The sequence below is a fragment of the Flavobacterium sp. ZB4R12 genome, from assembly GCF_048276375.1.
In the GTDB taxonomy this organism is placed as follows: domain Bacteria; phylum Bacteroidota; class Bacteroidia; order Flavobacteriales; family Flavobacteriaceae; genus Flavobacterium; species Flavobacterium gawalongense.
The window spans coordinates 57,672-115,342 of the sequence record NZ_JBLNKS010000007.1 but is presented as its reverse complement, the minus strand read 5'-3'; the positions used below and the strand labels follow the sequence as shown (position 1 = coordinate 115,342).

General features: G+C 33.8%; 58 protein-coding genes (2 of these 58 cut by a window edge). 28 read left to right on the top strand and 30 right to left on the bottom strand.

The window, feature by feature from the left end; translation table 11 throughout:
* From ACNO7W_RS06915 to ACNO7W_RS06890, 6 genes are all read left to right on the top strand, one after another.
* Positions 1-273: the end of a tryptophan 2,3-dioxygenase family protein gene (locus ACNO7W_RS06915; protein WP_417937534.1), read on the top strand. It extends 657 nt beyond the left edge of the window; the window shows 273 of its 930 coding nt (coding positions 658-930); the start codon falls outside the window, past its left edge; its stop codon occupies positions 271-273.
* Between the two features lie 10 nt (positions 274-283).
* Positions 284-1,522, top strand: a complete 1,239-nt coding sequence (locus tag ACNO7W_RS06910) for a peptidoglycan DD-metalloendopeptidase family protein (protein WP_417937533.1) — start codon at positions 284-286, stop codon at positions 1,520-1,522.
* Positions 1,523-1,759: 237 nt separating this feature from the next.
* Positions 1,760-3,403, top strand: coding sequence for a glucose-6-phosphate isomerase (gene pgi / locus ACNO7W_RS06905; protein ID WP_417937532.1), 1,644 nt, complete (start codon positions 1,760-1,762; stop codon positions 3,401-3,403).
* 409 nt (positions 3,404-3,812) lie between these two features.
* A complete protein-coding gene (locus ACNO7W_RS06900; RefSeq protein ID WP_417937531.1) occupies positions 3,813-3,977 on the top strand; it encodes a hypothetical protein in 165 nt (54 codons plus the stop codon).
* Between the two features lie 96 nt (positions 3,978-4,073).
* Positions 4,074-4,514 carry a hypothetical protein gene (locus tag ACNO7W_RS06895; RefSeq protein WP_417937530.1) on the top strand — a complete coding sequence of 147 codons (441 nt, stop codon included), beginning with the start codon at positions 4,074-4,076 and terminating at the stop codon, positions 4,512-4,514.
* 82 nt (positions 4,515-4,596) lie between these two features.
* Positions 4,597-5,076 (top strand): septal ring lytic transglycosylase RlpA family protein, encoded by a 480-nt coding sequence (locus ACNO7W_RS06890; protein WP_417937529.1) that lies wholly within the window; start codon positions 4,597-4,599, stop codon positions 5,074-5,076.
* Here ACNO7W_RS06890 and ACNO7W_RS06885 read toward each other — a convergent pair whose 3' ends face one another.
* The gene (locus tag ACNO7W_RS06885; protein ID WP_417937528.1) at positions 5,077-5,544 is read right to left on the bottom strand and encodes a CYTH domain-containing protein; all 468 of its coding nucleotides are present in this window, start codon (positions 5,542-5,544) and stop codon (positions 5,077-5,079) included.
* Between the two features lie 114 nt (positions 5,545-5,658).
* Here ACNO7W_RS06885 and dinB point away from each other — a divergent pair, with 114 nt between their 5' ends.
* From dinB to ACNO7W_RS06870, 3 genes are all read left to right on the top strand, one after another.
* Complete coding sequence (gene dinB, locus ACNO7W_RS06880) at positions 5,659-6,771, top strand: DNA polymerase IV (protein WP_417937527.1); 1,113 nt, start codon at positions 5,659-5,661, stop codon at positions 6,769-6,771.
* 65 nt (positions 6,772-6,836) lie between these two features.
* On the top strand, positions 6,837-7,181 hold the full coding sequence (locus tag ACNO7W_RS06875) for a hypothetical protein (protein ID WP_417937526.1): 345 nt from the start codon (positions 6,837-6,839) through the stop codon (positions 7,179-7,181).
* Between the two features lie 15 nt (positions 7,182-7,196).
* Positions 7,197-7,352 (top strand): PAS domain-containing protein, encoded by a 156-nt coding sequence (locus ACNO7W_RS06870; protein WP_417937574.1) that lies wholly within the window; start codon positions 7,197-7,199, stop codon positions 7,350-7,352.
* Between the two features lie 60 nt (positions 7,353-7,412).
* On the opposite strand, the gene ACNO7W_RS06865 is transcribed toward ACNO7W_RS06870, so the two are convergent.
* From ACNO7W_RS06865 to ACNO7W_RS06840, 6 genes are all read right to left on the bottom strand, one after another.
* Positions 7,413-8,186 carry a Bax inhibitor-1/YccA family membrane protein gene (locus ACNO7W_RS06865; RefSeq protein WP_417937525.1) on the bottom strand — a complete coding sequence of 258 codons (774 nt, stop codon included), beginning with the start codon at positions 8,184-8,186 and terminating at the stop codon, positions 7,413-7,415.
* A 175-nt stretch (positions 8,187-8,361) separates the two neighbouring features.
* Positions 8,362-9,792 (bottom strand): pyruvate kinase, encoded by a 1,431-nt coding sequence (gene pyk / locus ACNO7W_RS06860; protein WP_417937524.1) that lies wholly within the window; start codon positions 9,790-9,792, stop codon positions 8,362-8,364.
* A gap of 5 nt (positions 9,793-9,797) precedes the next feature.
* Entirely contained in the window at positions 9,798-10,286 is a 489-nt protein-coding gene (locus ACNO7W_RS06855) for an IPExxxVDY family protein (RefSeq protein WP_143386990.1), read from the bottom strand.
* Positions 10,287-10,399: 113 nt separating this feature from the next.
* The gene (rnc, locus tag ACNO7W_RS06850) at positions 10,400-11,140 is read right to left on the bottom strand and encodes a ribonuclease III (RefSeq protein ID WP_143386991.1); all 741 of its coding nucleotides are present in this window, start codon (positions 11,138-11,140) and stop codon (positions 10,400-10,402) included.
* Positions 11,141-11,144: 4 nt separating this feature from the next.
* A complete protein-coding gene (fabF, locus tag ACNO7W_RS06845) occupies positions 11,145-12,398 on the bottom strand; it encodes a beta-ketoacyl-ACP synthase II (RefSeq protein ID WP_143386992.1) in 1,254 nt (417 codons plus the stop codon).
* A gap of 180 nt (positions 12,399-12,578) precedes the next feature.
* Positions 12,579-12,815, bottom strand: coding sequence for an acyl carrier protein (locus tag ACNO7W_RS06840; protein ID WP_007137004.1), 237 nt, complete (start codon positions 12,813-12,815; stop codon positions 12,579-12,581).
* Positions 12,816-12,990: 175 nt separating this feature from the next.
* Between ACNO7W_RS06840 and purN the strand changes: the two genes are divergently transcribed.
* Genes purN through ACNO7W_RS06820 form a run of 4 tightly spaced genes read left to right on the top strand, consistent with a single transcriptional unit; the run spans position 12,991 to position 14,630 of the window.
* Positions 12,991-13,560, top strand: a complete 570-nt coding sequence (gene purN / locus ACNO7W_RS06835) for a phosphoribosylglycinamide formyltransferase (protein WP_417937522.1) — start codon at positions 12,991-12,993, stop codon at positions 13,558-13,560.
* A 2-nt stretch (positions 13,561-13,562) separates the two neighbouring features.
* Positions 13,563-14,045, top strand: a complete 483-nt coding sequence (rnhA, locus tag ACNO7W_RS06830) for a ribonuclease HI (RefSeq protein WP_417937521.1) — start codon at positions 13,563-13,565, stop codon at positions 14,043-14,045.
* Between the two features lie 37 nt (positions 14,046-14,082).
* Positions 14,083-14,331 carry a hypothetical protein gene (locus tag ACNO7W_RS06825; protein WP_144064606.1) on the top strand — a complete coding sequence of 83 codons (249 nt, stop codon included), beginning with the start codon at positions 14,083-14,085 and terminating at the stop codon, positions 14,329-14,331.
* Positions 14,289-14,630 carry a type II toxin-antitoxin system RelE/ParE family toxin gene (locus ACNO7W_RS06820; protein WP_417937520.1) on the top strand — a complete coding sequence of 114 codons (342 nt, stop codon included), beginning with the start codon at positions 14,289-14,291 and terminating at the stop codon, positions 14,628-14,630. The genes ACNO7W_RS06825 and ACNO7W_RS06820 overlap by 43 nt, the downstream gene beginning before the upstream one ends.
* Before the next feature lie 84 nt (positions 14,631-14,714).
* On the opposite strand, the gene ACNO7W_RS06815 is transcribed toward ACNO7W_RS06820, so the two are convergent.
* From ACNO7W_RS06815 to ACNO7W_RS06760, 12 genes are all read right to left on the bottom strand, one after another.
* On the bottom strand, positions 14,715-15,278 hold the full coding sequence (locus ACNO7W_RS06815) for a hypothetical protein (protein WP_417937519.1): 564 nt from the start codon (positions 15,276-15,278) through the stop codon (positions 14,715-14,717).
* 53 nt (positions 15,279-15,331) lie between these two features.
* Positions 15,332-16,237: a helix-turn-helix transcriptional regulator gene (locus tag ACNO7W_RS06810; RefSeq protein ID WP_417937518.1), complete on the bottom strand. Its 906-nt coding sequence runs from the start codon at positions 16,235-16,237 to the stop codon at positions 15,332-15,334.
* A 3-nt stretch (positions 16,238-16,240) separates the two neighbouring features.
* Positions 16,241-16,819: a hypothetical protein gene (locus ACNO7W_RS06805; RefSeq protein WP_417937517.1), complete on the bottom strand. Its 579-nt coding sequence runs from the start codon at positions 16,817-16,819 to the stop codon at positions 16,241-16,243.
* A 16-nt stretch (positions 16,820-16,835) separates the two neighbouring features.
* Positions 16,836-17,336, bottom strand: coding sequence for a YqiA/YcfP family alpha/beta fold hydrolase (locus ACNO7W_RS06800; RefSeq protein WP_417937516.1), 501 nt, complete (start codon positions 17,334-17,336; stop codon positions 16,836-16,838).
* Between the two features lie 14 nt (positions 17,337-17,350).
* Positions 17,351-17,650 (bottom strand): hypothetical protein, encoded by a 300-nt coding sequence (locus ACNO7W_RS06795; RefSeq protein ID WP_417937515.1) that lies wholly within the window; start codon positions 17,648-17,650, stop codon positions 17,351-17,353.
* A 266-nt stretch (positions 17,651-17,916) separates the two neighbouring features.
* On the bottom strand, positions 17,917-18,108 hold the full coding sequence (locus ACNO7W_RS06790; protein ID WP_417937514.1) for a hypothetical protein: 192 nt from the start codon (positions 18,106-18,108) through the stop codon (positions 17,917-17,919).
* 185 nt (positions 18,109-18,293) lie between these two features.
* Positions 18,294-18,452: a hypothetical protein gene (locus ACNO7W_RS06785; protein WP_417937513.1), complete on the bottom strand. Its 159-nt coding sequence runs from the start codon at positions 18,450-18,452 to the stop codon at positions 18,294-18,296.
* Positions 18,453-18,467: 15 nt separating this feature from the next.
* Positions 18,468-19,346: a hypothetical protein gene (locus ACNO7W_RS06780; protein ID WP_417937512.1), complete on the bottom strand. Its 879-nt coding sequence runs from the start codon at positions 19,344-19,346 to the stop codon at positions 18,468-18,470.
* Between the two features lie 15 nt (positions 19,347-19,361).
* Positions 19,362-19,760: a hypothetical protein gene (locus ACNO7W_RS06775; RefSeq protein WP_417937511.1), complete on the bottom strand. Its 399-nt coding sequence runs from the start codon at positions 19,758-19,760 to the stop codon at positions 19,362-19,364.
* A gap of 62 nt (positions 19,761-19,822) precedes the next feature.
* Positions 19,823-20,278, bottom strand: coding sequence for a cyclic-phosphate processing receiver domain-containing protein (locus tag ACNO7W_RS06770; RefSeq protein ID WP_417937510.1), 456 nt, complete (start codon positions 20,276-20,278; stop codon positions 19,823-19,825).
* 11 nt (positions 20,279-20,289) lie between these two features.
* The gene (locus ACNO7W_RS06765) at positions 20,290-20,811 is read right to left on the bottom strand and encodes a hypothetical protein (protein ID WP_417937509.1); all 522 of its coding nucleotides are present in this window, start codon (positions 20,809-20,811) and stop codon (positions 20,290-20,292) included.
* Between the two features lie 66 nt (positions 20,812-20,877).
* Positions 20,878-21,450 carry a hypothetical protein gene (locus ACNO7W_RS06760; RefSeq protein ID WP_417937508.1) on the bottom strand — a complete coding sequence of 191 codons (573 nt, stop codon included), beginning with the start codon at positions 21,448-21,450 and terminating at the stop codon, positions 20,878-20,880.
* 453 nt (positions 21,451-21,903) lie between these two features.
* Here ACNO7W_RS06760 and ACNO7W_RS06755 point away from each other — a divergent pair, with 453 nt between their 5' ends.
* On the top strand, positions 21,904-22,827 hold the full coding sequence (locus ACNO7W_RS06755; protein WP_144064611.1) for a PfkB family carbohydrate kinase: 924 nt from the start codon (positions 21,904-21,906) through the stop codon (positions 22,825-22,827).
* A gap of 142 nt (positions 22,828-22,969) precedes the next feature.
* The gene (locus ACNO7W_RS06750) at positions 22,970-24,868 is read left to right on the top strand and encodes an amidophosphoribosyltransferase (RefSeq protein ID WP_417937507.1); all 1,899 of its coding nucleotides are present in this window, start codon (positions 22,970-22,972) and stop codon (positions 24,866-24,868) included.
* Between the two features lie 265 nt (positions 24,869-25,133).
* Here the strand turns inward: ACNO7W_RS06750 and ACNO7W_RS06745 are convergent, their stop codons facing one another.
* Both ACNO7W_RS06745 and ACNO7W_RS06740 read right to left on the bottom strand, forming a co-directional pair.
* On the bottom strand, positions 25,134-25,742 hold the full coding sequence (locus ACNO7W_RS06745; RefSeq protein ID WP_143386997.1) for a superoxide dismutase: 609 nt from the start codon (positions 25,740-25,742) through the stop codon (positions 25,134-25,136).
* Positions 25,743-26,027: 285 nt separating this feature from the next.
* A complete protein-coding gene (locus ACNO7W_RS06740; protein ID WP_143386998.1) occupies positions 26,028-26,711 on the bottom strand; it encodes a ComF family protein in 684 nt (227 codons plus the stop codon).
* Positions 26,712-26,808: 97 nt separating this feature from the next.
* Here ACNO7W_RS06740 and ACNO7W_RS06735 point away from each other — a divergent pair, with 97 nt between their 5' ends.
* From ACNO7W_RS06735 to ACNO7W_RS06715, 5 genes are all read left to right on the top strand, one after another.
* Positions 26,809-28,350 carry a glycine--tRNA ligase gene (locus tag ACNO7W_RS06735; protein ID WP_417937506.1) on the top strand — a complete coding sequence of 514 codons (1,542 nt, stop codon included), beginning with the start codon at positions 26,809-26,811 and terminating at the stop codon, positions 28,348-28,350.
* Positions 28,351-28,728: 378 nt separating this feature from the next.
* Complete coding sequence (locus ACNO7W_RS06730; protein ID WP_417937505.1) at positions 28,729-29,541, top strand: LytR/AlgR family response regulator transcription factor; 813 nt, start codon at positions 28,729-28,731, stop codon at positions 29,539-29,541.
* 174 nt (positions 29,542-29,715) lie between these two features.
* Positions 29,716-29,994 carry a 3-oxoacyl-ACP reductase gene (locus ACNO7W_RS06725; RefSeq protein ID WP_417937504.1) on the top strand — a complete coding sequence of 93 codons (279 nt, stop codon included), beginning with the start codon at positions 29,716-29,718 and terminating at the stop codon, positions 29,992-29,994.
* Positions 29,995-30,101: 107 nt separating this feature from the next.
* Positions 30,102-32,159 carry a tetratricopeptide repeat-containing sensor histidine kinase gene (locus tag ACNO7W_RS06720; RefSeq protein ID WP_417937503.1) on the top strand — a complete coding sequence of 686 codons (2,058 nt, stop codon included), beginning with the start codon at positions 30,102-30,104 and terminating at the stop codon, positions 32,157-32,159.
* Entirely contained in the window at positions 32,156-32,851 is a 696-nt protein-coding gene (locus ACNO7W_RS06715; RefSeq protein ID WP_144064617.1) for a response regulator, read from the top strand. The genes ACNO7W_RS06720 and ACNO7W_RS06715 overlap by 4 nt, the downstream gene beginning before the upstream one ends.
* Before the next feature lie 70 nt (positions 32,852-32,921).
* Here ACNO7W_RS06715 and thiL read toward each other — a convergent pair whose 3' ends face one another.
* Entirely contained in the window at positions 32,922-33,968 is a 1,047-nt protein-coding gene (gene thiL, locus ACNO7W_RS06710) for a thiamine-phosphate kinase (protein ID WP_143387006.1), read from the bottom strand.
* Between the two features lie 106 nt (positions 33,969-34,074).
* On the opposite strand from thiL, the gene ACNO7W_RS06705 reads away from it, so the two are divergent.
* Positions 34,075-35,007 (top strand): 1-phosphofructokinase family hexose kinase, encoded by a 933-nt coding sequence (locus ACNO7W_RS06705; protein ID WP_417937502.1) that lies wholly within the window; start codon positions 34,075-34,077, stop codon positions 35,005-35,007.
* A 327-nt stretch (positions 35,008-35,334) separates the two neighbouring features.
* Here ACNO7W_RS06705 and lepA read toward each other — a convergent pair whose 3' ends face one another.
* The gene (lepA, locus tag ACNO7W_RS06700) at positions 35,335-37,131 is read right to left on the bottom strand and encodes a translation elongation factor 4 (protein WP_417937501.1); all 1,797 of its coding nucleotides are present in this window, start codon (positions 37,129-37,131) and stop codon (positions 35,335-35,337) included.
* Positions 37,132-37,597: 466 nt separating this feature from the next.
* On the opposite strand from lepA, the gene dusB reads away from it, so the two are divergent.
* Entirely contained in the window at positions 37,598-38,590 is a 993-nt protein-coding gene (gene dusB / locus ACNO7W_RS06695) for a tRNA dihydrouridine synthase DusB (protein ID WP_417937573.1), read from the top strand.
* 134 nt (positions 38,591-38,724) lie between these two features.
* Here dusB and ACNO7W_RS06690 read toward each other — a convergent pair whose 3' ends face one another.
* Together ACNO7W_RS06690 and rbfA are read right to left on the bottom strand one after the other, a co-directional pair.
* Positions 38,725-39,924, bottom strand: coding sequence for an ABC transporter permease (locus ACNO7W_RS06690; protein ID WP_417937500.1), 1,200 nt, complete (start codon positions 39,922-39,924; stop codon positions 38,725-38,727).
* 3 nt (positions 39,925-39,927) lie between these two features.
* Entirely contained in the window at positions 39,928-40,320 is a 393-nt protein-coding gene (gene rbfA / locus ACNO7W_RS06685; RefSeq protein ID WP_291249165.1) for a 30S ribosome-binding factor RbfA, read from the bottom strand.
* Between the two features lie 323 nt (positions 40,321-40,643).
* On the opposite strand from rbfA, the gene ACNO7W_RS06680 reads away from it, so the two are divergent.
* The 5 genes from ACNO7W_RS06680 to ACNO7W_RS06660 all read left to right on the top strand — a co-directional run bounded on the left by ACNO7W_RS06680 (position 40,644) and on the right by ACNO7W_RS06660 (position 50,952).
* Positions 40,644-44,342, top strand: coding sequence for a UvrD-helicase domain-containing protein (locus ACNO7W_RS06680; protein ID WP_417937499.1), 3,699 nt, complete (start codon positions 40,644-40,646; stop codon positions 44,340-44,342).
* Positions 44,343-44,387: 45 nt separating this feature from the next.
* Positions 44,388-45,581 (top strand): glycine C-acetyltransferase, encoded by a 1,194-nt coding sequence (gene kbl / locus ACNO7W_RS06675; RefSeq protein WP_417937498.1) that lies wholly within the window; start codon positions 44,388-44,390, stop codon positions 45,579-45,581.
* Between the two features lie 134 nt (positions 45,582-45,715).
* Positions 45,716-47,149 carry an OmpA family protein gene (locus tag ACNO7W_RS06670; RefSeq protein ID WP_417937497.1) on the top strand — a complete coding sequence of 478 codons (1,434 nt, stop codon included), beginning with the start codon at positions 45,716-45,718 and terminating at the stop codon, positions 47,147-47,149.
* A 63-nt stretch (positions 47,150-47,212) separates the two neighbouring features.
* On the top strand, positions 47,213-49,978 hold the full coding sequence (locus ACNO7W_RS06665; RefSeq protein ID WP_417937496.1) for a PD-(D/E)XK nuclease family protein: 2,766 nt from the start codon (positions 47,213-47,215) through the stop codon (positions 49,976-49,978).
* 302 nt (positions 49,979-50,280) lie between these two features.
* Positions 50,281-50,952: an ATP-binding cassette domain-containing protein gene (locus ACNO7W_RS06660; RefSeq protein WP_417937495.1), complete on the top strand. Its 672-nt coding sequence runs from the start codon at positions 50,281-50,283 to the stop codon at positions 50,950-50,952.
* Here ACNO7W_RS06660 and ACNO7W_RS06655 read toward each other — a convergent pair.
* The 5 genes from ACNO7W_RS06655 to aceB form a co-directional block, all read right to left on the bottom strand.
* Positions 50,949-51,731, bottom strand: a complete 783-nt coding sequence (locus ACNO7W_RS06655) for an alpha/beta fold hydrolase (RefSeq protein WP_417937494.1) — start codon at positions 51,729-51,731, stop codon at positions 50,949-50,951. The two genes, ACNO7W_RS06660 and ACNO7W_RS06655, sit on opposite strands and share 4 nt — an antisense overlap.
* 256 nt (positions 51,732-51,987) lie before the next feature.
* The gene (locus ACNO7W_RS06650) at positions 51,988-52,788 is read right to left on the bottom strand and encodes a TIGR00266 family protein (RefSeq protein ID WP_417937493.1); all 801 of its coding nucleotides are present in this window, start codon (positions 52,786-52,788) and stop codon (positions 51,988-51,990) included.
* Between the two features lie 327 nt (positions 52,789-53,115).
* On the bottom strand, positions 53,116-54,408 hold the full coding sequence (locus ACNO7W_RS06645; RefSeq protein ID WP_417937492.1) for an aminopeptidase P family protein: 1,293 nt from the start codon (positions 54,406-54,408) through the stop codon (positions 53,116-53,118).
* 161 nt (positions 54,409-54,569) lie between these two features.
* Positions 54,570-55,850 carry an isocitrate lyase gene (aceA, locus tag ACNO7W_RS06640; RefSeq protein ID WP_417937491.1) on the bottom strand — a complete coding sequence of 427 codons (1,281 nt, stop codon included), beginning with the start codon at positions 55,848-55,850 and terminating at the stop codon, positions 54,570-54,572.
* Between the two features lie 30 nt (positions 55,851-55,880).
* Positions 55,881-57,482: a malate synthase A gene (gene aceB / locus ACNO7W_RS06635; protein WP_417937490.1), complete on the bottom strand. Its 1,602-nt coding sequence runs from the start codon at positions 57,480-57,482 to the stop codon at positions 55,881-55,883.
* A gap of 120 nt (positions 57,483-57,602) precedes the next feature.
* Here aceB and ACNO7W_RS06630 point away from each other — a divergent pair, with 120 nt between their 5' ends.
* On the top strand, positions 57,603-57,671 hold the start of the coding sequence (locus ACNO7W_RS06630; RefSeq protein WP_417937489.1) for a helix-turn-helix domain-containing protein. The gene runs 1,413 nt beyond the window's last position; 69 of the gene's 1,482 nt are visible here — the first part of the coding sequence; it begins with the start codon at positions 57,603-57,605; the stop codon falls past the right edge of the window.

The following is a 57,671-nucleotide window of genomic DNA, read 5'->3' as shown; positions in this document are numbered from 1 at the left end:
AACATTTGGCAAAAATTCAAGCAGCTCCCTGATTTAGATCAAAAAAATTCAGAGTTAATTAAAGCGATGCGTCATTATGATCATACTGTAAATATTACTTGGGTTATGCAACATTTGAATGTCGCTATAAAATATATAGATCAAAGCGGGAAAGGAAATGGAGAAGCTACAGGAGGAAGTGACTGGAAAAAATACATGCATCCAAAATACCAACGTAGAATATTTTTTCCAGAATTATGGTCGGTAGATGAGTTGGCACATTGGGGAGAATAAAATAATTAGAATGCAAAAAAAATATAGTTTGAAACAAGTATTAATAACAATTATAGTGTTGTTTTCTTTAGTTTCTTGTAATAAATCCGATGATGTATTAGAAAAAGAAATTATAAAACCAGCAGTTAAGAAAATTGAGTTTGGGTTTAAATATTCTGATTTTAATGTAGTTCAGGATACTATTAAAAAAGGAGATACTTTTGGTACTATTATCGAAAATCAAAATATTGGTAATAAGAAAGTGTATGATATTATTAAAAAAGTAAAGGATACATTTGATGTTAGAATAATTAGAATAAACAAGCCATATACACTCCTTAGATCAAAAAACAAAACAAATAAGTTGCAGGTTTTTATTTATCAACCGGATGCAATGAATTATTATGTTGTCGATTTGCGAGATACAGCTGTGGTTGTATATAAAAAGACAAAACCTATCACCATTAAGACCCGTACAATAGGAGGATTGTTGAAGGGTTCTTTGTCTGAAACTTTGGAAGGGGCTAATGTAGAAGGTGCGTTGGCGAGCAAAATATCTAAAATTTATGCTTGGTCAATCGATTTTTTTAAGCTTAAAAAAGGAGATCGATTTGCTATTACTTTTACGGAAAGATATATAAATGACACTATATATGATGGAGTAGACAGTCTTAAAGCCGCTTTTTTTGAATACAAAGGAAAAATAATTTATGCATTTCCCTATGCTCAAAATCCTTCATCCAATAAAATAGAATATTATGATGAAGAAGGGAAAACATTGAAAAATTTCTTTCTTAAAACACCAATAAAATTTAGTAGAATATCTTCTCGTTTTTCAACTAATCGATTCCATCCAGTACAACAAAGATGGAAAGCACATAAAGGAACCGATTATGCTGCGCCATACGGAACCCCAATTACAACTACTGCGGCAGGGACTATAGAGCAAACAGGTTTTACGGCAGGAAATGGAAATTTCGTAAAAGTAAAGCACAATGGTACGTATTCCACTCAATATTTACACATGTCAAGAATCTTGGTACGACGTGGTCAGCATGTCAATCAAGGCCAGGTTATAGGTCGAGTAGGAAGTACTGGTTTAGCAACAGGCCCTCATGTTTGTTATCGATTTTGGAAAAATGGCGTTCAGGTAGATGCGTTACGACTTAAATTGCCTAACGGCGAACCAATGAGCGGTAGAAATAAAGATCAGTTTTTAAAGGTTATTATTCCTTTAAAATGGCAATTAGATAGTGTTTCTAATTTGTAAGAGAATTGATTTATTTAGTTAAAAAGGTGTGTTTACACTGGAAAGCTAAAAGCAAATCTGGATTTTACCATAAAAATAGGATTCGGATTTAATTATAGGTTCTTTTCTGTCCTATTTAAGGGATTACTATTTTGGCAAAATCGCCTTAAATTGTTATATAATTGTAAACACATTTATCATTAAAACTAATTTCAGTATTTTTGCCAAAAATTAAACAAAACTACAATCCAAATATAAATGGCTTTAAATACAATAAACCCAACAGAAACGATTGCTTGGAAGAAACTACAAATGCATTACAACGAAATGCAAAAAGTTTCGATGCAAGAAATGTTTCTATCTGACACTTCAAGAACTGAAAAATTCAATTTGAAATGGAATGATTTTTTAATTGATTATTCTAAAAACATTATCAATCAGGAAACTCTTGATTTATTACTTGAGTTGGCAGAGGAAACAGGGCTTAAAAATGCTATTTCAGACTATTTTGACGGAGGAATTATCAACCAAACTGAAAATAGAGCGGTACTTCATACTGCCTTAAGAGCCAAAGAATCCGCTATTGTAAATGTAGAAGGACAAAATGTAGTTCCTGAAATTTATGAGGTAAAAAATAAAATAAAAGCATTCACTAACGAAGTAACTTCAGGACAAAGAACTGGTTTTACAGGAAAACCTTTTACTGATATTGTAAATATAGGGATTGGTGGTTCAGATTTGGGGCCTGCAATGGCTGTTGAAGCATTACAATTTTATAAAAATAATTTAAACGTTCATTTTGTATCGAATGTTGATGGGGATCATGTGAATGAAATTATTAAAAAATTAAATCCGGAAACCACTCTTTTTGTTGTTGTTTCTAAAACATTTACAACGCAGGAAACATTGACCAATTCTGAAACTATCAGAAAATGGTTTTTACAATCAGCAAAACAAGAAGATGTGGCAAAACATTTTGTCGCGGTTTCTACCAATATTGCAAAAGTAACGGAATTTGGGATTAACCCTGATAATGTATTCCCAATGTGGGACTGGGTTGGAGGTCGTTTTTCTTTATGGAGCGCTGTAGGGCTTTCAATAAGTCTAGCGGTAGGTTTTGAGAATTTTGACGAATTATTAAGTGGTGCTAACGAAATGGATGACCATTTCAAAACTGCTGATTTTGATAAAAATATACCAGTGGTTTTAGCTTTATTGAGCATTTGGTATAACAACTTTTTTGGAGCAGAAAGCGAAGCTTTAATACCTTACACACAATATTTACAAAAACTGGCACCTTACTTACAGCAAGGAACAATGGAAAGTAATGGAAAAAGTGTTGGTCGTGACGGGAAACCGGTAAATTATCAAACAGGAACTATTATTTGGGGTGAGCCAGGAACCAATTCACAACATGCTTTTTTTCAATTAATTCACCAAGGAACCAAGTTGATTCCTACTGATTTTATTGGCTTTATAAAACCATTATATGGCGATGAAGACCATCATGATAAATTGATGTCTAACTTTTTTGCGCAAACCGAAGCCTTATTACACGGAAAAACGAAGGAACAAGTTCAGGGAGAATTCGATAAACAAGGGCTTGCTGCAGATAAAGCTGCGTTTCTTTTGCCATTTAAAGTTTTTGCAGGAAACAAACCTACGAACACCATTTTAATACAAAAATTGACTCCGAAAACCTTGGGTTCTTTGATTGCATTGTATGAACACAAAATTTTTGTTCAGGGAATCATCTGGAACATATTTAGTTACGATCAATGGGGAGTTGAACTTGGGAAACAATTAGCCAACTCAATTTTAGAGGAGATTAACAGTAAAAAAGTAAAAAAGCACGATTCTTCCACAGCTTATTTGTTGAATCACTTTCTGTCGAATAAATAAAATTTGATTAAAGCGAATCAAGTTGTAAGGTTTAAAAAATAATTTTTTAAATTACAGTTGCCAAAAAGCCCCGATTTTATAAAATCGGGGCTTTTTTATGCAAGTAGTTCTATAACAGTAGTTTTTTATCGCAAACTTTATTTTTTGTTTTTATCTTGTTTGTAATATTTTTATGATAAGTAATAAGCATTATATAATGCCGTATTTTGTTTTTTCAAAGTTGGTTACAACTAGTATTGATACTGCGAATTAATCAATTTTATCATGCGACAACAAATCATTCCGATTACTTATATATATAAATACGCATAAAAAGAACAATTTCCAGTTTAGAGCTGATATTTTAAATTTTACTAATTTTATAAATAAAGATTGGGGTATTTCACAAAGAGTTACAAATGCTAATGTTTTGAATTTCAAAGCAGCTACAGCAAATGTGCCATTTTTTCAATTAGCAACTCAGACGGAAGATGATGGAACTAGAATTTTAATTAAAGATACTTTCCAGAAAAATGCTTCAACTTTTGATGTTTGGCAAGCACAATTTACACTTAGATATATTTTTGGTAAATAATTACCTGAAAAAATATCAAAAAATTAAAACCACACATTAATGTGTGGTTTTTTTATGCCTTTTTTTCTTATATTTGTTAAAACAAAAACAAGTTATATGTACGAATTTATTCAAAAATTTCATTCCGGTTGGGCTTATTTAACACTTTTAGTATTAGTGATTGCAGTTGTTAATTCCTTTATTGGAATGTCTTCTAAAAAAGAATTTACCGCAAAGGATAGAAAAATTGCATTATTTGGACTTATAGGCACACATACACAATTATTAATTGGTTTAATTTTATATTTCGTTTCGCCAAATGGATTTTCTAATATTGGTAATTTAGGAATGGGTGAAGTAATGAAGAATGCAGCTCTTAGATTGACTGTTGTGGAACACCCATTAATCAATATTGTTGCAATTACTTTAATTACTATAGGATGGTCAAAACATAAAAAGTTAACGACTAGTGAGTCAAAATTCAAAACGTTTTCTATTTTTTATGGTTTAGGATTATTACTTATTTTAAGTAGAATTCCATGGTCAATGTGGTTTTAAAAAACCGGTTAAAGCTCTAGAAATAGGGCTTTTTTTATCTAGGTATGGTTTTTGTAAAATAGATTTAACTAAAAAGATAAAAATGAAAAAATCAATAACATTATTTTTTTTGGTGGCAATTATTAGCATAGTCAGCAGCCAAAGTTCCTTGGATAGACAAAAAGCCACAGTACAAAAAGACACTCTCAAAAAGAGCAAAATAGCAGTTGAACAACAAGAAAACAAATTAGACTCTTTAGTTACTTCATTGGGAAAATTCAAAATCTATAAAAAAGAGGCGCATGCATCTTATTATGCCGATAAATTTAATGGAAGAAGAACCACAAGCGGCAGAAAATTTGATAACAATAAATATACTGCAGCACACAAAAAACTCCCGTTTGGGACAAAAGTGAAAGTAACCAATGAAAAAAATGGGAAGTCCGTAATTGTAGAAATTACAGATAGAGGCCCGTTTGTAAAGTCTAGAGAGATTGACCTCTCAAAACGCGCATTTATGGATATTGCTTCCAATAAAAGCAGTGGAGGAATACTGGTAACAATAGCAGTATTGAGTAATTAATCACCAATTTTTGTAAGGATTATTGCTTAAACAGGCATTGTAATATCGAGTGTCGCCAGTTACTTCATGACCTAACCAATTCGGTTTCTCAAAAGTCTCCGTTTCAGATTCAAGTTCAATTTCAGCAACAATCAATCCTTCATTTTCGCCATAAAATTCATCAACTTCAAATACATGATTTCCTCGTTTTATCTCAAAACGGGTTTTGTCGATAACGCCTTTCTCACATAAAAGCAATAATTTTTTAGCTTCATCAAAGGGAATTTCTTTTTCCCACTCAAATCGAGACATCCCAGCATCATTTGAAACTCCTTTTATAGTCAAATATCCTTTGTTGCCTTTTATGCGTACGCGTACTGTACGTTCTGGAACCGAGCTTAAATACCCTTGTGCAATACGATTTTGGGCGAAAGCGACTGCCTTGAACGAATCGTCTTTAACTAAAAATTTTCTTTCTATTTCAATCATTTTACCGTTGAATTTTAGATTTTAAGCTGTGTGCTAATTAGTAATTTCAAATGTATCAAATATTTTTAATTACAATTGGTTTCATTTAATATAAAACGTGCATAAATTTGTGTCATGTCCGAAATAATTCCAAATAGAAAAATCATACACGTCGACATGGATGCCTTTTATGCTTCTGTGGAGCAAATGGATAACCCCTTATTACGGGGAAAGCCTATTGCCGTAGGAGGCTCTGAAAACCGAGGGGTAGTGGCAGCGGCAAGTTATGAAGCGAGGAAATTTGGAGTTCGTAGTGCTATAAGTGGAGTTATGGCCAAGAAAAACTGCCCGGAACTCATTTTCATAAAACCACGATTTGACCGGTATAAGGAGATTTCAACTAAGATTCACAAAATTTTTCATGACTATACGGATTTGGTAGAGCCATTGTCTCTTGATGAGGCCTATTTAGATGTTACCAATAACAAAAAAGGGAATCCCAGCGCTACTTTATTGGCACAGGAAATAAGACAGCGCATTTTCAGCGAAGTAGGTTTGACGGCTTCGGCTGGAATATCGGTCAATAAGTTTGTGGCTAAAATTGCCAGTGATTATAATAAACCCAACGGACAAAAAACGGTCAATCCGGAGGAAGTGATTTCATTTCTGGAAGAATTACCCATTCGAAAATTTCATGGCGTTGGAAAAGTTACCACCGAAAAAATGTACCAACTGGGAATTTTTACCGGAGTAGAATTAAAAAGTAAATCATTGGAATTTTTGGAGAAACATTTCGGTAAATCAGGAAGTTTCTATTATAATGTTGTGAGAGGGATTCACAATAGCGAAGTGAAATCAAATCGAATTACAAAATCAGTCGCAGCAGAACATACTTTTGATGTTAATCTGTCTTCTGAAATTTACATGTTAGAGCAGCTTGGGAATATTGCAAATGCATTAGAAAGAAGATTAAAAAAATACAATGTTGCGGGGAAAACAATCACATTAAAAATTAAATACAGTGATTTCACGCAACAAACCCGAAGCAAAACTTTGCCTTATTTTATTTCTGATAAAGCATTGATATCAGAAGTCGTAAAAGAACTGTTGTATCAAGAACGGATGAAAGATTCCGTCAGATTACTGGGAATTTCTTTAAGTAATTTAAATACTGAAGAGAAGAAATTTGTTGTCGTACAGTTAAAATTTGACTTTCAATTAATAATGGGTACGTTCAACAATGGTTAAAGTCTGAAATTTGTTGTTTTGTTTTTATAAATAAAATTACATTTGGTTCTTGAAGATAAAATATCATGAATAATTTTAGACAATATGAAGAGGCTATTGCTAAGTATCACAAATGCTTAAGCATAAAAACACTTCCAGTTTTTTCTTGGGATTTCCATCATGAATTTTTACATGAATTAAAGAATTCCTTTTTGGATTTAAGTAAACTGAATTCTATTGCTTCCCAAAATAAATGGATTCAGAACAATTGGGATTTAAAAACAAGGATCAAAGAGGAAGTAATAATTGTAACGGATGCTAAATTGAGTATCGTTTTTGCTTCTCATAACATGGTAAAAATGAATGGCTATGCATCAGCGGAAGTTGTGGGTAAAAGTCCTAAGATGTTTCAAGGTCAAGAGACTAATTAAGATACTTCGAATGAAATTCGTAAAGCTATCGAGTTAAAACTACCATTCGAAAAAACGGTTTTAAATTATAAAAAAAACGGAGAAACGTATCTTTGTGAGATAAAAGCATTTCCAATTTTTAATGCAAAAGGGGAATTATCACACTTTATCGCTTTTGAAAAAGCGGCATAAACGAACAAAACCCTTCCGTAGTTAGAAAGGGTTTTTGTTACTGAAATATTTTTTATTGAATTAGTCTTTACTGGACAGTTTGGATAGTAATCTTAGGAATTCAATGTATAACCAAACTAAAGTAATCATCAATCCCATAGCCCCATACCATTCCATGTATTTTGGCATTTTTTGTTCGGCTCCTTTTTCTATTCGATCAAAATCCAAGAACAAATTCAAAGCGGCAATAATAATTACAAAAATACTGATTCCAATACTCATCGTCGAGTTGCCGTGATGTACAGGGACAAAGTTGGTAAACATAGAAAACAACCAAGATATCAGGTAATAAGTCGCAATGGCAAGTGTAGCTGCCACAACAACTGATTTGAACTGCTCTGTTACTTTTACAATTTTATATTTATACAATCCCAAGCAAACCATAAAAGTCACAAATGTTGCCCCAACGGCTTGAATCACAATCCCGGGATACATAGCTTCAAATATTGCCGAAATTCCACCGATGAATAACCCTTCAAATAAGGCATATCCAGGAGCTAGATACGGAGAATATTGCGGTTTGAAAGCAGAGATTACTACTAAAACAAGTCCAATGATAGCACCGCCAATTGCCGGAACCATTGGGTTCATGCCATTAAAAGTCAACCACCAAATTACCGTTGCTGAAGCCGTAAGAAGTAAAAATAGAATTAAACTCTTATTGATAGTTCCTGACAAAGTCATTTCTTGATCGTAATCAATTAGAGTTGCTTGATGTACTTCGTCTTTTTTTGAAACTGTTGTTGACGAAAAAGTTTTATTATTTAAAAATGGATTTTTAGAATTGAAATTCATAGTTGGTCTGATTTTTTGTTCATCAAATATAAATTTTATTTTGCGGAAGAATGTTTAATTGTTCTTAATTTTTTTCAAATGAAAATGGAGGTATTTTCACGTTTAGATTAAAATCATAAAAAAATCCGTCCAGTTTGTTAACGGGACGGATTAATATATTCAAAATAACTTAAAACTATTCTATTTCAGAAACTCTCAAGGTGTTAACCATTCCTTTATCTTTAATAGGCATTGCTGCTAAATTGATAAGAAAATCGCCTTTTTGAACAAAGCCTTTTTGTTTTACAATTTCGTTTATGTCAGTCACAGTATCATCAGTACTTACTGTTTTTTCATAGAAAAAAGATTTCACACCCCATAATAAATTTAGTTGTGTAAGGATTCTTTTATTAGATGTAAAAACTAAAATATGTGAATTTGGTCTCCAAGCCGAAATTTGGAAAGCGGTATAACCACTATTAGTTAATGTACAAATAGCTTTCGCTTTGATAACATTAGCCATACTTGCAGCATGATGACAAATGGTTTTAGTAATAAAACGTTTTGTTTTTATCTGTGGCGTATTTTGTGGTACTTGAATAAGCGGAGAATCCTCAACTGCTTCAATGATCTGAGTCATTTTTTGAATTACTTGAACTGGGTAATTACCAGTAGCAGTTTCTCCTGAAAGCATTACAGCATCTGCACCATCCATAACTGAATTTGCAACGTCATTCACCTCTGCACGTGTTGGCGTAAGGCTGGTGATCATTGTTTCCATCATTTGCGTAGCAACGATAACCGGGATACGAGCTGTTTTAGCTCTGCGAATCAATTCTTTTTGAACTAAAGGGACTTCATGAGCAGGAAGTTCAACTCCTAAATCTCCACGAGCAACCATCAAAGCGTCACAATACGCAACAATTTTGTCAATATTTTCTAATGCTTCTGGCATTTCTATTTTGGCAACAATTGGAATTTTATATTCTGAATGTTCTGCAATTAATTCCTGTAAGTCTTGTAAATCTCTTGGTGTTTTTACAAATGATAATGCAATCCAATCTACATTTTGTCCAATAGCAAAAATAGCATCTGCAATATCTTTCTCAGTCATTGCAGGAAGAGATATTTTTGTATTTGGTAGATTTACTCCTTTTTTAGATTTCAATTCACCACCTTGAATTACTCTTGCTATAACTTCTGATTTTTTATCAGTCTCAACGATTTCGAAAATAAGTTTCCCATCATCAAGCAAAATTCTTTCCCCTGGATTTACATCATTTGGAAAGTTTTGGTATTTCATGAATACTTTTTTTGCAGTGCCAAGGATATCTTCGGCTGTAGTAAATGTAATTAAGTCTCCATCATGTACAACAACCCCTTCTTCCATAACTCCTACACGAAGTTTAGGTCCTTGTAAATCCCCTAGGATTGCAGTAGTGTAGCCAAACTCTTCGTTTAGACCTCGTATCAGATTTATTTTTTCTTTTACATCTTCGTAGTCAGCATGTGAAAAATTAACTCTAAACACATTTACACCTGCGTCAATCATGTCTTTTATGATTTCTCTAGTACTGCATGCAGGCCCAAGTGTGGCTACAATTTTAGTTTTTTTGTTTGTAAGCATTGGTATTAAAAAATTAAATTGTTTTTTGATTTGATTTGATTTATATCTACTGTATAAAGGGTAGATATGCTATCGATTTTATTTAATATGGTCTGTATTTTTGATACACTCCTTGTATCTTCAACATTCTCTATTTTTAAGAAATAATCTACTTTTTTAAACTCAGGAAGTAAAAAGACCTTTGTTGAGACTTCCATTGTAACATTTGAAAATAAATTTTGGCTAATTCCCTTTTTCTGTTGAATAACCTCATTTTTATTTTGAATCAAATTCCAAGTGATTGCTTTTTCATTATCATAATAATAGAATCTTGAAAAATTTGTTTCTCCTTCTTCTATATTAATCTGAATTTCATTCTTGCTTTTGCTTAAATTTATTGGCAGTAATTGATTAATAAAAAAAGCCAATCTATAGTCTTCTAATGAAGTGTGAATAGCAATGAGATAATAATCTATTTCGTCAAATTCTCCAAGATCCAGTTTATGAATAGCCATTTCATGAAAAAATAAGTTGTAAATATAGTATTTCTATTGAAGTTCTGACCTACTTAAATAGGATGTTTTTGTTAATTTATCAACGAAAACGTTATAGGTTTAAGAAAATGATGTTATTTTCTATCCATTTTTTCTTGAAATGCAAAATAAGCGCGTTGGGATGCTTTTTCTTCTGCCTTCTTTTTAGATGTTGCTCTGGCTTTTGCAATTACTTTATCATCAATGCTGAGTTTAACCCCAAACAAGCGTTGTCCATCTATTGCATTGTCCTCAAAAATATCATAATGAAATATTTTCTTCTCTTTTTGACACCATTCTATAATCAAGCTTTTATAGCTGATTACTTTTCCTTCCAGCCTGGCAATATCTACATAGGGGATAATAACTCTTTTCTGAATGAATTTTTCACAGTAGACATAACCTCTGTCTAAATAGATTGCTCCAATTAGCGATTCAAAGATATTACCGTGTATGTTTTCGCCAAAATGTTGTAACGGCACTTTGCTTTCTATATACTGAACCAGATTTAAATCTTTTCCTAATTCGTTCAGGTGTTCCCTGCTTACAATTTTCGAACGCATTTTAGTCAAATAACCTTCGTCTCCCGCTGGTGCTTTGCTGAATAAATGTGCTGCAATCACAGCGCTTAGCATGGCGTCGCCTAGAAATTCCAATCGTTCGTAGTTGATAGGATTTCCTAAAACATCCAGTCGATTTGAGGAACGGTGTGTGAAGGCTTTTTTATAGTAATCCAGATTGTCTGGAGCGAAGCCCAAAATTTTTTGAATAGAATCAAAAAAAATCCCGTCTTCTAGAGAACGGGATTTCGAAAATATTTTTCTAATTATACGCATATAATTAGATGTCTAATTTTTTAACCAATACACAAGCATTGTGTCCTCCAAAACCAAAAGTGTTACTCATGACAACATTCATTTCTCTTTTTTGAGGAACGTTGAACGTAAAGTTTAATTTAGAGTCAATGTTTTCATCATCGGTAAAATGATTTATTGTAGGAGGAACTATTCCGTGTTTCATGGAAAGTATAGAGGATATGGTTTCAATTGCGCCTGCAGCACCAAGTAAATGGCCCGTCATTGATTTTGTTGAATTTAAATTCATAGTGTAAGCATGTTCGCCAAAAACATGCAATATTGCTTTAGATTCTGCAATATCACCAAGTGGCGTTGAAGTTCCATGCATATTTACACCATCAACATCACTGGCTTGTAAACCAGCATCTCTCAAACAATTCAACATTACATTTTTGGCGCCTAATCCTTCAGGATGTGGTGCGGTAATATGATATGCATCTGCGGACATTCCGCCACCGCCAATTTCGCAATAAATTTTTGCGCCACGAGCAACAGCATGTTCGTATTCTTCAAGGATTAAAGCGCCGGCTCCTTCACCCAGAATAAATCCATCTCTGTCTTTATCCATCGGTCTGGATGCGGTTTTTGGATCGTCATTTCGAGTGGATAAAGCATGCAAAGCATTAAATCCGCCCATACCTGCTATAGTTACAGCAGCTTCAGAACCTCCAGTTACCATTGCATCTGCATGACCTAATCTAATATAATTGAACGCGTCAATAATTGCATTTGTAGAAGAAGCACAAGCAGAAACGGTAGCGAAGTTTGGGCCTCTAAAACCGTATTTTATTGAAATATGTCCACAAGCAATATCCGAAATCATTTTTGGAATAAAGAAAGGATTGAATCGAGGTGTTCCGTCACCTTTAGCATATTCCAGCATTTCAATTTGAAACGTTTCTAAGCCACCAATTCCTGAACCCCAAATAACGCCAACTCTGTCTTTATCTAATTTTTCAAAATTGAAACCAGCATCAAGTACAGCTTCATCAGATGAAACCATGGCATACTGTGCATAGCGGTCCATCTTTCTGGCTTCTTTTCTGTCTATAAAGTCCTCAACATTAAAATTTTTCAATTCGCATGCAAATTGAGTTTTAAATTTTGAAGCATCAAAATAAGTTATTGGTGCAGCTCCACTAACGCCGTTAATGAGGCCATTCCAATACTCTTCAATGTTATTTCCAATAGGAGTAAGAGCACCTAAACCTGTTACAACAACTCGTCTTAATACCATAAATTCTTTATTTTGTTATCTTTAAACAAATAAAACCCATGCTTTCTTTACTGTATTAGTATTACTAAAGAGCCATGGGTATTACAATAAATATTTTTTGATTGAAATTCAATCTCGAATTTAATTTTTTTAAAAAATAATAACACCCGTTTACAGGATTGAAAACGGGTGTGTAATTTATTATTTTTTAGCTTCCTCGATGTAAGAGATTGCTTGACCTACAGTAGCGATGTTTTCTGCTTGATCGTCTGGAATTTGAATGTCAAATTCTTTTTCGAATTCCATAATAAGCTCAACAGTGTCTAATGAGTCAGCTCCTAAATCATTAGTGAAGCTTGCTTCTGTTACAACTTCGTTTTCGTCAACACCTAATTTGTCTACGATAATCGCTTTTACTCTTGATGCAATGTCTGACATAATCTTTAATTTTAGAATTTAATTTGTTGGCAAAAATAAAAAACTTTATTTTAAAACAACTATTTAGTTAATAAATGTGACATCTAATTTATAAAATATATTTGACAAAGACTTCTGAATGTTATTTAATTTCATTTTTTATGCCTTTTTTTGCGTAATTAAAATTTGTCAGGTTATGAAAAAAATAGTGGTTTTTGCCTCTGGATCGGGGACTAATGCTGAAAATATCATCAAGTATTTTGCTGCAACTGAAATTGGAAGAGTTGAAGTGGTGTTTACAAACAACCCAAATGCTAAAGTGATTGAAAGAGCCAGAAATTATGGGATACCAACAGAGATTTTCTCAAAAACAGAATTAATTGAAAGTAAAATATTACAAAAAATAAATAAAATTCAACCTGATTTGATTGTTCTGGCTGGGTTTTTATTAAAATTCCCCGAAAATATTATTGCAGCCTATCCGAATAAGATAATAAATATTCACCCGGCATTGTTGCCAAAGTATGGCGGAAAAGGGATGTATGGGATGCACATACACAGAGCAATTGTTGGGAATAAAGAAAAAGAAACCGGTATTACCATTCATTATGTAAATGAAAATTATGACGAAGGAAATATTCTTTTTCAAAAAAACATAATTTTATCAGGAGATGAAACCCCAGAAGAAGTTGCCCAAAAAATTCATGAATTGGAACAAAAATATTTTCCGGAAGTGATTGAAAGGCTCATAACTCATAATTTATAATTTTGAATTCTCACGACGTACACATATATACTGATGGCGCTGCCAAAGGGAATCCCGGTCCAGGTGGTTATGGAGTGGTTATGGAATGGGTAGGGAAGCCTTACAAGAAGGAATTCTACGAGGGTTTTCGTCATACCACTAATAATAGAATGGAATTGCTTGCGGTAATTGTGGGCCTTGAAAAATTAAAAAATCCCAATACGAGAGTTTTAGTGGTTTCCGATTCTAAATATGTGGTGGATTCCGTTGAGAAAAAGTGGGTTTTGGGCTGGGAAAAAAAAGGGTTTGTAGATCGGAAAAATTCCGATTTGTGGAAACGTTTTCTGATTGTTTATAGAAAACACAAAGTCAATTTCAAATGGATAAAAGGGCATAATAATCACGTTCAAAACGAAAGATGTGACGAGCTGGCAGTTATGGCTTCGATGCAAAAGCAACTTTCGGTAGATGCTTTTTATGAAAAAGAGGAGGGGAAGTTGTTGTGAAAGAGATTAATTTGTAAATTTGTTTAAATATCTGATTATGATCGAGCAAACTTTAACGCCAAAGGATACTATTGTGAATCTTACTTTTGAGATTCCAAAAAATCTTGTGGGCAAACCTTTAAAAGTTTTTATTGATTTTGAAAAAGACGACGACGAGCAACAAATGACTCAGGAAGATTTTTTGAAATGGATTGACGATGCCGAAAAATCGCCAACGATGTCTTTAGAAACTTTCAATGAAAAATGGGAAAAGAAAAAATCGGAGATTCTAGCTCGCATGCGTTAATTATTTCACAGAAATATTACGAAGATTTAGAACAAATTGTAGATTATATCGAATTTGTAAAACTTCAACCACTCAATGCAATCAAAGTGGGTAATGGAATTCAAAAAACAATGAATAAAATTATCTTGAATCCAACCATTTATGCCGAGTGCGAAAATATCCCAACAAAATCCAAAATTTACAGAGAAGCAGGCTACAAGTCTTGGTTAATTGTCTTTAAACTTAAAGGCAATGTAATCATAATTTTGGGTGTTTTGAGCGGAAAAAGAAAACCTTCAAATTTTAAGAAAATCAAATAATATTTGTTGTAAACTAAACGTCAATTCGAGTGTTTTTATGTAATGCAATGGAATAAAAATGTATCGAGAATCCTTGATTTAAAGCTATAAAACCTCAAAACTATTTTGATAAATTAGCAATGTTTCCTTCTTCCTGAAAAGCACTTTTTTATTTTGATAGGTGGGGTTTTGTAGTAACAACTTATCATTGAATTGTACCAAATTAAATTGCAAATCATCAATAGTAAAGATGTCCAATTTTATTTCGTAACTAGCAATAAATCCAATTGCTTTTTGTTCAACATAAATTCCAGGACTGTAATTCTCTGTGATTTCAGTTTTATGAACTATGTATAGCGGAAAAAGTAATTGTTCTTGGTTTAAATCTTTGATGTGGAGTTTTATAATTCTCTTGCCATCTAATACTATTTCGATTTGGTTTTTTGGAGTGTTCAATAAGCCAGTCCACTTTTTGCCCGATAAATGCTCTACCGATGGGATGGAAGGTATTTTTAGGTAGTAATAGAAAAAGGGGTCTAATACCGCTTTTACTAATGGAACTTTCATTTTAGCCGCTACTTTCAAGCATTCGGTCAAATCATCCTCGCTGCACTCGAATTTTTTTAGTGTCCAACTTTCCCCGTGAAGATTGATTTTGAGTACGTGCATTGTAATTTTCCACTTGATTTAATCTATAATAATGAAGCTTAAAAAGGCTGATGTTACTCATACCGTTTTAATGTTGCTTCCAGTTTTTTAATCATTTCCATTTTCAGGCTTTCTGGTTCCAATACTTTCACTTCAGCACCAATGGATAATAATTCCATCACAAAATCATACGTTGGATGCAGCAATAATTCGACTCGATATTCCTTTTCATCGTTTATTAATTCCTTTTGGGAATGATGCAATGGCAATGATTTTATATATTTTCCTTGCTCAAAAGAAAAGGATAAAACAATTTTTTGCGGTTCTTTATGGTCCTCATTTATGATGCCAAAACTATAGCGAAAAGTTTTTTCCGGATTGTAATTTTCCGGAATTTCGAACTTCGAATTTGTAATTTCCAAGTTGGTTATTCTGTCTAATCCAAAGGTTTTTACACGATTGTCTTTCAAATCTTTAGCTACCAAATACCAACGATATCGTGCTTCTTTCAATGCCAGAGGTTGTACTTTTCTTTGTGTATCAACTAATTCTTCTGTCCAATATTTTGAATAGGAAAAACGGATTTCATTCCTGTTTTTTATGGCGTGAATTAAAAAATTCATATTGGTTGTTCCCAACGGTTTTCGTTTCTCCAAAATAAGATGATTCGACAAATTGTTCGAAATTTTGAGTGCATCAATAATCTCGAAACTTTCCATCAAACGTTCGTTTCTATCCTCATTACCATCATAAATAATTTCATAAACGCCTTGCGAACGATTATAGGTAATTTCGATGCCGTGAGTGGAAGCAATTTCTTTTATTTCACGTTGAAACGTGCGGATGGAAATCTCGTAATTTTCCTCATCATTGATGGATTGTTCTGCCAAATACTTTTGAATTTCTTCAAAAGAACTGGCTTTTTTTCGCAGTTTATTGATGATTAGCGAATAGCGTTTCAGGAATTGTTTTTTGGACATAGTTTATTTTTTAAAAGATTTATAAAACAAATCTTCAATTGCATTTATTCCTTTTTCATTTATTATTCGAGCTCCAATACCTGCAAAATTAACGACTGTTATTCTTGGTAATTCTATTAGGATTTTAAATTTATATTCTTGGTAATCCCAATAAAACCAGCTATCCTTTTTTTGGTCAAACAAAAACACCTCTTTATTGTTGTCAAGCGCCATTTGTACTGTCCAACCAGTTCCTCCTTTCACAAATTCACTATTATTTTTGGTGATTATGGTGCTTATTGCAAAAATTTGTTCCGAGTTTTTGACTTGAAACCAGCAGCGTGCCAGTAATTTCATATAGCGTTTTATCTTGAATTTATTTAGTGTTTCGTTGGCAATAGAAACGTGTAAGATCCCTTCTTGATATTCGGATTCACTGAGTTCTACTTTGTTTTTGCTTTTATGATAGGCAGTTTTATACGAATAGGCAAGTGTTTGAACTCCATATTTTTGACCAATTTTTTCGAAATAACTGTCGGCACCTTCCGCTCCGCCAGAATGACACCGAAAGTTATTTTGTGGAATATCCCTTTTTGAAATCATTTTTTAATCTAAATTATTAATAACAAAGTGCTTCAAAAAAAGCTTTTGTTTCCTCTTCAAAAATAGCAACCGGAATTTGATGCGCCAAATCGTTTTTTATTATAATCGTATAATCTGTTTTAGGGTTACAATTTTGTGCTAAAAAAGCCAAGTTGTCTTTTGCCTTAATAATATCATCCTGACCTCCTAAAACGATTCTCATTAACAAAGATTGATTAGTTGGTAAGGATGAAGTAATTATTTGTTCAACGTTATTTCTGTAAGGCAGTGCTGGATTGTAGAGCAAGGTGCAAATTCCCATACTGTTAGCCAAATGAAAACCAATAAAACCTCCCATACTGCTCCCAATGATTGCATTAATATCTTGATTCACAAATTCATCATATAAATTTTGAATCACCTTAGGGTTCGATTTGTATTCTAAATCAGGAGCGAAAACAGTACCATAAGATTCAAGAATGACTCTTTTTTCGTCGCTTAATTTACTTTCGAGTCCGTGAAGGAAAAGGATGTTCATCTTTGTTTTTTGAGTTAGTGTGTGCCGTCGTGAATGGAGTAACCGTGTTGAAATCCGAAAATAAACGAGTTTTTGTCGAAAGACCAGATATTCAAATCTTTTTCGTCTTTACAAGTGTTTTGACCAATTGCTTTACCTATAAAATCTCCAATATCAGTTAGGTCATAATTAAACATAATCACTCCTTCAAGATTCTCTCTTTCATTAAACATCGTTCGATATTCATTTGTTTTTTGAATAATATCGTCGCAAATTTTGTTGAACAATTGTTTTTGTTCATCTGGATTAAGTTCTTTATGTTTGATAGCTTTCATAGGGTTTTGTATTAATCATTTTACTTAAAATGCTGTATTTTTTAAATAATAGCAATCAAACTCATTAATTGGTCTTTCGTCAAACTACCATCATTAAGCAGCTTGGCGATGAAGCGGAGAAAGAAAACCTTAACTTCGGATGAAGACAAAACTTAAAAGTACAAAATGACCATTAAATTAAGTCTGAAACTCACCTTATTGCCAAACTACTGATTATTTGTGATTTGTATTCCTCAAAATTTAAATGACTTTAAGGATAATTTAACTTAAACTTTTTTAACCTCAAAGTTTCCAGGGCTTTTATAGCTTATCGCTTGAGAATTAAAACCTAACCTTTCAATTTCTTTTTCAACTTCTTTAAAATCTGGTCCTGGTGTACAACTTGAAGGCACCTGAAATTCGTAACCTTTTGGCATATTACCATAATTCCCTTTAGCTGTTAGTTTATAAACTGGCATAATGTAAAAATTTTAATTTTTGCCTACTCTAAATACAGTTTTCAGCTATCCTGTTTCTTACTTTTTATTTGGTGTCGATGTTCAGAATAAATGCGACTTTGGTGGTCAGCCCGTTGGCTTTCGCAGACCTTTTCAGTTTGTTGTTGTTTTAGTAAAAAGGTTTATTTTTGTTTTATTAGTTTCATTCAAAAGTTATTATTTGTTTTCCCGTATCTACTATCTCTGTTGTTTTCAAAATCATCGAAATAAAATTTTACATGTCCATATTTACTTTTTTCACGCACTTCATTCCCATCAATATAAAATAAAGTGTTTCCGTATTTTTTATCTTTAATTTCTGGCATGGATTTGGTTTTAAGTTACTTTTTTATTTCAGTAATCAAATTTTTAATAGCATCAGTAGTCCAACCTGCTGCTCCACTTAATTGATTACATAAAATTATTTTTTGAGTTTCATTTTTAAGTATTTTAATTTCAATTTTCCTTCTTTTATTTTCTCCTATTTCTATAGTTTCAATTTGTAAATCACTTCCAAAAATGTTTTTTATATCATCAATATTAATTGATCCAATAGCCCCAATTATTACATACTTAAATCTTTTATAAAATGGCTCTTGAAGTAATTTCTTTCTATCTTCCTGCGATTTAAGATGTAAACTATACTTTGACGGTATATGATTGACTTCAGTTGTAAAACAATGATTGAAGAAATTATCATCAAGATTATCTGAAGAAGAAGTAATTGTATCGTTCTCAGTAATGCCTTTTACAATTTGAGAATACATACCCCATGTATCTCTGGCTTTTATTTTGTGATTATTTTTCTCTTTGTGATATAATTGTGGAAACAAAGGATTAAAGACTGAATCATACCTATTATTTTTTTTAATAATTGCCTCCCAATGTTTGTTATTATTAATACTTTCGTGTAAAAAAATATCAGGGGAATTGGCAATATCAAATGCCTTTTCTTTTCCTAAAAAAAGAATTTCAGCATTAGGATTACCGAACCCTATGTAAAATGGATTACTTAGATATTTCAAATTTTTGATTTCGCCCAATTTTAGCGTAAAATCATTCCACTTAGATAGTCTTTCAGTTAAGTCTTGCTCTTGAAGTAATTTAATCATTTTTTCCGAAAGTGAATTATTTGGTAATTTGTTCAGATAATCGATATACTTTTCTTCATAGCGATTATTTATAAGTTCAATAAATTCTTCATTAAATTGATTTTCCATATTTATTTTATTTTCCTAAAATTCTATTTCGTATCTGTTATATAATATATCTAACAGAAGTTGTTTTTTATATGCTTCTGTGGATTCCAATTGGTCTGGCCAAAAGGTTTTGCCATAAAAATACATTAATTCCATTACATCCTCTTGTATTGTTGCCAAAACATCCAGATATTTTAGATTGCGTTCGTAACAAAAATAATCTTCGTCATAATCGTTGTCTGTTTCCCCCAAAATTCGTTTCTGAAATGGGTAGCCATCCACTTCGTAACCCTTATTCTCACAGTAATTTATAATTAAATCACGCACAAAACTTTCCTCTAATTCTGCATCTTTATCGCCAGCAATACTATTCGAGGTGTTTTTCCAATGCGAATATATTTTTAGTATTTCGGCTTTAATTTGTTCTATTTCCATTGTTGTTGTATTCAATTTTCCAATCGACTTCACCTAAATATAAATCGACTTCTAGCCAAGAGTTATCGGTAAGTTGAGAACTGCTCCAAAATACTATTTATCTTATCCTTACCTACTGGGTTCATTGAATGACAATAGAACTTCGGGCATTTTAAATTATTATCTAAACAGTAATCTATAAGCCATTTAGCACAATCATATCCTGTTTTTTCTGTATATACTTGTGCGTCTTGCCATCCTTTTGACTTTTCATAATTAGTCAGCAAATGCGAAGACGTATAATGAATATCAGCCAAATCGTGGTCAAATGAAATAAGTTCAGGTAAACCATTTTTGGTAATCCATTTAATAAACTCATTATAATTTTTCACTACTTCCCATTTTTTCTGCAAAAACATAGTTTGTTTAGTATGCTCAAAAGCATCATAAGGATGGCGAATGTCGTCCAAAAAAAGAAATCTACCGCTAACAGCAAGGGTTTTGTCCAATGCCTTGTTTTTGTTTATTTCGTTTTTCATTTTGTTACAGTTTACAATCCTACTATATTAAGCGAAGCATTGTAGTATAAATCAAAATCTTCCTGTATTCCTTCGTACTTAAGAGTTGGATAAAAACTCATATCACCATAATGATCGTCCATAATAATTTTTTGCATTGCTTCCCTAATAGGAGTCGCTGATTTTATAGCTTTTGACCAAGCGGAAATATTGGTTTGAGACATATTTTTGCGCTGAATTTGATATAAATTGCAATATTTTTTGAGAGCAGCAATATGAACTGGCATTTGTTTTACGATGCTTGCCGATTTGGTATATAACGAATTATATATGGCTACGAATTCTGGAATATCCTGCGGATTATATTTGGAAAGTTTCATAGCTCCTGTTTTTATTTTTAACATATCTGATTCTAATTCCTTATCATAATATAGAGTTCCAAATTTTGCTAGATTGATTTTTGCTGGTTCTTCAGAGGTTACACTTGTTGATTTTTCTTGCGAAAAACCACAAAAACTAATTAAAAGTGTGAGTAATGTGATTGTTTTTTTCATCTTATTTTTGTTTTTTAATTTATTTACTGCAAATGTAAATTTCGATAACGCCATAATATGTCGTAATTATTTTATTTTTCTAAAAAACTGATAATCGACTTTAATTTCCATCCAAACTTCATCAATATTATAGAGGTCAAACCAAGTTAATTCGCGGCAATGATCATACAAACTATGAAACGAATAACAATGATTGATTTCGGGAAAAGGAGCTTTGTCGTGATGCTCATTATGAGGTTCAGAATTATATTCGACCTCTCCTCTTTGCATTCCCATAAAATCATCAGTAGATTTAAAGAATGGATTACCGTAAATTGAAGGTTCATATTTTTTATAATGCTTATTGTTCCAAAATTCTAATTCAACTTGTATATTGAAATCATCAATGACTTTATTTTTAACCATCAAATTACAATTCTTTTCGATTAAACGATATTGGCTAAAAACCCGTATTTCTTCTTGCCTTAATTTTTCGTTTAACAATACAATTTTATCACAAACCTTGGGTGTTAATTCAAATTGACTTTCTATCTGATGGATTCTTTTATTAATTCTTCCTTCTTCTCTTCCCGTCCTTTCAGAAGAACGCTTTTGAATAGCTCTAATAAAATCTATTTCTAATTCTTTATCTATTTTCATTTTCTGGGTTTTTAATTTCCAAAACCAACTGCTTTTCGCAATTTAGGTTCATAATTGTTGCTAATTTCAAAGTTGAAAATATCTGCAGCCGACAAGAGATGAGCTATTTCTATTGTATGTCCTAATTTGTTCAATAGGGCATTGGTTCTGTCGAGAGCAAGTATCCATAGTATTCGTTTTTGTTATTTAGATCAAAACTAATTGGACATAACGCCAAAGCGTGACGTTTGAAATAATTGTTCAATTTGGATCATTTTCTGGAAATAGTTGGATCTAAAAAAAGTTTCGATGCAAAAGCAACTTTCTATAGATGCTTTTTATGAAAAAGAAGAAGGAAAGTTGTTGTAAGACAATGGTTTCCAGTGAAATAAATTAGCAAAACTTTACGACTGAGACCCTTTGCTATTTTATAACTTATGAACTATCTTTGCGCTTTAATTCGAAACACATAAAATGAATAAATTATTGATTGTTGGAACTGTAGCTTTTGACGCAATTGAAACTCCTTTTGCAAAAACAGATAAAATCTTAGGCGGCGCAGCAACATACATCGGACTCTCAGCTTCTTATTTCAATTTGCAATCGGCGATAGTTTCTATAGTTGGCGATGATTTTCCACAAGAATATTTAGATTTATTAACAGCAAGAAACATAGATATTTCTGGTCTTGAAGTTGTAAAAGGCGGGAAAACTTTCTTTTGGAGCGGTCGTTACCATAACGATTTAAATTCAAGGGATACATTAGACACTCAATTAAACGTTTTGGCAGACTTTCAGCCAAAAGTTCCTCAAAATTTTAAAGATTCTGACGTAGTGATGTTAGGAAACTTGCATCCATTAGTACAGAGCAGTGTTTTAGACCAAATGGAAACACAACCTAAATTAGTGGTGCTGGATACTATGAATTTTTGGATGGATTGTGCTTTACCGGAATTATTGGATGTAATTAAACGTATAGATGTAATTACCATAAATGATGAAGAAGCAAGACAACTTTCGGGAGAATATTCTTTAGTGAAAGCTGCTGCAAAAATTCATACCATGGGACCAAAATACGTGGTGATTAAAAAAGGAGAACACGGAGCTTTATTGTTTCATGACAAAGAAGTTTTCTTTGCTCCGGCATTGCCTTTAGAAGAAGTTTTTGATCCAACAGGAGCAGGAGACACTTTTGCAGGTGGATTTGCAGGATTTATTACGCAGAGTGAAAATATTTCATTCGAAAACATGAAAAACGCGATCATCTATGGTTCTAATTTAGCTTCATTTTGTGTGGAGAAATTTGGAACAGAAAGAATGATTGATTTAGATAAAGAAGAAGTTTTGTCAAGATTGAAACAATTCAAATCATTGACACAATTTGATATAGAATTATAATGCTTAAACCTCGGAAACGAGGTTTTTTTTAAAATAATATTGGCAAGAAATTACAGGATTTAATTTTTGGTCTAATTATGGATGTTCTTTTAAGAACAATAATTAGTGTATACCAACAAACACAACAACAAACAACAACACAATGAGCGACGCTTTACAACACGAATGTGGAATAGCCCTAGTTAGACTACTCAAACCGCTTGAATTTTACAAAGAAAAATACGGAACTGCTTTCTACGGAATACAAAAAATGTATCTCCTGATGGAAAAGCAACACAATCGCGGGCAAGACGGAGCAGGTTTTGCAAGTATAAAATTAGATGTTGAGCCGGGAGAACGTTACATAAGTCGTGTGCGATCCAATCATGCACAACCTATTCAAGATGTTTTTGCGCAGATAAATGACAGAATAAATGAAGAAATGGCAGCTCATCCGGAATATGCGGATGATGTTGCTCTTCAAAAAGCAAATATTCCATACATAGGCGAATTGTTTTTGGGACATGTTCGTTATGGAACTTTTGGGAAAAACAGTATTGAAAGTGTTCATCCATTTTTACGTCAGAATAACTGGATGCACAGAAACCTGATTTTGGCTGGAAACTTCAACATGACTAATGTTAAAGAGCTTTTTCAAAGTCTAATTGAATTAGGTCAGCATCCAAAAGAAATGGCGGATACAGTTACCGTAATGGAAAAAATTGGACATTTTCTTGATAATGCAGTAACTGACTTGTACCAAGAATGTAAAAATAATGGCTTAACTAAAAGAGAAGCCTCTCCGGTAATTGCAGAAAAATTAGATGTTGCGAAAATTTTGACCCGAGCATCTAAAAATTTAGATGGTGGTTATGCTATGGCAGGACTTTTGGGGCACGGAGATTCATTTGTATTTAGAGATCCGGCAGGGATACGTCCAGCTTATTTTTATCAAGATGATGAAGTCGTGGTTGTTGCTTCTGAAAGACCGGTTATACAAACCGTTTTCAATGTGCCTTTCGAAAAAGTACAAGAAATAGAGCCAGGAAATGCATTAATAATTAAAAAGAACGGAACGGTTTCCATGAAGGAAATTCTTCCGCCAACAGTTAAAAAAGCATGTTCATTTGAGCGTATTTATTTTTCAAGAGGAAGTGATGCTGAAATTTATCAAGAAAGAAAAAATTTAGGAAAACTTATTTTGCCTGCCGTTTTGGAAGCCATTGACGAAGATACGGACAATACCGTTTTCTCTTACATTCCAAATACTGCTGAAACTTCCTTTTACGGATTAGTTGAAGCGGCTCAAGATTTTTTAAATCAAAGAAAGAACAATTACATTCTTGAAAATAGAAATACCTTAACTAAGGATTCTTTACAAGAATTACTTTCGGTAAAAATCCGTACGGAGAAAGTAGCTATTAAAGATGCAAAACTAAGAACATTTATTACTGAAGACAGTAGTCGAGATGACTTAGTGGCCCATGTTTATGATGTTACTTACGGAGTTATCAAACCAACAGACAATTTGGTAATTATTGATGATAGTATTGTGCGTGGAACAACGTTGAAAATGAGTATCATTAAAATGATGGATCGTTTGAATCCAAAACGAATTGTAATCGTTTCATCAGCACCTCAAATTAGATATCCTGATTGTTACGGAATTGATATGGCTAAACTGGAAGGTTTGGTAGCATTTAAGGCGGCATTAGAATTGTTAAAGGAAAGAGACTTGTATCACATTGTTGATGAAGTATATTTGAAATGTAAAGCACAGGAAAACTATATAGACAGTGAAGTTGTAAATTATGTTACGGCAATCTATGAGCCTTTTCAACCGCAAGAAGTTTCAAATAAAATTGCTGAAATGTTAAGCTCACCTGAAATAAAAGCTGAAGTGAAAATAATATTTCAAACAGTAGAAGATTTGCATATTGCTTGTCCTAAAAATTTAGGAGATTGGTATTTCACTGGAGATTATCCTACACCTGGAGGAAATAGAGTGGTGAATCGAGCATTTATGAATTTTTATGAAGGAAAAGATGCGAGAGCATACTAATAATTGAGCAAATTTAGTTCTTAATCGGTTTTATGTGTTGTTTATCTAATTTATTTGTTTTGATTAAATAACTGCTATAAATTTGAATCACCATAACATTAGTAGGTTAAGTTTATGGTAGATTTGGGGCAAAAAGGGTGGAAGAAATTCCACCTTTTTTATTGGAATAAAGTCAAGGATTTTTTAGATAATGAATAAAAAAATAGACGAACAAACTTTAAAAAGTCTATCCGTCTATCATCTAAAAAGTCTATTATCTTTCTGACTATTTCTCTAAAGCATATCTTCTAGCTACTTCCGTCCAGTTAATTACATTGAAAAAAGCTTCGATATAATCGGGTCTTCTGTTTTGATAATGCAAATAGTAAGCATGCTCCCAAACATCCATTCCTAAAATTGGAGTTCCACCGCAACCTACACCTGGCATCAAGGGATTATCTTGATTTGGAGTTCCGCAAACATCCACTTTTCCGCCTTTATGAACACAAAGCCAAGCCCATCCAGAACCAAATTGTGTAACACCAGCTTTAGTGAATTTTGCTTTAAATTCTTCAAAAGTTCCAAAAGCAGCTTCGATTGCAATCAATAAATCACCAGTTGGAAGTCCGCCACCGTTTGGTGTCATCACAGTCCAATATAAATTATGATTGTAAAAACCACCGCCATTGTTACGAACAGGCATGTTTTTCATGTCAAGATTAATCAAAATATTCTCAATCGTCTTGCCTTCCATGTCCGTGCCTGCAATAGCAGCATTCACGTTAGTAATGTAAGCGTTATGATGTTTTGTATGATGAATTTCCATCGTGCGCGCATCAATATAAGGTTCTAATGCGTCATACGCATAAGGTAATTGTGGTAATTCAAAAGCCATAATATGATTGTTTAATGATTAATAAATATTTTTATTCAAATTTATACATTTAAGTTTGGAATCGGAAATTCTATTTCGTTATAATTTCATTAAATTAATTGATAGTGTGCTCTTTGGAATTGTAATAGACTTATTTTCACGAGCTGTTTCCTGCTTTCCGCTTCAATCTTTCTAGTCCTGAACTCCTATGTGGATAAAAGTTAAGTGAAGTAATCAGGGCTAAAAACGACTGTATTTTATAACATTGTTTTGTTTTTAATACAAAATCAGGGTAGCGTTTTTTTATCAAGATTGTGCCATTGCCATGCAAATGACACTAATTTTAGCGCCGGGAATTTTCAATAAAGCATGTGAACAAGCTTCTAATGTGGCTCCTGTCGTGATAACATCATCAATTAAAAGGAAATGTTTATGATGATCTTTTGCTGTAAAGGAAACATCAAAAACAGTTTCGATTCCTTCGGTTCTTCCTAATAAATTTTTCTTCGATTGCGTTTTTGAATACACATTCCGAATTAAAAGAGAATCATTATAAACTAAATTTAAACTCGAAGAAAGCGCTTCCCCAAAGGCGGTAACTTGATTGTATCCTCTTTCTTTTAATTTTTTTCTATGAAGAGGAACCGGAATAATTTCATCTACGGATTGTAGCAATTGGATATTTTTTAAATCTTCGGCATACCATTCTCCAACTATTGTTCCTATTTCCTCGTGTCCTTTGTATTTCAAATTATGGATGAGTTCTTGGACAATTCCCTTTTTATGAAAATAAAATAATGCTGAGGTGTGTAGTACAGGAATTCTTCCATAAAACTTTTTGAAAGCATCATTCTCTGGATTCAAATGATGATTCGTCAGCGGAATATCATGCCTGCAAACGGTGCAAATCACATTTTCATTTACAACTAAAAAGGAGTTGCAACCGGAGCAAACTTTTGGAAAAAATAGATTAATAACGCTTTCAAACATGTAATCAAGGATTTATTTATAAAAATAGGTAAATCAATGCTTCAATCTTTAACAATTTTCTTTTTTTTAAGTTCACTTTTTATATTTTTGCATCATTATGGCAAAACAAGAAGATTTATTTAAGAATGTAATTTCGCATGCAAAGGAATACGGATTTATTTTTCCGTCAAGCGAAATTTACGATGGTTTAAGTGCAGTCTATGATTATGCACAAAACGGAGTAGAGTTAAAAAAGAATATACGCGAATATTGGTGGAAAGCAATGGTTCAAATGAACGATAACATTGTTGGTCTTGACGCGGCAATATTGATGCACCCAACTACTTGGAAGGCATCAGGTCACGTGGATGCTTTCAACGATCCATTAATTGACAACAAAGATTCAAAAAGAAGATATAGAGCCGATGTTTTGATTGAAGATTATGCCGAAAAGCTAAATCAAAAAGCAATCAAGGAAATCGAAAAAGCGCGTGCTCGTTTTGGGGATGCTTTCAACGAACAGGAATTTGTGACTACAAATGCCCGTGTTATGGAGTACAAAGCCAAAGAAAGAGAAATTCTGGAAAGAATGGCTCGTTCGCTTGGTAATGAAGATTTGGAAGATGTAAAAGCGTTAATCGAAGAACTGGAAATTGCTTGTCCGGAATCGGGTTCTAGAAACTGGACCGAAGTACGTCAATTTAATTTGATGTTCGGTACTAAATTAGGAGCGTCAGCTGATACGGCAATGGATTTATATCTACGTCCGGAAACAGCTCAAGGTATTTTTGTGAATTTCTTGAATGTACAAAAATCAGGAAGAATGAAAGTTCCTTTTGGAATTGCACAAACAGGAAAAGCATTTAGAAATGAGATTGTAGCTAGACAATTTATTTTCCGTATGCGTGAGTTTGAACAAATGGAAATGCAATTTTTTGTGCGTCCAGGCGATGAAATGAAATGGTACGAACATTGGAAAACAGCAAGATTAAACTGGCATTTGTCATTAGGACTTGGAAAAGAAAATTACCGTTTTCACGACCACGAAAAACTGGCGCATTATGCCAATGCGGCGGCCGATATTGAGTTTAACTTTCCTTTTGGATTCAAAGAATTAGAAGGAATTCACTCTCGTACTGATTTTGATTTGAAAGCGCATGAACAGTTTTCAGGTAGAAAATTACAATATTTTGATGCTGAATTGAATCAGAATTATGTTCCTTATGTAGTGGAAACTTCAGTAGGATTAGATAGAATGTTCTTAGCTGTTTTTGCAACTTCATTAAAAGAAGAAACATTAGAAGATGGTTCCACAAGAACAGTTCTAAAATTACCGGCAGTTTTAGCACCAACAAAAGCGGCAGTTTTACCATTGGTTAAAAAAGACGGATTACCGGAAATAGCACATAAAATCATTGAAGATTTAAAATGGGATTTCAATGTGGCGTATGATGAAAAAGATGCTGTAGGAAGACGTTATAGAAGACAGGATGCATTAGGAACTCCTTTTTGTATTACTGTAGACCATCAAACTATCGAGGATCAAACCGTAACAATTCGTCATAGAGATACGATGAAACAAGACCGTGTAAAAATCGCAGATTTAAGATTAATTATAGAAAATGAAGTTTCGATGAAAAATTGGTTGATGAAAATGTAATTATTTTTTTCGTTTATATAAGAAAGCTTTCCGAAACGGAGAGCTTTTTTATTTTGCATAGGGTCAGTAATTTTTTTAATGCACAATTAATTATAAAAGAATAGTTATTAATTTCTTTTATAACAAGAATTTATGCGCTTTGTCGGCTTTATTTGCACTTCATCTTAATGTATCAACATTTGTTAAAAACATATTAACAAGATCTATTAAAAAATGGTTAAATGCTTATTTTTAGACTGTTAAATAAGGGTTTTTATGCAATGTTTTATGCTTTTGTTTAATTAGTTTCCCAAAACTACCAGTATTACTTAATAATTTGAAGTGTATTTTACTTTGGACATCTGATGATATGCCTAACAATTCTAGGAAAAACCATTGATGAATTACTCGTACATTATTATTGACGACGATCAAGAAAGTGTTTCGAAAACGAAAGCCATTGCGGATAGTTTTTCGGAGCTTGCTTTTGTGGCATCGGCAAATAATTACACGGATGGCTTAAATCTTATTTTAGAACACACCCCTCAATTAGTTTTTCTTGAAATTGACCCTGCTAATGCGGCCAGTAATTTATCATTAATACTTATTAATGAGTTATACCGATATCTTAAAATAATCCCGAAGATTATTGTTACTACCACTAAGAAAGATTTGGCTTTTGAAGCTATTCAATATGAAGTGGCAGATTATTTATTAAAACCGTTGACGCGTATCGATATTGTAAAATCAATTTTAAAATTGAACAAATCGAATAACGCAGAAGAAGTTCTTTCGAAACAATCACCAACTCTTGATGAAGAACCTATAGTTTCAGTTAGACAAGAAACGCCAAATCAGGAGCAGCCTCTTATTCTATGTATAAAATCATATGGTGATTACAGGTATATTGATGCTAAAGATATTTGCTATTTCCAAGCGGATAATAATTCTACTGACATACACCTAAATAATGGTGAAATGATAACCGCTTTCAAAACATTGAAGCATTTTGAAGGGATTCTTTCTTTTCCTTTCATCAGAATTCATAACAGTTATATCGTAAACCGAAATTATATTTCTAGAATTCATACGGGAAATACGGTATGTTATATTAAAAACACCACTACAAAACTTCCTTTCTCCAAATCGTATAAGGCAAATATCGACCTTATTATTTCTGATTTTTCCAACGGAAATTACCTCGAAATTTAAAAAATAGTCATTCACTCTAATTTGAGGGTCATTCACTATCAGATGACCGTATTCTACCATATATGCCTTTTTTTGTAGGAAATTTTAAGATAACCTATGTAGTTTTACTAAAGAATTTCCTGCTAAAGGAAGTTAAAATCAGTAAAAAATATAAACATATAAAAATCCCAAATCATGAAAAAAGCAATCTTAACAATCGGTTTATTCTCATTAGTGATGATTTTAACATCATTCACTACACCAGAAACAAATAATATTACAAATGGCGATACTAATGTTAATATAGTTGGAGGAACAGCAACAGGAGGAAATGTAAAAGTAGATATAGTTGGAGGAACAGCAACAGGTGGAAATGTAAAAGTAGATATTGTTGGAGGAACAGCAACAGGAGGAAATGTAAAAGTAGATATTGTTGGAGGTACAGCAACAGGTGGAAATGTAAAAGTGGATTAATACTTTAAGATTTTTTTTAAATATATTTAGGCTATCAATTATTTGATAGCCTTTTTTTATGTCAATAGATTTATTTTACTATTTTTGGTAAAATTCGTTAGAAACTATTGAAAAATAAATACTTCATATATATATTATTGTTTCTGTTATTCGGTTTTTTTGGTTGCTCCAAAAAAAAGGCTGAAAACATTCCTGTTATTTCTTCTCAAGACAGTCTTTCATCTTATTTTTCATTAGCAAATGATTTCAATCTGCCTCGACAAAAAAGGCAAGAATATAATTATAAAGCGTTTGATATAGTCATAAATCAGGAGAACGATTCGCTCAACCGAGTCAATCTCTTCAAAGTTGCGAATAGATATTATAACATAAACAATTGGAAAGATTTTAATAAAACTGTACATGTTGTTTTAGAGAAGTCAGAAAGTGCCAAGGATACTTTAAACATAACAAAGGCCTACACCTATTTAGGAGATTATTATGATTCTCAAGCAGTTTTAGACAGCGCTTTTCTGTTTTATTATAAAGCAGAAAAAATGTATGTGAAACTGGGGGATAATTTTAATTTGGGTAAAATACTAATAAACAAGGCTAATTTACAATATAAGGCGGGTGATTTTTTAGGGAGTGAAAAATCAGTTTTCAATGTGCTACGAATAATTAAAGGAGAAAAGCAAATAAATAATATTTTATACGATGCTTATAACCTTCTGGGAATAATATATGGTGAGCTTGGTGAATTTGAAAATGCAATTACATATCATAATAAAGCATTAGTAATTAGTGATGATGAAATAATACCTAAGGAATTTCAGTCCAAAGCTACGACGTATAATAATATCGGGTTTCTGTATCTAAATTCTAGAAACTACTTGCTTGCAAAAAGTTATTTTCAAAAAGGATTGGAACAAAAAAACTTAAAAATACAAAAGCCATACGTTTATACCATGTTGTTAGATAACTTGGCATATTCAAAATTTAAATTGAAAGATTCAGATAAACTACCGGAATTATTTTATCAATCGCTAAAATTGAGAGATAGTCTTCAATTGACCACAGGGATATTTATTAATAAAATTCATTTGTCAGAATATTTCGCTTCAAAAAAGGATGCTGTAAAGTCATTGCAATATTCTAAAGAAGCACTTTTATTATCTCGAACCACCAATAATCCTCGTGATATTTTAGTTGCACTGAAACAATTAGCTGTTATAGAACCCCAAAAAGCTTCTGTTTATTCAAAAGAATATATTCGAATCAACGAAGAGTTACAAAAAGCAGAACGAAAAATGGGAGATAAATTCTCTCGTATAGAATATGAAACCGATCAAATAAAAGGCGAGAACACTAATCTGGAAACTAAAAACAGGAATCTATTGTTTGGATTTAGTGCATTTACCATTTTGGGATTATTTTTGTATATCATTAAGGCGCAAAAAGCTAAAAACAGGGAATTGTTATTCAAACAAGAGCAGCAAAAGGTCAATGAGGAAATTTATAATTTGATGATTTCGCAGCAAAGTACCATTGAAACCAATAGAATTGTGGAGAAAAAAAGAGTTGCACAAGAGTTGCATGATGGAGTATTAGGTAGAATGTTTGGCGTACGAATGAATTTAGATGGGTTGAATAGATTCAATGATGAGATTGCTGTTAACCAAAGAAATAGTTATTTGTCGGAATTAAAAAATATAGAGCAGGATATTCGTGAAATTTCACATGATTTGAATAGAGAAAAATCAGAATTAATTAATAACTTCGTTGCCATAGTAAATAATTTGTTTGAAGAACAAAAAAAGACATTTAAACCAAAACTAGCTACAATCATTGATCCAACTATAAAATGGGAGTTGTTAAGCAATGCGGTTAAAATAAATTTATACCGAATTATTCAGGAGTCGCTTCAAAATATTAATAAGTATGCCAACGCGAGTGCTATCAAAGTAGAACTCAAAAAAAAGGAGGATGATTTATTTTTAGTAGTAAGTGATGATGGAATTGGGTTTAATGTGAACAAAGCAAAAAAGGGTATAGGTCTACAAAACATACAATCTCGAACAAGTGAATGTGATGGAATGGTCGACATAAAATCAAAAAAAGGAGAAGGAACAAGCATTACAATTACAGTCCCAATAGAACAGAAACAAATACTTACAGAGAAATGACACTTGCCTCAACTGAAAAGACAATCATTCAAAATAATATATTAATCGTAGACGATCATCCTTTTATTATAGAAGGGTATAAGAATGCAATTACAAGATATAACCCTAAGGGATTTGAATTTTTTATTAGCCAGGCCAAAGATTGTGAATCGGCATACGATATCATTACAAATCCTGCTACTTTAGCTTTTGATATCGCTTTTTTAGACATTAGTATGCCGCCTTACGAAGAAAAAGGGATTTATTCGGGGGAGGATTTGGCAAAATTGATTAATGAATTTATGCCCAATTGCAAAATTATTTTGCTGACAATGTATACTGAATTGCTAAAAATAAAGACGATAATTAAAACAATAAACCCAAATGGACTAGTAATTAAAAATGATTTAACATTCGATGAATTACTTTTTGCTTTTGATAAAGTCATAAAAAACGAAATATATTACAGTCAATCTGTTCAAAAAATGTTAGACTTGGCAGAAAAAGACACAATAGAAATTGATCAATTTGATAAACAGATTCTGTTTCATTTATCGAAAGGTACTAAGCTGAATGATATTCCACAATATATTCCAATATCATTAGGTGCAATAGAAAGAAGAAAGCTAAATCTAAAAGAATTATTGAAAATAGACAATGGTAGCGATATTGATTTAATTCGCGAGGCAAAAAATCAAGGATTACTTTTTTAGCTATTAAATGAATTTCAAACAAAAAACGACACTTGTGAAAGTGTCGTTTTTTGTTTGGTTTATGTATATTTTATTCACTCAAAGCATCCCAACCACGGGCTTTTAAAGCAATTTTTGTGTTGGCTCGAGTGACTAAGTGAATGCCTTCACTTTCTTGTGTCATGTGGCCAATAATGGTGAAATTTGGATTACCTTTTATTTTTTCAAAGTCTTCCATGGCAATGGTAAAAAGCAATTCGTAATCTTCCCCTCCGTTTATCGCAACTGTCGTGCTATCGATGTTGAATTCTTCACAGACATTAATAAATTGAGGATCGATTGGTAATTTGTCCTCATATAAATTACAGCCCACTTTGGATTGTTTGCACAAATGCATAATTTCAGATGACAATCCATCAGAAATATCAATCATTGAAGTTGGTTTTATCTCTAAAGCGTGCAATAAAGTACGCACATCTTTTCTGGCCTCCGGTTTTAATTGACGTTCGATCAAATAGGTATAAGCGTCCAAATCCGGTTGTGAATTTGGGTTGACCTGAAAAACCTGTTTCTCACGCTCCAAAACCTGCAATCCCATGTAAGCAGCTCCAATATCTCCGGTTACAACTAATAAATCGGTTTGTTTGGCACCGTTTCTGTACACTATTTCATTTTCATCAGCTTCGCCAATAGCGGTAATGCTGATAATCAATCCTTTTTGTGATGAAGTAGTGTCGCCACCTATAACATCTACATTATATTCACGTGCTGCATGCGTAATTCCTGCAAATAATTCATCTAAAGCTTCCAAAGGAAAACGATTAGACACCGCAATTGAAACCGTGATTTGTGTTGGCTTTGCATTCATGGCGCAAATATCAGAAACATTGACCACGACCGCTTTGTAACCTAAATGTTTTAACGGCATATAAGCCAAATCAAAATGTACACCTTCAATCAATAAATCAGTGGAAATAACTACTTTTTTAGCTGCAAAATCCAAAACGGCAGCATCATCTCCAATTCCTTTTAAAGTCGAAGGTTGATTGATTTCAAAGTTTTTTGTCAAATGGTCTATCAATCCAAATTCTCCTAATTGAGCTATACTTGTGCGTTGTGGGGTTTTATCTTCGATCATTTTTTTTCTTTGTTTTGAGGTTGCAAATATACGAAGAAATATTCGCCTTGAATTGTATCAATTTTTATGAATTTTATCCGACCTTTAGAGTATTAAATTTGTAAAAATGAAGTCATTTGATATTGTTACACTTACGGTTAATCCTGCTTTGGATAAAAGTGCTCATTTTAGAGGTTTAGTCCCGGAACAAAAAATTCGATGCGGATTACCACGTTATGATGCAGGTGGAGGCGGAATTAATGTTTCGAAAGCAATTTCTCGTTTAGGCGGCCAATCATACTGTGTGTTCACTTCGGGCGGACCTATTGGCACGATGCTTAAAGAACTTGTTCAGAAAGAAAAAATAGAATATGAAGCCATAGAAATCCAGAGTTGGACAAGAGAAAGCTTTGTTGCGGTTGATGATAATACAAATTTACAATACCGTTTTAGTTTCCAAGGAGCCGAAATAACGGAATTGGAAAAAGACAAAATTATTCAGACAATTCAAAAATTAAAGTCCAAATATTTAGTTATTAGTGGAGGTTTGAATGAAGGATTGTCATCAGATTTTTATCAAGTTTTTGCTGGTATTGCGAAAGAATCTAATTCAAAATTGATTGTGGATACTTCGGGTGAAGCTTTGAAAAAAGTGATTGAAGCGGGTGTTTATATGATAAAACCGAATATTGGCGAATTAGCAAAACTGATAGATGTCGAAAGTCTCGAAATGGAAGAAGTAAATAAAGCCGCAAAACAAATCATTGCCAAAGGTGGTGCCGAAATCGTAGTCGTTTCCCTTGGTCCACAAGGCGCAGTATTGGTTACAAAAGATTCTTATGATTTTGTTCCTGCTCCCAATGTAGCGAAAAAAAGTACCGTTGGTGCAGGTGACAGTATGGTTGGTGGAATGGTTTGGGCACTTTCGCAAAATAAAAACCTGAAAGAAGTTATTCGTTGGGGTGTAGCCTGCGGATCAGCAGCAACGATGAATGAAGGAACCCAATTGTTTAGATTCGAAGATGCCAAACGATTGTTTGAATGGTTGAAGAATAAATAAATTTGAAATCCGATTATTATTTGAATTATTGTTTGAATTGCCGTTGGTTTTAACCAACGGAAGGAAATGTATAAATCTTGCTGGCTTTAGCCAAAATTGCGCTCTATTTTGGCTAAAGCCAATGCTACTTGAATCCCTATTCCGTTGGTTAAAACCAACGGCAATTCATACGGGCAGTGCGAATGTAATCATAGGTTCTTTATAAACAGATGTAAATATTTCTAAATCAGAAATGACTATGTATAAAAAAACCTGACAATTTTCATTATCAGGTTTCCTATTTATTTCAACAAAGTCCTTCCTTTCGGGAAGGATTTAGGATGGAATTTAATCATTCAATTTCAAAACCGCCATAAACGCTTCTTGCGGAATTTCAACATTCCCCACAAGTCTCATACGTTTTTTACCTTTTTTCTGTTTTTCCAATAATTTACGTTTACGAGAAATATCCCCGCCATAACATTTGGCGGTAACGTCTTTACGCAACGCTTTTATCGTTTCACGCGAAATTACTTTAACACCGATTGCTGCTTGAACAGGAATGTCAAACTGCTGGCGTGGGATTAATTCTTTCAGTTTTTCACACATTTTTTTACCAATAGAATACGCATTATCGGCATGCATCAAAGATGACAAAGCATCCACAATGGTAGCGTTCAACAAGATATCAACTTTAACCAAATTAGAAGTTCGCATCCCAATTGGCGTATAATCAAAAGAAGCATATCCTTTAGAAACTGTTTTCAAACGGTCATAAAAGTCAAATACAATCTCTGCCAACGGCATATCAAAAGTCAATTCTACACGTTCCGTAGTCAAATACGTTTGATTAGTAATTAACCCACGTTTTTCGATACATAAACTCATTACATTCCCAACATAATCGGCTTTGGTAATGATAGTTGCTTTTATAAAAGGCTCTTCAACATGGTCTAAACGAGAAGGCTCGGGCAAGTCCGAAGGATTGTTTACTATAAGTGGTGTTGTAGGATCTTTTTTAGTATAAGCTAAATACGAAACGTTGGGAACCGTAGTAATAACAGTCATATTGAACTCACGCTCCAATCGTTCTTGGATAATTTCCATGTGCAACATTCCTAAGAATCCACAACGGAAACCAAATCCCAAAGCTGCCGAGCTTTCCGGTAAAAACACCAGAGAAGCATCATTCAACTGCAATTTTTCCATAGAGTTTCTCAACTCTTCGTAATCTTCGGTATCTACAGGATAGATTCCAGCAAAAACCATTGGTTTCACATCTTCAAAACCATGAATTATATTCGTTGTTGGATTTTTTGCATCCGTCAATGTATCTCCTACTTTTACTTCTTTGGCTTCTTTAATTCCAGAAATCAAATAACCAACATCACCTGCCGAAATTACTTGTTTCGGAACTTGGTTCAGTTTTAAAGTCCCAATTTCATCCGCAAAATATTCATTTCCGGTAGCCATGAATTTAATCTTTTGGCCTTTTTTAATCTGTCCGTTTTTCACACGGAAAATAACTTCGATTCCTCGAAACGGATTGTAATGCGAGTCAAAAATTAAGGCTTGTAATGGCTCATCAATATTTCCTGTTGGAGGTGGAATTCTTTCGATAATGGCTGCCAAAATATTTTCTACACCCAAACCGGTTTTACCCGAAGCATGAATAATATCTTCCAGTTTACATCCTAACAAGTCCACAATATCATCGCTAACTTCCTCAGGATTCGCACTTGGTAGATCTACTTTATTCAAAACTGGAATAATCTCCAAGTCATTTTCGAGAGCCAAATACAAATTTGAAATTGTTTGCGCCTGAATACTTTGCGCAGCATCCACAATCAAAAGTGCACCTTCACAAGCCGCAATCGACCGGGAAACCTCATACGAAAAATCCACGTGTCCCGGAGTATCAATCAAATTCAGGATGTATTCTTGTCCTTTATAAGTATATTCCATCTGGATCGCGTGACTTTTTATCGTAATCCCACGTTCGCGCTCCAAGTCCATGTTATCAAGCAATTGCGCTTTTTCTTCACGAGCGGTAACGGTTTGTGTTGCGCCAAGTAATCGGTCAGCAAGCGTACTTTTTCCGTGATCAATATGTGCAATTATGCAAAAATTCCTTATGTGTTTCATTTTCTGTTTATATCAAATTTATTTAGGTTTACCCTGAATTTGTTTCAGGGCGTGACCCGCTGAAAAAGCGGGTCGGGCTATCCGTTTCAAGTCCTCGCAAAGTTCCGCTGTCGCTACACTTTGCTGTGGGCTTTCCACTTCTATCCCTCACGCAAATACCAATTTATTTTAAATTACCTGACAGCCCTGGCTATCCTCCTCTTAATCTCAAATCTCACGCAAAACCATCGCTTGCCCAAAAAATTAGTTTGGAAAGGGACAATTAATCTGCAAATATACGCTAAATTCAACAGTTTCAAAGTCTCAAAACCGCAAACTAATCGGTTTGTGTAAAGTCTTTCCGCATTTAATAAACTAGCCCAATAGCTTTTAACATAATTATCTAAAATCACGGGTCTATTCGTCTATTATTTTTAAGTTTATTATCGTTTCATCTAAAAAGCGTATTTTTGCAAAAAAAATGAAGATGGTCAAGATTGGCAACATAATATTACCCGAATTCCCTTTACTTCTCGCACCTATGGAAGATGTGAGCGATCCGCCTTTTCGCAGATTGTGCAAAGCCCATGGTGCTGATTTAATGTATTCGGAATTTATTTCTTCTGAAGGATTAATTCGGGATGCCATCAAAAGCCGAATGAAATTAGACATCTTCGATTACGAACGCCCAGTTGGAATCCAGATTTTTGGGGGAGACGAAGAAGCAATGGCCATGTCTTCCAAAATTGTTTCAGCAGTAAATCCAGATTTAATAGATATTAATTTTGGATGCCCTGTAAAAAAAGTGGTTTGCAAAGGTGCCGGTGCCGGTGTTTTGAAAGACGTTGATTTGATGATTCGTTTGACTCAGGCTGTTATCGATAGTACCCATTTGCCAGTAACCGTAAAAACCCGTTTGGGTTGGGACGATAATTCCATTAATATTGATGAAGTTGCGGAACGTTTGCAAGACATTGGTGTTGCAGCTTTGAGTATACACGCCAGAACACGTGCCCAAATGTACAAAGGACACTCTGATTGGTCGCACATTGCCCGAGTAAAAAATAATCCCAGAATCACGATGCCTATTTTTGGTAACGGTGATATCGATTCGCCGGAAAAAGCATTACATTATAAAAATGAATACGGTATTGACGGAATCATGATTGGTCGTGCTGCGATTGGTTATCCTTGGATTTTCAACGAAATTAAACATTACTTCAAAACAGGGGAACATTTACCAAAACCTACCGTTGTCGATAGAGTGGAAGCAGTTCGAAATCACCTCACTTGGGCAATGGAATGGAAAGGAGAAAGATTGGGTATCGTTGAAACCAGACCACATTATACCAATTATTTCAAAGGAATTCATTCTTTTAAAACCTTCAAACAAAAATTAGTAACGCTAGATCGACCTGAAGAGTTGTTTGCTGCTTTGAATGAGATTGAAGAAGCGTATGCGGGTTATGAAGTAGTGTAGCTAAATAATTTAAACACGAATTCCGCTAATTTGCACAAATTAATTCGTGTAAATTAGTGGAATTCGTGTTTTATTTTTTTAAACCTGAAACCTGAAACCTGAAACCTGAAACCTGAAACCTGAAATCATTAATCTTAATCCAACAACTTCTTACTCACGCGGCTACTTGCAATCAGCGAAGCAATAAAACCAAGCGTGACAATAGTTCCCAAAACAATCAATACATTTTCCAGAGAGAAAACTACAGGGTAAGCCAGCGTAGGTGTAATCATAACCAGTTGAAAATGTTGTTGCAGTAACACAATTATAACTCCTAAAACCAACCCGATAATTCCGCCAAAAACACTCAATAAAGTTCCTTGGAGCAAAAATATTTTTCGTAAATCCTTGATTTCAGTTCCGAGATTGAATAAGGTTTTTAGGTTTCCTTTTTTATCCAAAATCATCATAATCAGCGCGCCAATTAAGTTGAAAAGTGCCACAACAATCACTAAGGTAAAAATCAAATACACCGCAATATTCTCAGTATTCAACATTTTATAGAGCGATTCGTTGAGTTGAGCCCTATTTTTTACAGTAATGGTATTATTAAAAATGGTTTGAAGTTGGTCTGTGATGGCATTTTCATCAGTACCAGCTTTTTCTTTGATTTCAATCCCCGAAACCTGATTGGTTTTATATTCCAATAATTCTTGCGCTAAACCCAAATCGGCAAAAACATATTTAGAATCAAGATCTTCGCTGATGGCATAAATTCCAACAGGAATAATATCAGTTTTGTTAAAAGCCTGTTCTGGATTTTCGATAGCGCCTTTCCCAGGTTTTGGGACTAAAACTTCCAATTGATGATTAAAATCAAGCAATCCCATCGAGAATTTTTGGGCAATTCCGTACCCAACTACTACTTGATAGGTGTCTGGTTTGAGCCACTGCCCGTTGAAAAGTTTCTTTTCAATAGCATTTACTTTGCTAAAGTTGGAATCAACTCCTTTCAAGTAAGTAACTTCCTGTTTTCCGTCAAAAGTAAATAAAACGCGCTCCTCTATTATTTTTGTATAAGAAGCTAGCCCATCAATTTTCTTGATTTGGCTTTCCTGCGTTGGAGAAATAAGGAATGATTTCCCTAGAGTACTGCTTATTTTTAAATCAGGATCAATATCATTCGTAAACGAAAGACTAAAAACTTTCAATCCGCTAAAAACAGATAAAACCACAAACAAAGCCATTGCGCCAACAATAATTCCCATGCTGGCAATTCGATTGATGATATTGATCGCATTGTTTTTACTGTTGCTAAGAATATAGCGTTTGGCTATGTAAAGGGGGAAATTCAAATTTTATGAATGTCTGCGTTTTTCTAGAAGATCTCTGTTTTCTATAGGATTTTCTTGATTTTTCAAGGCATTGTCAATTTTTTCAATGTAGTCTAAAGAGTCATCAATAAAGAAAACCAAATTTGGAACTTTTCTTAATTGTAAACGAACACGTTGTGATAAATCGTGTTTTATTAAAGTCGAATTCGTCTTTATTGCCGCCAAAGTTTCCTTAGCTTTATCCTGAGGAAAAATGCTTAAATGTACTGTAGCCACGGATAAATCTGAAGTTACAACAACCTTGGATACCGAAATTATCAAATTTGTAACTCCGTTTTTTCTCACTTCACCTTGCAGAATGTCAACCAAATCTTTTTGGATAACCCCACCTATTTTTTTCTGTCTATTTGTTTCCATGCTGCAAAAATACTACTTTTAAGTTTTATACGAACAAATTTTAAAAGTAACCTAAAAATAGTTGTGTTTTTAGAAGCTATTTCCTGCTATTCGCTATATCTTATGTGCCGTCCCGAAGCTTCGGGACGGCACATAAGGATGTCGCTTCAAACGAAGTTCACTGAACTCCTATAAAAATAGAAGCTAAGTGAAGTAATCAGGGCTAGGGCTTTATCGGAATTAACATCATTTAGATTAATGTATAAAATTTACACATTCCAAAACTTATATTTTCTTAATTGACTTATATGGTTTAAAATCTATTTTGTCAAAAAAACATCAAAATGCAAAGACCTTCATTCTCCATATACGACGCATCGGCAGGTTCAGGAAAAACTTACGCCTTGGTCAAAGAATATTTAAAAATAATTCTTGTTGCTAAGAAAAATGATGCCTATCGTAACATTCTAGCCATTACGTTTACCAACAAAGCGGTGCACGAAATGAAAAGCCGAATCGTAGGCAGTTTATCCGAATTTGCCAAAAACGAACCAAATCCAAAAGCGCAGGATTTAATGCAGGATTTGGCTATAGACACTGAACTTTCCATTATTGAAATCAAAACCAAATCACAACAAATCATCAAGCATATTATTCATAATTATGCCGCTTTTGATATTTCGACCATTGATAAATTCACACATAAAGTCATTCGGGCTTTTGCCCATGATTTGAATTTGCCTATGACTTTTGAAGTCACTTTAGATACCGAAAATTTATTGATAGAAGCAGTCGATGCCATAATTGCCCAAGCCGGAGAAGATGAAACATTAACAAAACTGTTAATCGATTTCACGATGGAAAAAACCGATGATGACAAATCTTGGGATATTTCGCGTGAAATTCTCGAAACCGGTCGTTTAGTTTTAAACGAAAATAATAGAAATGAAATTACCCATTTTCAGGATAAATCCATTGCTGAGTTTGTCGAAATAAAAAACAAACTAGCCGAAGCCTGTAAAGTTTTGGAAAAAGAAAGTGTCGTTTTTGCGGAGGAAGCTTTGTTGCTAATCGAAAAAAACGGAATTGATACCAAATCCTTTTCAGCAGGACATTTTCCAAAACATTTGTCGAGTATTCAAGAAGGAAAATTCAATCCAAAAAACAAAACCTATCACGAATTTGATGACATAAAAATCAATAAAACGGCAAAAGACCGTGCAATTATTGAAAACATAATTCCTGATTTATTGCAAACGCTTGATAAAATTTACAAAAGTTTCGAAAAGCGTGATTTTTATAAAGCCTTTCTGAAAAATATTACGCCCTTATCGTTGTTAAATACGGTTAGCAACGAATTGGCAAAAATCCAGAGCGAACAAAACGTACTTTCCATTTCCGAATTCAATGCAATCATTCACCGTGAAATTCAAAATCAACCTGCGCCTTTTATTTATGAACGATTGGGGGAACGTTACCGTCATTTTTTCATTGATGAATTTCAGGACACTTCCGAAATGCAGTGGCAAAACTTGATTCCGCTGATTGACAATGCACTTTCGGGTCAGGATGATTTTGGTGTAAAAGGAACTTTGATGATTGTGGGTGACCCGAAACAGTCTATTTACAGATGGCGTGGTGGAAAAGCGGAACAGTTTATTGAATTGAGTAAAGACCAAAATCCGTTCAATAATCCCGATAAAAAACTCGAACATTTAGATAAAAATTACCGCAGTTATTCGCAAATAATCGAATTCAATAATGATCTCTTTAAATTGTTGTCGAATGAATTCGAACATCTGGATTATAAAGATTTGTATGAAAATCACAGTCATCAAAAGACAAACAACAAAACGGGTGGCTATGTAAATATTTCCTTTATCCCGAAAGTAGAGGAAATAGATAATAATCCCGAAGCTTCGGGAGATGAAGAAGCCTTGGATAAAACCGATTTGTATGTTTTAGCAACATTAAATACGATTCAAAAAGTACTACAACAAGGATTTGAATATAAGGATATTGTGATTCTGACCAGAAAGCGAGATCAGGGAATTGCAATTGCAAATTATTTGACGGAGCAAGGAATTCCGCTTTTGTCCTCAGAAACGCTAATGATTCAAAACGCTACCGAAGTTCGGTTAATTATTCATTTATTAAAATACCTGAAAAACAGTTCTGATTTGGAATCCAAAGCGCATTTCCTTCAATATTTAGCTCAAAACAGTCAGGATAAATTACCGATTCACGATTTTATTGCTCAAGGAATGGCATTATTTAAGGAAACTGATTTCGAAAATTGGTTGATGAGTTTTGATGTTTCACTTTCATTTCAAAACATTAGAAAAAAATCATTATATGAAGCGGTTGAAACTATAATAGCAAAGTTTCTCCCCCCAGCCCCCTCCGAAGGAAGGGGTGACGGAGTGGTTAACTATGTGAATGATAGTTTTGATAAATTAGGGTATATGACAGGCGGAAATTATTCTCATCTTTTGATGGAAAAAGCAAAAAAAATGAGGAAGAACCCGACAAATGCTGAAAAAATCTTGTGGTTGGAGCTTAAGTCCCAGTCTTTAGATAGTAAATTTAGACAACAACATTTGATAGATGATTTTATTGTTGATTTTGTTTGTTTGTCAAAAAAACTGGTAATTGAAGTTGATGGCGATTATCATTTTACTGAAGAACAAGTTGAGTTAGACAATGATAGAACAATTACCCTAAATAAATTAGGGTATAAAGTCATTCGATTTAAAAACGAAGAAATCATAGGGAGTATTTCGATAGTTTTAGAAAAAATAAAAAACGAATTAATTTCACAAGAGAATTTTTTTATTGAGAATTCGACGGTATCGGATAAAACGGAAGAGAATTTTTCTATTGACAAAGTAACCGTTCAGTCTCCCTCCCCTTTGGGGAGGGTCGGGGAGGGGAATGCCTACGTTCAATATTTTCTGGACATTGTTCTCGAACGAGACATTCGCAACCAAGCTGGAATTTCTGATTTCTTAAATTATTGGGATAAAAATGCGGATAAATTTAGCATTCCGTCTCCGGAAGGGACTAATGCGGTCCGGATTATGACCATTCACAAGTCAAAAGGTTTGGAATTTCCGGTTGTGATTTTTCCTTTTGCCGAGGAAGATTACAATAGAAAACCTAAAGATAAATTATGGCTCAATGCTGAGGAACAAGATTTCGGTTTGCCCAAAGTTTTAATTGACAATAGTAGCGCAGTTGAAGGATTTGGAGAGGAAGCTGCTGAGGTTTACAATCAAAAAAAGCAGGAAGAGTTATTGGATAATATCAATGTTTTGTATGTGGCTTTAACCCGAGCTGAGGAACAATTGTATGTGATTTCGAATATGAACTTGTCCAGTAAAGGAGAAGTTCCAAAAAATAATATGTGTGCCTTTTTTATTAATTATTTAGGTAATAAAGGCGAATTCGATGAAAATAAATTGGAATATGAATTTGGGAGCTCAACGAAATTATCTTCAGCAAAACAACACATCGATACTTCAAAAACGATTCCTTTGGTTTTAGGAATTCTAAATCCAAAGAATATAAAAATCGCACAGCGAGAAGCATTAATGTGGGGAACGCATCAGCAGGAAGCTATAGAATATGGAAATGTAATTCACGAGATTTTATCTTTTGTGAAAACTAAAAACGATGTTGATTTGGCAATTACAAAGTCTATTGAAAACGGATTGATAACTTTTGCTCAAAAAGAAACAGTTTTTAAAACGATTCAGGAAATTGTCAATCATTTAGAACTTTCAACTTATTTTGCTGAAGGAAATGAAATTTTGAATGAACAAACGATTATTCAAAAAGAAGGAAAAGCAGTAAAACCGGATCGAATGGTTTTAACGAAAAACAGAGAAGTATTGTTGCTGGATTATAAAACTGGAACGCATAATGTTAAATATCAACAACAATTGGAGAATTATCAGGATGCTATTGAGAAAATAGGATACAAAGTAGTTAAAAAGGCATTGATATACATAGGGAAAGAAATCGATGTAGTAAATTTGTAAGCTAATATTGAAATGAATAAATAACGGCTTAAATAAACACATAAAATGTACGGAAAAATCAAAGAATACTTACAGTCAGAATTGCAAACTATTGAAGATAATGGAATTTTCAAAAAAGAAAGAATCATCACTTCTCCGCAAGGAGCAGAAATCACGATTTCGACAGGGGAGAAAGTTTTAAATTTTTGTGCCAATAATTACCTTGGATTGTCATCGCATCCAGAAGTGATCCAGGCTGCTAAAGATGCTTTGGACACGCATGGTTTCGGAATGTCATCGGTACGTTTTATCTGTGGAACCCAAGATATTCATAAAACACTGGAAAAAAAGATTTCTGAGTTTTACGGAACAGAAGATACTATTCTTTATGCAGCGGCTTTTGATGCCAATGGTGGTGTTTTTGAGCCGTTGTTAGGAGAGAACGATGCAATAATCTCGGATAGTTTGAATCATGCTTCCATTATAGATGGTGTTCGTTTGTGTAAAGCGGCTCGTTATCGCTATGAAAACAGCAATATGGAAGATTTGGAAAAGCAATTGATCAAAGCTAACGAAGCCGGAGCCCGATTCAAATTAATTGTTACAGACGGTGTTTTTTCTATGGATGGTGTTGTGGCTCCTTTGGATAAAATTTGTGATTTGGCTGATAAATATGATGCCATGGTTATGGTGGATGAATGTCATGCTGCCGGATTCATTGGTGCAACTGGAAAAGGAACATTGGAGGCAAAAGGTGTAATGGGAAGAGTTGATATCATCACCGGAACATTAGGGAAAGCACTTGGTGGTGCCATGGGAGGATATACCACAGCCAAAAAAGAAATTATTGAAATATTACGTCAACGTTCCAGACCTTACTTGTTCTCTAATTCTTTAGCACCAGCAATTGTTGGAGCTTCAATAAAAGTATTTGAACTATTAGAAAAGGATACTTCATTGCGTGATAAGCTAGAATGGAATACAAACTATTTCAAAGAAGGAATGAAAAAGGCTGGTTTTGATATTATTGATGGTGATTCTGCGATTGTTCCTGTGATGCTTTATGATGCAAAATTGTCTCAAACTATGGCAAATGAGCTCTTAAAAAAAGGTATTTATGTTATAGGCTTCTTTTTTCCGGTGGTTCCTAAGGATAAAGCGAGAATTAGAGTGCAGCTCTCCGCAGCACATACAAAGGCGCATTTGGATAAGGCAATTGGTGCTTTTGTTGAAGTTGGGCGTCTGTTGGATGTTATATAATTTCTGTTGAATGTTATATAATTTCCACTTTGTACCTATATTTTTGTTTTTTTTTAACATTTCATTTTGTAGTTAAAAATTTACGAGTTACTTTTGTCTGTAATTAACTAAATTGTAATTAAAAAAAATTAAGTATGAAACATCTTAACAAACTTCTAGTTGCTGTGATGATGGTGATGGGTTTAAGCTCTCACGCACAAGACGGTAACAATCCATGGGCAATCTCTTTTGGGGTTAATGCCGTTGACACTAAAACTAGTGCAGGTGGTGGGCATAATTGGTTAGACAAACATTTTTCTCAGCCATTCGCTGTTAAAGATAACTGGAATATTCTTCCTTCTGTATCATACCTTAGTGTATCTAGATTCATAGGAGATAATTTCTCTTTTGGACTTAGTGGTTCTGTAAATAAAATTGATAAATATGTGAAATTTGATCCAACTGCTGTTGGTCATGATTCTCGCGGATACGTAGTATCTAATCCTGGGGATTTAATGTATTATGGTATTGATGCAACTATCAAATACAGTTTGATGAACTTAATCAACTCTAAAGTAATTGATCCGTCATTATCTGTTGGTGGAGGATATACATTCTTTGGTGATAGTAGTTATGGAACTCTTAATCCAGGTGCTGGTCTTACTTTATGGTTTACTGAAGCTATTGGGCTAGAACTTGCAACAAAATACAAAAAATCTTTTGGTGATAGAGAAGATGCTTCTGGAACTCCAGACGCTCCATCACATTTTCAACATTCTGCAGGTCTTGTTTTCAAATTTGGAGGTAAAGATACTGATGGTGATGGAATATATGACAAAGATGATGCATGTCCAGAAGTTGCTGGTTTAAAACAATTCAACGGATGTCCTGATACTGATGGTGATGGAATTCAAGATAGTGCTGATGCTTGTCCAGAAGTTGCTGGTTTAGCTGCATTAAATGGTTGTCCTGATGCTGATGGCGATGGAATTGCTGATGGTAATGATGCTTGTCCAGATGTATTTGGTTTAGCTGCATTAAAAGGTTGTCCAGATGCTGATGGCGATGGAGTTGCTGATAAAGATGATAAATGTCCAACTGTTGCAGGTCCTAAAGAAAACGCAGGTTGTCCTTGGCCAGACACTGATGGAGATGGTGTTTTAGATAAAGATGATGCATGTCCTGAAGTAAAAGGTACTGTTGCTAACAACGGTTGTCCTGAAATTACAGAAGAACAAGTAATGAAATTAAATACTTATGCTAAAACAATTTTGTTCAACAGTGGTAAATCTACTTTTAAAGAAGAAACTTACCCTGTATTGCAAAACATTGTAGCTATCTTAAAAGAATATCCTACAGCAAAATTCATGATTGAAGGACATACTGATAGTGATGGTAGTAATGCTATGAACCAAACGTTATCTGAAAACAGAGCTGCTGCAGTTAAAAATTATTTAATTGAAAACGGAATTGCTGCTGATAGACTTAGATCTACAGGTTTTGGTGAAACTAAACCAATTGGCACTAATAAAACAGCTAAAGGAAAAGCGAAAAACAGAAGAGTTGAAGTGAAATTAATCAAAGAATAATTTCTTTCAAATATTTATAGAAAACGCCTCGATTTATCGAGGCGTTTTTTTTATTTTTATAAAATGACAAATACTTCTTTTCTTGATAAGATAGCTTCGGTTTTAATCGAAAACTATTCAGACAATCTTTCGAATACGATTGTAGTATTACCAAACAAAAGAGCCAAAATATTCTTAATTGAGGCTCTAAAAAATCAAGTAACGACAAACATACTTTCGCCTGAAATTATAAGTATTGAAGACTTTGTTCAAAACATAGCAGGCATCCGTACGATTGATCCGATAGAGCTGTTATTCGAATTCTATGAAGTCTATTTGTCAATTACTGAAAAAGTAAATCAACAATCATTTGAATTATTTGCAAATTGGGCTAAAACGCTTTTACAGGATTTTAATGAAATCGACCGCTATTTATTGGAACCTTCGCATGTTCTTTCTTATTTGAAAGATATCGAGGATATCAAAAAATGGGGAATTGAAGTCGAAAATAAAACTGTCTTATTAGAAAAATACATCGATTTTTGGAAATTACTGCCCAATTACTATCAATCCCTTTATACCCATTTATTGAATAAAGGAATCGGGTATCAAGGATTGATTTATCGTGAAGCGGTAAACAACTTAAACCATTTTTCGAATTCAGTACAAAACAAACAATTCCTGTTTGCGGGTTTTAATGCGCTGAATACAGCCGAAGAAAAAATAATCCAACATCTTATTGCTTCTGATCAAGCCAAAATATATTGGGATGTAGATCAAACGTTCCTAAATGACCCGTATCATGATGCAGGACTGTTTGTAAGGCGTTTTAAAGAAAGTTGGAAGTATTACAAGTCCAATCCTTTTGAATGGATTCTAAATGATTTTTCGCAGACTAAAAATATTCAGGTTATTGGGACACCAAAAACTATCGGTCAAGCTAAAATCGCCGGAAGTATTATTGAAAATGTCATCAATGAAAATCCTGAGGGTAAGTTAGATAAAGTCGCAGTTGTACTGGGTGAGGAAAATCTTTTGGTTCCGCTTTTATATTCGTTGCCATCAACTGTTGGTGCTTTGAATATTACAATGGGTTATTCGAGTAAGAACAATCCAGCGCAGATTTTGATTGCAAAATTGTTTAAAATGCATACGAATGCTTTGTCCAGAAATGCCAAAAGTTATGTATTGTATTATAAAGATGTATTGGATATTTTGACACATCCTTTGGTGGAACCTTTTGCAAAAACGAATGCATTAGTTAAGATCATTAATCAAAATAATTACACATTTATCACCCATCATAAATTGATGGAGCTTAATGGGAATCCATCGGAGTTATTTCTTTTATTATTCCAAAAATGGGAAAACGGATCGATTCCAGTATTAGAGACTATTTCTAAATTATTGCAAACCATAAAGAACAATTTGAGTAACGACAATGAAGAAGAGAAAATCACCAAAGCTTTCGTTTTTGCAATTTTCAAAGTGATTAATAAACTAATTAATTACTATTCGAAACACAAACATATTGATAAAATAGAAACGCTTTATGCTATTTACAAGCAAGTAATTGATTTAGCCGAAGTTTCCTTTGAAGGAGAGCCGTTGAATGGTTTACAGATTATGGGAGTCTTAGAAAGTCGGGTATTGGACTTTGATACTGTAATCGTTACCTCAATGAATGAAGGGAAATTTCCAGCCGGAAAATCGCAAAATTCATTTATTCCGTATGATGTAAAACGCGAATTAGGTTTGCCAACTTTTAAAGAAAAAGATGCGATTTATACGTACCATTTCTACCATTTATTACAACGCACTAAAAATATTTACTTGCTTTATAATACCGAAAGCGAAGGTTTGGATGCGGGTGAAAAAAGCAGATTCATCACGCAATTGGAAGTGGAAAAACAAGGGAATCATACTTTGTCTCATGAAATTTACAATGCTGTTCTTCCTGAAACTGCCTATCAGCCGATGGTAATTCCAAAGTCGGAAAGTGTTATGGTTCGTTTGAAAGAAATTGCCGAGAAAGGTTTTTCTCCATCTGCTTTGACGAGTTATATCAGGAATCCAATTCAGTTTTATTTCCAGAAGATTTTACGCATCAGCGAAGTCGAAGAAGTCGAAGAAAATATAGCACTAAACACGTTAGGAACTATTATTCACGAAACGCTGAAAGTCCTTTACGAACCGTTCATTGGGAAGTTTATTTCGGAAAGTGATATTTTAAATTGTTTTAAACAAATTGATGTTGAGGTTCTGAAACAATTCAAATTGGTTTACAAAGAAGGAGAAATCAAAAAAGGAAGAAATTTATTGGCTTTTGAAGTTGCAAAACGAAATGTTTCGAATTTCCTGAAAGTAGAATTAGAGAGTATTAAGAATGGTGACGCAATCAAAATTATCGCTTTGGAACAAACATTCGAGCGACTATTAAATCATCCTAATTTGCCTTTTCCGGTATTGATAAAAGGAAATGTGGACAGAATTGAAGAGCGTAACGGAATCATTAGAATTATCGATTACAAAACGGGTAAAGTAGAAAAAGCAAGCGTCACTTTAAAGTCATGGAAAGGATTAACAGAAGATATTAAAAGCGACAAAATCATTCAGGTTTTGGCTTATGCGTTTATGTACGAAAATGAGGCAAAGGGAAAACCAATTGAAGCCGGAATTATTTCTTTTAAGAACTTGAAAGCAGGATTTCTTCCGTTTAATTTTAAAGAAGACAAAGAGGTCAATTCAATCATAAACGAGGATATTTTGAGTAATTATCTCGAACAAATGGTTCTTTTATTAAGCGAAATTTTGGATGAGAATATTCCTTTTGAAGAAAAAATAATTTAAACATAAATCCCCATTAGAAAATTAGCCAACATCTTTGAGTTTTATAAAAGCACTTTGACGATAGCCTTGTCTATAAGTGCTTTGTCATGGGTTTTTGGGGGATTTGAAACCTTCAAATACGTACTTATTGTTTTTGGTTTCTTCATTAGTATTTTGATAAAAGAAGTGAATTCTAAAAATGAATATTTGTTTTATTACAATAACGGAATTTCAAAACTGAAATTGTTGACTTTTAGTTTTCTAATGAATATTGTTTTTTCAATGCTGTTTATTTTAGTCATTAATTTAATGCTGCAATTAATATGACTAAAAGTATTTTAGAAGTTGACAGCGTTCAAAAACAATACGATGGGAAAATCATAGTTTCAGATGTGTATTTGAAATGTGAAACTGCTGATATTATTGGCATTTTAGGAAGGAATGGTTCTGGAAAATCGACATTGTTAAAAATCATTTTCGGAATTGTAACTGCCGATTTTAAATTTGTTCATGTAGATGGTGAAGTGAAATTAAAAACCAGTGATTTACTAAACCAAATAAGTTATTTGTCTCAAGATAATTTTATTCCAAATTTATTTTCTGTAAAAAAGACTATTGTATTGTCTACTGCCAAAGATAAACTGCAGGAATTTTATGCTGACGACATGATTCAAACGATACTTAATAAAAAAATAAAGAATTTGTCCGGCGGAGAATTGCGGTATTTAGGAATTAAATTAATACTCAATAATCCTTCAAAATTTGTTTTGCTTGACGAGCCTTATAACGGTTTGTCGCCAATTATGATTGAAAAGATAAATGGATTAATCACTGAAATGTCAATTGCAAAAGGAATTATCATCACGGATCATAATTATGAAAATGTGATTAAAGTCTCCACAAAATTAGCGTTGATGAAAGAAGGAAAACTGCGCCACTTAAATGATAGAAGTGAATTGGTTGAAAAAGGTTATTTGAACTCAGAAATGATTTAGATACTTTTAAAAAAAGTTAACAATACTTTCAATAATTCCTCTTGGTTCTCAATATGACTCATGTGTCCATCTGGAAAAGAAACCAGTTGCACAGTAGTATTTTCTATTTGTTCTTTAGTTTCTTCGTAATTTAAAACAGGATCTTTTTCGCCCAGAATCAATAGTTTTGGATAGGGGGTAAGGTGTAATAAAACTTCACGATCTTTTCTTATTTTCATTCCTTCGAGTGAAGCAACAATTCCTTGAAGGGGCGTTTTTAAAGCTTCTTTTTTTACCCTTTCAATTTCTGATGAAAGTCTCTCTCGATTGGATTCGCTGAATAAATTTGCGATGGACAGTGAAACAAAATTCATGAAAGATTGTTTTGCCGCTTTAATAGCTCGGTTCCGATTTATTTTTCGTTCCTTGCTGTCGGCTCTTGCGGTTGAATTTAATAAAACGAATCCTTTTATGTTTTCAGGATATAATTCTGCGAAAGCCAAAGCTACATAACCACCCATAGAATGTCCTACAAAAATTGCTTTCCTGATGCGCAATTCCGATAAAACGGCGTGAACGGCATCGGCATTATCCTCCATTGTTTGTACATAACTCAAACATTCCGATTCGCCATGCCCCAATAAATCAATCGTGATGACGCGGTTTTTTTTAGCAAATTCCGGAATGTAAAAATCCCACATGTCCTTGTTCTCCAAAAAACCGTGGAGCAAGACAATAGCAGTTCCTTTTCCAGTATCGGAATAGGAGATGTTGGTATTTTTAAAGAGAATTTGTTTCAAAATGGAAATTTAGTCTACAAAAATAACACTTTATTTTTTTATGATTTTATTATAGTAACTGTTTAAAAGGGTTGCCATGAATTACATGAAAAAAAAACGAAGTGAAAATTGTAAAAATCGTTAAAGAGAATAATTAAACAAAATGTGTTTTTTAACCATTTAAGAAATATAAGTTCATTTAAGAATTACTAATATGTCCTTACATTTTATATGGTTAAAAAAAACGGCTCCCATTTCTGAAAGCCGTTTATAAAAATTAAAATCGTCTATCGCCATCGAGAAGACTTCCTAAACCACCTAATAAACTGCCTTCGTCACGACTGCTTCCGCCAGCTTTTGGCGCGGATGCTATGATTCTATCGGCGAGTCGGCTGAAAGGCAATGATTGCACATAAACGGTTCCTGGTCCACGAAGTGTGGCGTAAAACAATCCTTCACCACCAAAAATGGAATTCTTGATGCCACCTATAAATTCAATGTCATAATCCACATCTTTAGTAAAACCTACAATACAACCAGTGTCTACTTTTAGGATTTCACCTGTTGCTAATTCTTTTTTGGCTAATGTTCCGCCGGTATGTACGAACGCCAGCCCGTCGCCTTCTATTTTTTGCATGATGAAACCTTCACCGCCAAAAAGTCCGCGTCCCAGTTTTTTAGAGAATTCGATTCCAACTGAAACACCTTTGGCAGCGCAAAGAAATGAATCTTTCTGACAAATGAATTTCCCTCCAAATTGGGTTAAGTCAATTGGTATGATTTTTCCCGGATACGGTGATGCAAAGGAAACTTTGCTTTTAGTATTGTTTTGGTTAATGAAAGCAGTCATGAAGAGACTTTCGCCTGTAAGCACTCTTTTTCCTGCGCTTAAAAGTTTGCCAAACAATCCAGTTTCCTGCCCGGAACCGTCTCCAAAAATAGTTTCCATTTGGATGTTATTGTCCATCATCATAAAACTTCCCGCTTCGGCAATTACAATTTCCTGTGGATCTAATTCTATTTCCACATATTGCATTTCCTCGCCATATATGTGATAATCTATTTCGTGTGCTTGCATGATTTCAGTAATTTAAGTTTTTTGAATAAGTCGAATGTGAATTCAGAATGTTACAGTTTTGCGAGAGGATTATGATATTGAAAAACTTTTGTTGTAGTGATTTGGCTTAGTCGCGCAAGGGATAGAAGCGAAAAGCCCGCAGTGCCGCATTTTTTTTGCGGCACGAGGACTTACTTCACAGTGTGTTTATTTTCATAGGAGTTCAGTGAATTTCATTTGTAGCGAATAGCCCGACGCAGCCGGAGTTTACGGAGGTTGGGTTGCGCCCAAATAAAAAACGGCCTACATTGCTGTAAGCCGTTGTGGTTATAACTATTTGAAAGGAGTTTAACAGTTCATCAATGTTTCAATTTCGTCCACCTCAATCGGGATGTTTCTCATCAAATTGAATGGTTCTCCAGTTTCCTGAACGATTACATTGTCCTCCAATCGAATTCCGAAACCTTCAGATGGAATATAAATTCCCGGTTCCACGGTGAAAACCATATTGGCTTGCATTGGTTCAGTCAGGATTCCATAATCGTGCGTGTCCAATCCCATGTGATGGGAAGTTCCGTGCATGAAATATTTTTTGTAAGCCGGCCATTCCGGGTTTTCATTTTGGACGTCAGCTTTATCTAATAATCCTAAATCAAGTAATTCTGAAGTCATAATTTTTCCCACTTCGAAATGATATTGTTTCCAAAGTGTTCCTGGAGTAAGCATTTTGGTCGCTTCGTTTTTTACTCGTAAAACAGCATTGTAAACGTCTTTTTGTCTGCCGGTGAATTTTCCTGAAACTGGAATCATTCGGGTCATGTCGCTTGAATAATTCGCATATTCTGCCGCTACGTCCAATAAAATCAAATCACCTGCGTGGCATTGTTGGTTATTTTCAATATAATGCAACACATTAGCATTATTTCCGGAAGCAATAATTGGTGTGTAAGCAAAACCTTTGGAACGGTTGCGAATGAATTCGTGAATCAATTCGGCTTCAATTTCGTATTCGGTTACATTTGGTTTAACAAATGAGAGTAGTCTTCTAAAACCTAACTCAGTAATGTTACAGGCATTTTGGATTAAATCCAATTCTTCACTTTCTTTTACTGAACGTAAGCGTTGTAATATCGGATTGCTTTTTGCGACAGCATGCGCGGGATATTTTTCTTTCCACCATTTTACAAAACGCGCTTCACGGGTTTCAGTTTCTACAGTAGCGCGATAATGTTCGTTGGTATTGATGTAAATCGTATCACAATGCGTCATCATTTCGAACAAAATTTTCTCGAAATCCTGTAACCAATATACAGTTCTGATTCCTGAAACTTCATACGCCCGTTCTTTGGTCAGTTTTTCGCCTTCCCAAATCGCAATGTGTTCGCTGGTTTCTTTCAAGAATAACATCTCTCTTTGATGTTCGTATGGTGCATCAGGAAAAAGCAATAAAATACTTTCTTCTTGATCCACTCCGCTTAAATAAAAGATGTCACGGTGTTGTGCAAAAGGCATCGTGCTATCGGCACTTATTGGATAAATATCATTAGAGTTGAAAATAGCAACGCTTTTTGGCTTCATTTGAGCCATGAATTTGGTGCGATTTTTTATAAATAAATCCCGGTCAATTTGATGGTATTTCATAACAATTCGGTTTAAACTTTTAATTACTCAAAAATACTAAGTTTAAATCGTTTTTTGTTATGAATTCGACAAATTTTAAATAAAAAAACACAAAGCGCACAAGAATAAAATTTGCATTTTAAACTTGTACGCTTTGTATTCTTAATTGAAATAATTTTTGTTTAAAACTGTGCTACTTCAGTAGAATCTTTCATGGCTGTTGTAGAAGATTTTCCTGTTGTAACAGTGTTTTGAACCGCATCAAAATAGGACGTTCCAACAAAACCTTGGTGTTTTACCGCTTTAAAACCGTGTTTTTGCAATGCAAATTCTCTCTCCTGTAATTCAGAATATCCAGCCATGCCTCTTTCTTTGTACGCTTTAGATAATTCGAACATGCTTGTGTTTAGCGCATGGAATCCAGCCAAAGTAATAAATTGGAATTTATATCCCATTGCAGCTAAGTCTTCTCTGAAAGTTTCCATTTCGGCAACAGATAATTTAGCAGCCCAGTTGAAAGATGGCGAGCAATTGTATGCTAGCATTTTTCCTGGAAATTCTTTGTGAATGGCATCAGCAAATTGTTTTGCGTAAGCCAAATCAGGATTACTTGTTTCCATCCAAATCAAATCAGCGTAAGGAGCATAACTCAATCCTCTGTCAATTCCTTGTTCAACACCGCAATTTACATAGAAAAATCCTTCTCCCGTTTTTTCTCCAGTAATAAATTTTGTGTCTCTTGGGTCAATATCACTTGTCAATAAGTTGGCCGCATCAGCATCTGTACGGGCAACAATCAACGTTGGCGTTCCCATTACATCGGCCGCTAATCTGGCAGCTATCAGTTTATTGATGGCTTCTTGTGTCGGTACTAATACTTTTCCGCCTAAGTGTCCGCATTTCTTGGCAGAACTCAATTGGTCTTCAAAGTGAACGCCTGCTGCGCCAGCTTCAATCATTGATTTCATTAATTCAAATGCATTTAGATTACCTCCAAAACCAGCTTCGGCATCAGCAACTATAGGAACTAAGTATTGTTTTTTATCGGTTGTTCCGTTTACAACTTGTATTTGGTCTGCACGCAAAAGAGCATTATTGATTCGTTTTACAACCAACGGAACGCTGTTTGCAGGATATAATGATTGGTCAGGATACATTTCGCCGGCAACATTTGCATCAGCGGCAACTTGCCATCCGCTCAAATAAATAGCATCTAATCCCGCTTCTACTTCCTGAATCGCTTGATTTCCGGTAAGAGCACCAAGTCCGGCAACAAAATCCTGAGAATTAAGTTTATTCCATAAATTGTCTGCGCCAATTTTAGCAACGCTATGTTCTATAACATAAGAACCTTGCAATTTTACAACTTCCTCAGCTGTGTATGGGCGTTCAACTCCTTTCCATCTGGGGTTTGTTATCCAATCTGTAACTAATTCCTGAATTCTGGTTTCTGTTGTTTTCATAATAATTTATATGGTTTGTTTGGTTTATTTTTAGATGTATTGGTATCCTGGAATAGTTAAGAATTCGATGAAATTGTCGTTTACAACCAATATGTCTAACAGTTGTTCTGCTAATCTGTATTTCTGTTTTTCGTGATTTTCATCTCCAACAGTTTTTCTTATTTTTTCAAATTCTTCCATGGCTATTCTGTGATAGTATTTTTCGTTTAATACTTTTTGATTGTCCAAAAGCACTTCGTTTTTAAGCCATTGCCACAATTGTGATCTCGAAATTTCTGCAGTAGCAGCATCTTCCATTAAATGATGTAATGCTGTGGCGCCTTGTCCGTTGAGCCATGAAGCGATATACAAAACGGAGATACTGATGTTTTTTCTAACGCCTTCCTCGGTAATTGTTCCTTCTGGAGTTTCTAATAAATCCTTTTCAGTAACGTGTACATCGTCTCTTTTTACATGAATTTGATTTTTCGTTGGCATGTATTTGTCGAATACAGTCATGGCGATCGAAACCAAATCCGGATGTGCTACCCAGGTGCCGTCATGCCCATTTTTTGCCTCACACTCTTTGTCGGCGATTACTTTGTTGAAAGCAATTGTATTGGCTTGCTCGTCATTTTTTATAGGAATTTGAGCTGCCATTCCGCCTATTGCGTGTATGTTGCGTTTGTGGCATCTTTGAATTACCAATTGTGAATAGGCGCTCATAAATGGTGAAGTCATTGTTACCTGATCTCTATTTGGAACAATAAAAGCGGGATTATTTCTTAGTTTTTTGATGTAAGAAAAAATATAATCCCATCTTCCGCAATTAAGACCTACAATGTGATCTCTCAATTCGAAGATTATTTCGTCCAATTGAAAACTGGCAGTTATCGTTTCGATTAAAACAGTAGCTTTGAAAGTCCCGTTTTGTTCTCCTAAATATTCTTGTGCAAATTCAAAAACTTCATTCCACCACCTTGCTTCTAAATAATGTTCCAGCTTTGGTAAATAAAAATAGGGCGCAGTTCCATTTTTTATCAGTTCTTCATGATTATGAAAAGCATACAAACCAAAATCAATAAGTGAACCTGAAGCTTCTTGGCCGTCTATCAAAATATTTTTTTCTGATAAATGCAATCCTCTTGGACGAACAATTAAAACTGCTGTATTTTCATTTAAAGAGTATTTCTTGTTCTTTAAAGGATTATCTAAAGTGATGGTTTTATTTACGGCATCTTTCAAATTTTGTTGACCAGTCATTAAGTTGCTCCAGGTTGGAGAAGTGCTATCTTCAAAATCGGCCATAAAGGTTTTTGCTCCAGAATTAAGCGCATTGATGACCATTTTTCTATCAACAGGACCTGTTATTTCGACTCTTCTGTCTAATAAATCTTTTGGAGTTGTTGCAGCTCGCCAATTGCTTTCTCTAATGCTTTTTGTTTCGGTTGGAAAACAAGGCAAAGCGCCAGCATCAAATTTGACTTGTTGTTTTTTTCTTTCTTCTAATAACAAAAGTCTTTTGTTATTGAATTTTTGATGCAAATCAGTTAAAAAATCAATGGCCTCATCCGTCAGTATTTCGGGATAGTGTTGATTCGTTTCAGTAGAAAACTGGAACTCTCTTTCGGTTGTTTCTGGTTGGTGTATCATGGTTAATATGTTTTACATGACAATATTAGAAAAAAGTTTTTTACAAAACAAGCGAACGTACGCTAAAAATTAAAAAAATATTTTTTTGACGTTTTTGTTTTTTAGCGTATCTTTGAATTTATGAATGTAGAAAAGGATTATATCAAGTTAATTTTTGGGCTGAAACTCAAGCAGGCTCGAACAAATAAG

Coding starts and splice junctions, on each gene's coding strand:
- ACNO7W_RS06910 (WP_417937533.1), top strand. CDS start 284: ATGCAAAAAAAATATAGTTTGAAACAAGTATTAATAACAATTATAGTG.
- pgi (WP_417937532.1), top strand. CDS start 1,760: ATGGCTTTAAATACAATAAACCCAACAGAAACGATTGCTTGGAAGAAA.
- ACNO7W_RS06895 (WP_417937530.1), top strand. CDS start 4,074: ATGTACGAATTTATTCAAAAATTTCATTCCGGTTGGGCTTATTTAACA.
- ACNO7W_RS06890 (WP_417937529.1), top strand. CDS start 4,597: ATGAAAAAATCAATAACATTATTTTTTTTGGTGGCAATTATTAGCATA.
- ACNO7W_RS06885 (WP_417937528.1), bottom strand. CDS start 5,544: ATGATTGAAATAGAAAGAAAATTTTTAGTTAAAGACGATTCGTTCAAG.
- dinB (WP_417937527.1), top strand. CDS start 5,659: ATGTCCGAAATAATTCCAAATAGAAAAATCATACACGTCGACATGGAT.
- ACNO7W_RS06875 (WP_417937526.1), top strand. CDS start 6,837: ATGAATAATTTTAGACAATATGAAGAGGCTATTGCTAAGTATCACAAA.
- ACNO7W_RS06865 (WP_417937525.1), bottom strand. CDS start 8,186: ATGAATTTCAATTCTAAAAATCCATTTTTAAATAATAAAACTTTTTCG.
- pyk (WP_417937524.1), bottom strand. CDS start 9,792: ATGCTTACAAACAAAAAAACTAAAATTGTAGCCACACTTGGGCCTGCA.
- ACNO7W_RS06855 (WP_143386990.1), bottom strand. CDS start 10,286: ATGGCTATTCATAAACTGGATCTTGGAGAATTTGACGAAATAGATTAT.
- rnc (WP_143386991.1), bottom strand. CDS start 11,140: ATGCGTATAATTAGAAAAATATTTTCGAAATCCCGTTCTCTAGAAGAC.
- fabF (WP_143386992.1), bottom strand. CDS start 12,398: ATGGTATTAAGACGAGTTGTTGTAACAGGTTTAGGTGCTCTTACTCCT.
- ACNO7W_RS06840 (WP_007137004.1), bottom strand. CDS start 12,815: ATGTCAGACATTGCATCAAGAGTAAAAGCGATTATCGTAGACAAATTA.
- purN (WP_417937522.1), top strand. CDS start 12,991: ATGAAAAAAATAGTGGTTTTTGCCTCTGGATCGGGGACTAATGCTGAA.
- ACNO7W_RS06825 (WP_144064606.1), top strand. CDS start 14,083: ATGATCGAGCAAACTTTAACGCCAAAGGATACTATTGTGAATCTTACT.
- ACNO7W_RS06820 (WP_417937520.1), top strand. CDS start 14,289: ATGGGAAAAGAAAAAATCGGAGATTCTAGCTCGCATGCGTTAATTATT.
- ACNO7W_RS06815 (WP_417937519.1), bottom strand. CDS start 15,278: ATGCACGTACTCAAAATCAATCTTCACGGGGAAAGTTGGACACTAAAA.
- ACNO7W_RS06810 (WP_417937518.1), bottom strand. CDS start 16,237: ATGTCCAAAAAACAATTCCTGAAACGCTATTCGCTAATCATCAATAAA.
- ACNO7W_RS06805 (WP_417937517.1), bottom strand. CDS start 16,819: ATGATTTCAAAAAGGGATATTCCACAAAATAACTTTCGGTGTCATTCT.
- ACNO7W_RS06800 (WP_417937516.1), bottom strand. CDS start 17,336: ATGAACATCCTTTTCCTTCACGGACTCGAAAGTAAATTAAGCGACGAA.
- ACNO7W_RS06795 (WP_417937515.1), bottom strand. CDS start 17,650: ATGAAAGCTATCAAACATAAAGAACTTAATCCAGATGAACAAAAACAA.
- ACNO7W_RS06790 (WP_417937514.1), bottom strand. CDS start 18,108: ATGCCAGTTTATAAACTAACAGCTAAAGGGAATTATGGTAATATGCCA.
- ACNO7W_RS06785 (WP_417937513.1), bottom strand. CDS start 18,452: ATGCCAGAAATTAAAGATAAAAAATACGGAAACACTTTATTTTATATT.
- ACNO7W_RS06780 (WP_417937512.1), bottom strand. CDS start 19,346: ATGGAAAATCAATTTAATGAAGAATTTATTGAACTTATAAATAATCGC.
- ACNO7W_RS06775 (WP_417937511.1), bottom strand. CDS start 19,760: ATGGAAATAGAACAAATTAAAGCCGAAATACTAAAAATATATTCGCAT.
- ACNO7W_RS06770 (WP_417937510.1), bottom strand. CDS start 20,278: ATGAAAAACGAAATAAACAAAAACAAGGCATTGGACAAAACCCTTGCT.
- ACNO7W_RS06765 (WP_417937509.1), bottom strand. CDS start 20,811: ATGAAAAAAACAATCACATTACTCACACTTTTAATTAGTTTTTGTGGT.
- ACNO7W_RS06760 (WP_417937508.1), bottom strand. CDS start 21,450: ATGAAAATAGATAAAGAATTAGAAATAGATTTTATTAGAGCTATTCAA.
- ACNO7W_RS06755 (WP_144064611.1), top strand. CDS start 21,904: ATGAATAAATTATTGATTGTTGGAACTGTAGCTTTTGACGCAATTGAA.
- ACNO7W_RS06750 (WP_417937507.1), top strand. CDS start 22,970: ATGAGCGACGCTTTACAACACGAATGTGGAATAGCCCTAGTTAGACTA.
- ACNO7W_RS06745 (WP_143386997.1), bottom strand. CDS start 25,742: ATGGCTTTTGAATTACCACAATTACCTTATGCGTATGACGCATTAGAA.
- ACNO7W_RS06740 (WP_143386998.1), bottom strand. CDS start 26,711: ATGTTTGAAAGCGTTATTAATCTATTTTTTCCAAAAGTTTGCTCCGGT.
- ACNO7W_RS06735 (WP_417937506.1), top strand. CDS start 26,809: ATGGCAAAACAAGAAGATTTATTTAAGAATGTAATTTCGCATGCAAAG.
- ACNO7W_RS06730 (WP_417937505.1), top strand. CDS start 28,729: ATGAATTACTCGTACATTATTATTGACGACGATCAAGAAAGTGTTTCG.
- ACNO7W_RS06725 (WP_417937504.1), top strand. CDS start 29,716: ATGAAAAAAGCAATCTTAACAATCGGTTTATTCTCATTAGTGATGATT.
- ACNO7W_RS06715 (WP_144064617.1), top strand. CDS start 32,156: ATGACACTTGCCTCAACTGAAAAGACAATCATTCAAAATAATATATTA.
- thiL (WP_143387006.1), bottom strand. CDS start 33,968: ATGATCGAAGATAAAACCCCACAACGCACAAGTATAGCTCAATTAGGA.
- ACNO7W_RS06705 (WP_417937502.1), top strand. CDS start 34,075: ATGAAGTCATTTGATATTGTTACACTTACGGTTAATCCTGCTTTGGAT.
- lepA (WP_417937501.1), bottom strand. CDS start 37,131: ATGAAACACATAAGGAATTTTTGCATAATTGCACATATTGATCACGGA.
- dusB (WP_417937573.1), top strand. CDS start 37,598: ATGGTCAAGATTGGCAACATAATATTACCCGAATTCCCTTTACTTCTC.
- rbfA (WP_291249165.1), bottom strand. CDS start 40,320: ATGGAAACAAATAGACAGAAAAAAATAGGTGGGGTTATCCAAAAAGAT.
- ACNO7W_RS06680 (WP_417937499.1), top strand. CDS start 40,644: ATGCAAAGACCTTCATTCTCCATATACGACGCATCGGCAGGTTCAGGA.
- kbl (WP_417937498.1), top strand. CDS start 44,388: ATGTACGGAAAAATCAAAGAATACTTACAGTCAGAATTGCAAACTATT.
- ACNO7W_RS06670 (WP_417937497.1), top strand. CDS start 45,716: ATGAAACATCTTAACAAACTTCTAGTTGCTGTGATGATGGTGATGGGT.
- ACNO7W_RS06665 (WP_417937496.1), top strand. CDS start 47,213: ATGACAAATACTTCTTTTCTTGATAAGATAGCTTCGGTTTTAATCGAA.
- ACNO7W_RS06660 (WP_417937495.1), top strand. CDS start 50,281: ATGACTAAAAGTATTTTAGAAGTTGACAGCGTTCAAAAACAATACGAT.
- ACNO7W_RS06650 (WP_417937493.1), bottom strand. CDS start 52,788: ATGCAAGCACACGAAATAGATTATCACATATATGGCGAGGAAATGCAA.
- ACNO7W_RS06645 (WP_417937492.1), bottom strand. CDS start 54,408: ATGAAATACCATCAAATTGACCGGGATTTATTTATAAAAAATCGCACC.
- aceA (WP_417937491.1), bottom strand. CDS start 55,850: ATGAAAACAACAGAAACCAGAATTCAGGAATTAGTTACAGATTGGATA.
- aceB (WP_417937490.1), bottom strand. CDS start 57,482: ATGATACACCAACCAGAAACAACCGAAAGAGAGTTCCAGTTTTCTACT.